This is a genomic window from Streptomyces sp. NBC_01142, assembly GCF_026341125.1.
In the GTDB taxonomy this organism is placed as follows: Bacteria; Actinomycetota; Actinomycetes; order Streptomycetales; family Streptomycetaceae; genus Streptomyces.
This window is the reverse complement of record NZ_JAPEOR010000002.1, coordinates 2,410,500-2,466,795: the sequence shown is the minus strand read 5'-3', so window position 1 is coordinate 2,466,795 and position 56,296 is coordinate 2,410,500. Positions and strand designations below refer to the sequence as shown.

Below are 56,296 nucleotides of genomic sequence, written 5' to 3'. Positions count from 1 at the left end.
CTCCGCGAGACGTCTTACCCCGAAGAGGCGCTGCAGGTCGTGACCGAGGCGGCCGACCTGATCCGCCCGCACCTCGAGGAAGCGCCCGACGACTGGCGCGGCGTGTACGGCGCGCTGCAGCTGCACGCTGCGGTGACGGCCGCGCGAGACGGACGGTCGGGGGACGCGTGGCGGTACTGGGGCGCCGGCGACCAGGTCGCCAAGTCCCTGCCCGCCAGCTACGTACACCCGTCGACCGTGTTCGGCAGGGCCAACGTGGACTTCCACGCCGTGTCGGTAGCCACCGATCTACGCACGTCCCGCAAGGCACTGACCCTCGCCGACGACATCGACCCGGACGCCATGCCCTCAGTCGAGCGGCGCGCCCGCCTCTGGGTCGAGGTAGCCCGCGGGCACCTGCAGCGCGGCGACCACACGGCGGCCCTGCATGTGATGCAGCTCGCCCACCAGATCGGCGCCGAGACAGTCGAGTTCACCCCGTCCGCCCTCACTGCCGTCACTGACTTGTGGCAAGGGGCGCCGCGCGCGCTCCGTCCCGAGGCCGCCCGCCTGGCCGAGAAGGTCGGCCTGCGCGAAGTGGGCTAGAGGGACAGTCTGGGTAACGGGGACACTCTGTCCCCGTTACCCGCCGGTATCTCCCCTACCGTGACTGTCCGTCAACGGCCGCTCACCACACGGGAGATCAGATGGCCGCCACGCCCTGGCACGCCTCGCCTCGCCCCAATGCCGCACCCACCGGCGACACGAACACCGGCGAGATCCGCGTGCCCCTGGAACTCTGGTCCGTGGACCGCTCGCAGGGGAACGCGGACCTCGTGCTGTCCCGCGTCGAGGCGGAGCACCTGTACGCGCACCTGTCGTACCTGCTCCGCCAGGACAAGGTGGCCCACGTCGGCTCTGCCCGCGTCTCCGGGATCGTGTGATGACTGCCCGCTCCGTCATCAAGCTCGCCGACTGGATCCTCGGCATCGACCGAACCCCCGGCGCGCCCGGCCCAATCTTCGAGCTCGCATGCACGACGTGCGACGAGGCATCGGGCGCGAGCGACGGCAAGACGGACCCGGAGCTGTGGGCCATGGCGCACACAGGCCGGCACACAGACCACCGGTCGTTCCGGTCGGCGACGACGGCGTTCTTCCGCACTGCGCCCGCTCCCGGTAACCCGCTGTACCGCGAGCACTAAGACCCCGCCCCGGCCGATGACTCCCGGCCAGGAAACCCGGCCGGGGCGGGCTGCAAGGACAGAACACATCCCACCGGAGAGGACACCACTCATGGGCACACTCAGCAATGGTCGCGAGACGGTCGCGTTCGAGAACCCGCACGCCCCCGGGCTGGACTGGCGCAAGGCGAGCCGGAGCGACCTCCACCCGATCGTGAAGGACTGCGTGATTCTGGCCGCGGCGCCGGACGCCAGCGACCACCCGCACTTCAGCATCCCGGACGGCACCCGCATGGTGGCGATCTCGGACGACAAGGACCCGACCAGCCCCGTGCTGTACTTCAGCCGCGCCGAACTGAGGAAGTTCCTCGAGGGCGCGAAGGACGGCGAGTTCGACGACCTCATGGCCACCGACGCGGAGATGGAGCAGGCCGCCGCCCTCACGGCCGTCTGATCATGAACGCGGACCAGGTAGCTCAGGCACACCGGAGCATCCAGCAGTTCCGCGGCACCGCATGCCGGGAGTGCCGGAGTCAACAGACAGTCCCGCTGCTCTGTCAGGGCGTGGTCATCGTCTCCTGCGAGAACTGCGGAGGCGCCACCCCGATGTGCCGTCTCAGGACACCGGTCACCGTCTAGCCCCCACTGACCCCCGCCTCGGCCGATGCATCCGGCCAGGAAACCCCGACCGGGGCGGGTCCGATCCCCACCTATCAGAGGAGATCACCATGACCGTACATTCGACCCCGCCGGTTCCGGCCCCTCCGGGCACCCCAACCCCAGTGTCGACACGGGCGTTACTGTCCGACGCCGAGTTCAACGCGGTGCTCGGCACGATCCTCAGCAACAACCCCGGCATGCAGATCGAGATGGGCGGCCGGATCATCACGCAGGCCCTCGCGTTCGTGGCGACCGCCGCGTCCCAGTCTGGCCGGGCGATGACGCCGAGCCGCGTGGTCGACGAGGGATGGCACACGCTGATCCTGCACACCGGCCTGTACGCCCGGCTGTGCGCCCGGTTCGGGAACTTCGTGCACCACGTCCCCGAGCAGCCTGACCCCGGCCGGTACGACCCGGCAATTCTCGAGCGGACGACCGCGCTGATCGAGGCTGCCGGGTACGAGGTGGACCGGGATCTGTGGCGCGGCCCCACGGACACTCTTGTATCCGTGGCCGCGGACTGCCAGCACTCGGACGACAGCGGGACAATCGTCATCACCCCAAGGCCCAAGCCCAAGGCGTTCTAGGCTTCCGCCATGGCGAAGGAATGGATTGACCCGCGGTACGCGTACTTGGTCGCAGCGTGGAAGCGCGTGCAGGAGCCGGCCTCGCGTGCCCCCGAGCCACGGCCACGGCGCGCGTTCATCGTCCCGCCCAGGGCCTGAGCTCATCAGCTGCCCGGTCGTCCGCTCCCCCCGTGGCGGATGGCCGGGGCTTCTCTCTGCCCAGAAACTTCGGCTGCGTAGCGACGGACGGGGCAGCCTCCCCCGTAGAGCAGGAGAGGGGTTCCTACCGCACGAGATCTGAGAGAGGTACACCGATGGCGTCAGCAAGGAGGATGAGCAGGCTGAGTGGTGGGTCGCTGATCGCGTACTCGATGCGGTTGATCGTTTTGCGATCCGCGTTGGCGAGTTCACCCAGCTTCTCTTGCGTGAGGCCGGCGGCTTCTCTTGCGGCTCGTATGCGGGCGCCGATTGCCCGGCGGTGGGTGAGGACCCTGTCGGGCTGGGGATCGGCTGGCACTCGCCAACGGTCTTTTGATCATGGCGGAGTGCCTGTACCTGGTCAGGTACATTGGGCGACTCTTGTCGCTATGCAAGTTTCTGAGCTGCTGCTTTCTATAGAAAGCAGCCCTCGCAGCGGCCAACGGGTGTCCACGTGTCCACCCGTTCGCGCCGTCAGACGCCAAGCTTCGGCCAAGGCGTCCCGCCTCGCCCCCGTTTGGGGGTGGGGCGGTCTACCTTGTAGGCGAGAAGGCCCCCACCGGCAATCACGGACGCTGTTGGTAAATCCGGGGCCTGCGTGACGACGGCCTGTACGACCCCGTTGGGGTGGTACAGGCCGTCGTTGTGTTTCTGGGGTGGGTTCGTGTCGTTGCATGGGGTGGAGTTGGCGGAGATTCCGGAGGAGACCGCGCGGGTGGCGCGTGCGGTGTTCCCGAAGGGCTGTCTGGCGATGCGGATGCGGGATGTGCTCGGGCCAGTCTTCGCTGATGCCCAGTTCGAGGGGTTGTTCCCGGTGCGGGGGCGTCCGGCGGTGTCGCCGGCCCGGCTGGCGCTGGTGTCGGTGTTGCAGTTCGCGGAGGGGCTGACCGACCGGCAGGCCGCGCACGCGGTCCGCTCGCGTCTGGACTGGAAGTACGCCCTGTCTCTGGAGCTCGCCGATACCGGGTTCGACTTCTCCGTGCTCAGCGAGTTCCGGGCCCGGCTGGCCGAGTCGGATGCGGACCGGGTGGTGTTCGACGCGGTGCTTCGGGCCGGTGGGGAGGCCGGGCTGGTCAAGGCGGGCAAGCGGCAGCGTACGGACGCCACCCATGTGCTGGCCGTGACCAGGGACCTGAGCCGGCTGGAGTTCGTGGTCGAGACGCTGCGAGCGGTGCTGAACCAGGTTGCTGAGGTGGCCGGGGAATGGCTGGTGACGGTGGCGGCGCCGGAGTGGTTCGACCGCTACTCGGCCCGGCCGGAGGACAGCCGTTTCCCGTCCCGATGGGCGGCACGTGTCGAGCACGGAGACCAGTGCGGGGCCGATGGCATGGTGCTGCTTAAGGCTGTCTGGTCGGTGTCGGCGCCGCCCAGCCTGCGGGCCCTCCCGGCCGTGGAGTTGCTGCGCCAGACCTGGGTGCAGCAGTTTTACCAGGCCGACGACGCCGTGCGCTGGCGGGAGCCGAAGAACACCCCGCCGGGCCTGATCCGCTTACGCACCCCGCACGAACCCGGGGCAAGGACCGGATCCAAGCGGGATCTGGGCTGGTCCGGCTACAAGGTCCACCTCAGCGAGACCTGCGAGCCCGACGCACCGCACCTGATCACCCACATCCACACCACCCCGGCACCGGTCAGTGACATCGCTGTCCTGGAGGACATCCACACCGCGCTGGCCGAGCGTGAGCTCTTGCCGGACGAGCACCTGGTGGACGCCGGATACGTGGACGCCGAGCAGATCCACCACGCTCGCCGCGACCACGGCATTGACCTCGTCGGCCCTGTCGGGAAGGTGACCAACCGGAAACAGGCGGCCGGGGACTTCTTCGACAACACTCGCTTCACCATCGACTGGGACCAGCACACGGTCACCTGTCCCGGAGGTAAACAGAGCACTGTCTGGCGAGCGACCACCAGCCACCGGGGCACCCCCGTGACCCGGGTCAAGTTCCCGGCCAGAGAGTGCGGCCCCTGCGAGCTGAGGACGTCGTGCACCGACTCGCCCAAGGGACGCGCACTCACCTTCCGCCCCCAGGCCGAGCACGAGATCCTCCAACAGGCCCGGATCGAACAGGACACCGCGCTATGGCGACGACGCTACGGGCACCGTGCTGGGGTCGAGGGCACCATCTCCCAAGGCGTCCAGGCGTTCGGCCTGCGCAGATCCCGCTACCGCGGCCTCGCCAAAACCCGGCTGCAACACCACTTCACCGGAGCCGCCATCAACCTCGCCCGCCTCGACGCCTGGCTCACCGGCAGACCCCTCGCCCGCACCCGTATCTCACCCTTCGCAGCACTCCGCCCCGCTGGATGAGATCCAGCGGGGCGGAATTAACCAACAGCGTCCGGAAACCGGCGGGGGCCTTCGCCTATGACACAGGCCTCCCCGCCTGACGTCACAGGTCATGGACGGCACGTGTCAGGCGTGTGTGGGGAGACACTCCTGCCCCGTCCATGGGTCGCACTCTACTGGCATGCACACGGGATTCAACCCCCCTATCGGGTGACCGAAAGCGCATGATCATCGGGGGGTGTGGCATCCATGTGGCATCCGGCCACGAGGAAGGCCCCCCGTTCGAATAAACGGGGGGCCCGCCAACTCCCTGACCTGCTGCGCAGGTTGTGCCCCCGGCAGGATTCGAACCTGCGACACCCGCTTTAGGAGAGCGGTGCTCTATCCCCTGAGCTACGAAGGCGCGAAGGCGGGGATCTGTCGGAAAGCGTGTCTGAAACCGCCTGCCGACAGGGTGGGGCTTGACCGGTGAGGGCTGGGCCACCGCCGACAGTGTAGCGGGTCCTCTTGATCGGTAACGAGGGCTGACTGTTGCGCGCTCGCGGAGCGGAGCGGGACCAGAGGTGCGGGCCCGGCGCCGAGGATCAGAGAGCGAGGGGTCGTTCGATCACGCTCTGGTCAGTGGGTTGCTGAGCCGCGCGAAGGCGATGGAGAGCAGCAGGGCCGCATCGGCACCACAGGCGGGGACTCGCTTGTGGGGGTGGCTCTGGTCGAAACGGGAGCGCTGGGAATCCCTGTCCTGGCGGAAGCCCTTGAGCCGTCGGCCGACGGGTGTGCCGGGCGGGACCTACCGGAGGTGCTCGTCCGGTTGATTGGTGGTCATACGCCGACGGGTCTGCTCAATCGGCGGCCTGCTTGCACACTCTGCCGGGCGAGCCCGGCCACGTTCCGCGCCGACGGGCTCACCGCCCCCACCTGGACGGCGGGGGAGCGGCATCCCCGCCGCAGCAGTGCCCGCTGGGGTCCGGAAAGCTGTAGCCGACGGAACCGGAGGTGGGTGTTCCGTCCCGCCGGTCGTCTGACTGGGGGCCTTGACGGGGTGTGGTCAAGATCGTCGCGTAACCTGCTATGTGACCACTTCAGCTGTTGGGGAACGGCTGGCACGTCTTTCCGGGGGGTTCACATCAGCATGCCCATTCGTCGTACGTCCGTCGGGACGGCGCTCGCCGTTCTGTTCGGTTCGGTTTCGCTTCTCGGTGCGGGGGCGGCCCCCGCCGCCGCGGACAGCAGCACCAACCTGTACGTATCTCCGAGCTCTGCCCAGGACATCGTGGTGGACGGTGTCCACCGCCGCGTTTTCGTCAGCAGCCCGACCGGGGCCAAAATCATCGCCGCCGACTACAACGGCAAGGTCGTGGGCGGGATCACCGATATCCCGGGCGCCAGCGGGATGGCGCTCTCCGCGGACTCGGCCACGCTCTACGTGGCACTGCGGGACGCGGCCGCGATCGCCGCGATCGACACCGCCACACTCAAGGTGACCGCCCGGTACGAGACCGGTGCGGGAACGGCCCCGGAGAACGTGGCTCTGGCGGGCGGCAAGCTCTGGTTCGGCTACGAAAAGCCTGGGGGCGGGGGCGACATCGGTGCGCTGGACCTGGCCGGTGCCAAGCCGTCCGTCGCTCTGAACCAGGCGGCAGAGGCAGCCGGCATGTGGAAGACCGCACCGGAACTGGCCTCGACCCCCGCTGTCCCGGGGCTGCTGGTCGCGGGGGCCAAGGTCGGGACGTCGCAGCGGAAACCGGCCGTGCTGGCGGTCTACGACGTCGCCTCCGGCGCTGCGCGGCACAAGGCCCAGCGCAGCGACATACTCCTGGGCGCCGGGATGGAGGACTTCGAGGTCGCGCCGGACGGCCGCAACGTGGTGGTGGCAGACCCTCTCGGCGGCTTCCACCGGACGTTTTCGACCTCGGACCTGAGCTTTACCGCCGGCTACCCCGCCAGTGCCTACTCGAACGCGATCGACATCGCCCCGGACGGGTCCGTCGCAGCCGGCGGCCAACTCATGACCTCTTCAGGGGGTTCGGACTGGCAGGGCTCGCGTGTCGATGTCTTCCGGCCCGGAACCGACAAGGCGGTCCGTGCCTTCGACTTCCCGTGGGGCGACGGCCAGGCGTCCGATCTGTCGGAAGACGGGCTGGCCTGGGCGCCGGACAGCAGTCGCCTGTTCGCCCTCACGAGCGACCCCCTCGGCGGCTTCCTGACGCTGCGGGTCCTGAACGACCCGGCCAAGCCCGTCAAGGCCACCACCAAGATCAATGTCAGCGTCCCCCGGGATGCCGCCCGGGGCAAGGAACTGGCCGTCACCGGGGACGTCCTGTCGGCGCTGCCGTTCACCGGACCCGGGACCGTCGAGGTGACGCGGACCGACATCGCCGCACCGCAGGGCGTGTCGCTCGGCAGCCATCCCCTCTCGGACAGCGGCACCTTCTACTTCACCGACACCCCGTCGGCCGGCGGCAAGGTGACGTACACCGTCCGGTACAAGGGTGACGCGGAGCATGTCCGGAGCACCGGGAGTGCCTCCGTCGAGGTGTCCCGTACCAAGACGTCGCTTGCACTGAACGGGGACGGCAAGGCCTACGCGTACGGCACGAAGGCCACCTTCACCGCACACCTGGGCAAGACCTGGAAGAACCGCACGGTCTCGGTCTACGCGCAGCCGACAGGCGGCGTGCAGAAGCTCGTCAAGACCGGCACGGTCAACGGCAAGGGCGACCTCTCGGTGACCTACCCGCTGACGAAGAACACCACGTTCACCGCGTCCTACGCGGGTGACGCGCGCTCGGCACCGGCGAAGGACGCCAGCAAGGTCACCACACGAGCACGCACCCGCTGACGCGGACAACAGCACGAACACACGGCACGGCCGGTCCGCACGGACCGGCCGTGCCGTGCGTGCAACGCTGTCGAGCCCGCCGGCCACCCGGGCCGCCGAGGCAACCTCGTCCTGGCGAAGGGCACAAGCCCTTCTCGTTCCCCATGGCGGCCGGGAGCCCGTCGGCCGGGTGCTGCTGGAGGCGATGCTGCTGGCCGGGCGGGAGCCCCTCGGACACGACCGGCGCGACGGCGAGCTCGACGAGGCGATGCGCGCGTGCCCCGGTCAGCGCGCCCACGGCACCCCCGAGAAGCGCAGCCGCGCGCTGGACGCCTGTCTGCGCCACGCCTGCATGCGCCGCACGAGCTCGGGCGGCTTCCTGTCGGGTTTCGCGCGGTCTAGCGTGGAAGCATGCGCGAGGACGTGGTGACGCTGTTCCTCTGCGGCGACGTGATGCTCGGCCGCGGTGTCGATCAGATCCTCCCCCACCCCGGTGACCCGGCCCTGTCGGAGCAGTACATCGGGGACGCCCGGTCCTATGTCGAGTTGGCGGAGGCGGTGAACGGGCCCGTCCCGCGTCCGGTCGCGTACTCCTGGCCCTGGGGGGACGCCCTGCAAATGCTCGACGAGGCCGCGGTCGATGTCCGGGTGGTGAATCTGGAGACGAGTGTGACGCGAAGCGACGACTTCGCGGCGGGCAAGGAGGTGCACTACCGGATGAATCCCGCCAACCTTCCCTGCCTGGCCGCGGCCGGGCCCGATGTCTGTGCCCTGGCCAACAACCATGTGCTGGACTTCGGCCGCCGGGGCCTGGCGGAGACGCTCGACTCGCTGGCCGGTGCGGGCCTGCGGGCGGTGGGTGCGGGGCGGGACGCGGATCAGGCGCGGCGGCCGGCTGTCGTCGACGTCCGCGGCGGCGCGCGGGTTCTGGTCTTCTCCTTCGGGATGCCGTCCAGTGGCATTCCGCAGAGCTGGGCCGCGAGCGAGGACGGGTCAGGTGTCGATCTCGTCCCGGAGCCGTCCGACGCCGCGGCTGCCGGGATCGTTCGTCGCGTACGGCAGGTGAAGCGACCGGGCGACATCGCCGTCGCCTCCGTCCACTGGGGATCCAACTGGGGGTACGGCATCCCACGAGGCCAGGTCCGCTTCGCGCACGCGCTCATCGACGGGGGCGTCGATGTGGTGCACGGGCACTCGTCGCACCATCCCCGCCCCCTGGAGATGTACCGCGGGAAGCTCATCCTCTACGGCTGCGGCGACCTCATCGACGACTACGAAGGCATCACCGGCTACGAGCAGTACCGCGACGACCTGCGGCTGCTGTACTTCGTCTCGGTGGACCCGGGCACCGGCAGGGCGGCCGACGTGCGGATGGCGCCCCTCCAGTCCTGGCGGATGCGGCTGCGGCACGCCGTGGGTGAGGACCGCGAGTGGCTACGGGCGATACTCGACCGGGTCAGCCGCAATTTCGGCGTACGCATCGGCCACGCGCCCGACGGCATGCTCGTGATCGACGAGTTCGACGGGTACGACGAATTCGACGAGTTCGAGGGCTTCAAGGGGTTCGACGAGGGCTCGGTGGGTGCTCCGTAAATCTTGACGGCGTGGGGAGCGCGGCATAGCGTCGCCGCGTACTGAGCGAGCGCTTAGGGGCGCTGGGAGGGGGCGATCGTGCCGCACACCGATGCGTCCGCACGAGCCGAAGCCGCACTGCGCGCACCCGGGGCTCCGTTCGCCGTGGTGCGTGGTGAGGACGGCGGGCTGCTGTACGCGGACGGGCCGCGCACGCTGCGCGAGTTCGTCGAGGCCACCTGGGCGTTCGGGGACCGGGCGTTCCTTGTTGCCGAGAGCGGAACGTACACCTATCGCGAGTTCTTCGCCGCCGCCTCAGCCCTCGCGCGGCGGTTCGTCGAGGAGTACGGGCTGCGGCCCGGCGACCGGGCCGTCGTCGCGATGCGCAATCACCCGGAGTGGCAGATCGCCTTCTGGGCCGCCCAGTTGGCGGGTCTTGTCGCCGTGCCGCTCAATGCCTGGTGGACCGAGGACGAGTTCGCGTACGCCCTCGACGACTGCTCGCCGCGGGTGCTGCTCGTGGACGGAGAGCGGCTGCCGCGCGTCGAGGCCTGGCGGCAGCGGGCCGGTGTCCGGGCTGTCCGGGCCGTCGTCTTTCATCATGCGGGCGAGATCGGCGACGGGGTCGAGCGGTACGAGGACTTCGAGGCACCGGACCCGTACGCCGCGCCGCCCGCCGTCGAGGTCCGTGCCGAGGACGACGCCACCATCATCTATACGTCCGGGACCACCGGGCGGCCCAAGGGCGCGGTCGCCACGCAGCTGGCGCAAGCCGGGGCCGCGCTCAATCCGCGGTTCTACGCCGCGGCCGCGGCGCTCGCGCGCGGGGTGATGCCGGGGCAGGGGCCCGCGCCCGTGGTCCTGATGACGTTCCCGTTCTTCCATGTGGCCGCGTTCACCACGCTGTACTCGACGATGGCGGCCGGCGGGACGCTCGTACTGATGCGGAAGTGGGACGCCGACCAGGCCCTTGCGCTCATCGAGCGGCACCGCGTCACGCACTACTCCGGCGTGCCGGCCACCGCGCTGCAGCTGCTCGACGCCGCCGAGCGTGCGGATGCGGATGCGGACACGCATGCGGACAAGGGTGCGGGCAAGGGGGCCGGGGCAGGTACGGGGCTGGAGACACTCAGCCATTTCAATACGGGCGGAGCCGCCGCTCCGCCCGATCTCGTGGGGCGGCTCACGGCCCGCTACGGCCACCGGATCGAGCCGCGCAACGGCTATGGGCTCACCGAGACCAGCGGGGGAGTGCTGGCGAACTACGGCGACGGATACCGGCAGAACCCCGGGAGCGTGGGGCGCCCGACGCCCGCCACCGAGGTGCGCATCGCCGGGCCGGACGGCCGTGAGCTGCCCGAGGGCGAGGTCGGGGAGCTGTGGCTGCGCGGGCAGGCGCTCGTCCGCGGGTACTGGCGCGACGAGGCCGCGACCGCCGCCGCGTTTCACGGCGGCTGGTTCAGGACCGGCGACCTCGCGGTCGTGTGCGAGGGGCGGGTCAGCGTCGTCGACCGGCTCAAGGACATGGTCGTCCGCGGCGGCGAGAACGTGTACTGCGTGGAGGTGGAGGCGGTCCTCCACGACCACCCGGACATCGCGGACGCCGCGGTGCTGGGCGTCCCGCACCCTGTGCTGGGGGAGGAAGTCGCGGCCGTGGTGCAGCTGCGACCCGGGGCGACGGTCACCGTGGACGAGCTGCGCGCCCATGCCGGCCGGACGCTCGCCGCCTTCAAGGTGCCGGTGCACGTGCTGCTGCGGGACGAGCCGATGCCCCGCAATCCCACCGGGAAGATCCTCAAAAGGGAGCTGCGGGGGCCCGTTCAGGCGCAGGTGGCCCAGACGCAGGTGTCCGGGGCGTAGCCGTCCCAGGCCGCAGCGGTCCCGGGCGCAGCTGTTCCAGGCCGTAGCGGTCCCGGGCGCAGCTGTCCCAGGGGTACATGCCGTAAGAAGCAGGTGCTCAGGAACGGGTGACGCGCACCCGGTAGCCGCCGCCCTCGTCCTCGCGGATCACCGCGATACGTATGCCGTTCTCCCGGTCGGTGAAGGACTCGCCAGGCCCGTACGGGGCATCGGAGAGTTCCGCGTGCACATTGGGCCGCCGGGTGCAGCCACCGCTGTCCTGGTCGCTGTCCGAGACCGTCACCGGTCCCTGCCCGGTGTCCACGTCCGACTGCACGCGGTAGATCAGTACGCCCGGCTCGCACACGGCGTCGTCGTTGCCCGCCCGGGTCCGTACCTCCACCGCGTAGCCCGATTCCTGGCTCAGCGGCACGATCGCCATCTTGGAACCGCCCGGGGTGGCCAGCGGAGTCAGTGCGTACTCGGTGATGCCGGGCACGGACGCGCAGCCGACCTGGTTGTTGTCCAGCCAGCCCAGCTTCCATTTGTGCCAGCCCAGCAGGTCGTTGTTGGCCCCCCAGTCCTCGGACATGATGTCCCAGTGGCCGACCGAGCCGCCGCCCTCGGTGGTGTAGAGGTCGGGCAGGCCGAAGACATGGCCGTTCTCATGGGGCAGGACGCGGAAGCCCGTCTCGGCGTACGACCCCGAGCCGTCGTCCTGGCGGCTGTAGACGAAGGACGCGTTCGCGAGCGGCACGCCGTCCGCGAGGGGAGCCTCGCCGTTGCCGGAGAAGGTCACCGACAACACGGTGTCCAGTGCGGAGGGCCCGGCATTGGGCGTGACCAGGATGTTCACCAGGTCGTAGGTGCTGAAGTCCACCTTCGGGTCGGCGGCGGTCACGATGTCCTGGACCAGCCGGCGGTAGCCCGGTTCATAGGGTGACCCGCGCTCTATCCCGTACGCCGCGAACGGCATCGGCATCCGCAGCCAGTCGGTGATCGGCGCGTGTGGGTGGTAGCTGAGGCGTCCGTACGAACTCGTCCTGAACCAGTCGGAGGTCTGCGGGAAGAACTCGGCGAGCCGGTCGAGCGCTCGTCCCGGGCCGGCCGCGTCCGGGAAGTCGATCATCAGATTGAGGGCGCGGACCTCGCCTATGGAGGGCGTGTAGCCGGGCGGGGTGGGCATGCCCTCCGACATCTGGACCCCGACGGTGGAGGCGATACGGCACGGGCCGAGCCCCGATTCCTTGGTCGTGGCCACCGGCCCCGCGGAGGCCCGGGTAGGGGCGGGGAGTGTGGCGCTCGCCGTCGTGAGCGCGGCGAACGCGAGGGCTGCGAGTGCGGCAAGTCCGGTGATACGGCGGGGGCTGTGTGAGCTGCCGGGTCTGCGTATCCGGGGGCGGGTCTGCTGCATGCGTTCGCCTTCGGGTCCGCGGCAGCAGGCCGGACCCTGGCTGCGCTCAGTGCGATCAGCCTGTGACGGGTCGTGGCGGGGCGCGCGCCGGGTGGGCCGATCGTGGGAATTTCCGCGAGGGAGGCGTGAGCCGGGTTGCGGGCGCGGGTGTGCAGTGCGGGTGCGGGTTCCGGCGTGACCCCAGGCCCCGTTCCGGTGTCCCCGGCCCCCGTTTCGGTGTCTCCGGCCCCCGTTTCGCGTGACCCCGACCCCTCCTTCCGTACGTGACTCAGGTCACCACGCGTACGGGAAATAACCGGGGACCACTTCCCCGTTTACACCCGTGTCCCCGCGAAACGGGGAAGTGATCCCCGCTTGCACAGCGAGAGATCCTCGCTTGCACACCGAGAGGAAGTGGAGCCGTGAGCCCCGCAGCCGACACCGAAGCACGCCGCGCCCCGCGGCCGCGGGCCGACGCCCTGCGGAACCGGGAGCGGATTGTGACGGCCGCGCGCGAGATGTTCGTCGAGTTCGGGCCCGAGGTCCCGCTCGATGAGATCGCCCGCCGCGCCGGCGTCGGCAACGCCACGCTCTACCGCCACTTCGCCGACCGCGGCATTCTCATCCACGAGGTCGTCCTCTCCGTCCTGGCCCGGACGACGGAGCAGGCGTTGGAGGCCGCCGCCGAGGAGGCGGACGCCTTCGCGGCCCTGCGTCGTTTCACCCATGCCGCCGCCGACGAACGGATCGGCGCCCTGTGCCCGCTGCTCTCCGGCGCCTTCGAGCACGACCACCCCGACCTGACCGCCGAGCGCGAGCGCCTCGAAGAGGCCGTCGAAAGCCTCTTCGCGCGCGCCCATGAGGCAGGCAGTCTCCGCGCCGACGTGGGCGTCGGGGATCTGCTCGTCGCTCTGTCCCAGCTCACCCGGCCGCTGCCGGGCAGCATGTGCCTGCACAACGACCGGTTCGTACACCGCCATCTGCAGCTGTTGCTGGATGGCCTCCAATCGCCCGGGCGCTCCGAACTGCCGGGTACTGCCGCGACCTTGGGGGACCTGCGGAGCACCTCCTGAAGCAAAGGCCCAGCCCTGACGCGGCTTCGGCACAGTCATAACGCAGAGATCTCAGGTTGGTCAGAGACCTCAGCTTCCTTACATACCTCTCTTTTTGATCGTTTCGCATACTTAGGTGGCTTCCTGCATGTCCAAAACAGCCGACATCGCTCTCCCTGACCCCAGTCGGTGGAAAGCTCTGGTCTTCATAGCCCTGGCCCAGCTGATGGTGGTACTCGACGCGACGATCGTGAACATCGCGCTCCCCACCGCCCAGCAGGACCTGGGTATCTCCGACGCCAACCGCCAGTGGGTCATCACCGCCTACGCCCTCGCCTTCGGTGGGCTGCTGCTCTTCGGCGGCCGGATCGCCGACCTGTGGGGACGTAAGCGCACCTTCGTCGTCGGTCTCCTCGGCTTCGCCGCGGCCTCCGCGCTCGGTGGCGCGGCCACCGGCGAGGCGATGATGCTCGGCTCCCGAGCCCTGCAGGGTGCCTTCGGTGCGCTGCTCGCGCCCGCCGCGCTCTCCCTGCTCGCCGTGATGTTCACCGACGCCAAGGAGCGTGCCAAGGCCTTCGGGATCTACGGCGCGATCGCCGGCGGCGGTGGCGCGGTCGGCCTGATCCTGGGCGGCTTCCTCACCGAGTACCTCAACTGGCGCTGGACCTTCTTCGTCAACATCCCCTTCGCGATCGTCGCCGCCGTCGGTGCGTACTTCGTGATCCGTGAGCCGGCCGAGGGGCGCAACCGTTCGCCGCTCGACATCCCCGGTGTCGTCCTGTCCACCCTGGGCCTGGTGGCACTCGTCTACGGCTTCACCCGCGCCGAGTCCGCCGGCTGGTCCGACAGCCTGACCATCGGCATGTTCGTCGCCTCTGCGGTGCTGCTCGCCGCATTCGTCATCACAGAAGCGAAGGTCAAGTCCCCGCTGCTGCCCCTGCGCGTCCTGACCGAGCGCAACCGCGGCGGTGTCTACCTCTCGCTGGGCCTTGCCATCATCGCGATGTTCGGGCTCTTCCTCTTCCTGACCTTCTACCTCCAGGTCGTCAAGGGGTACTCGCCGGTCAAGACGGGCTTCGCCTTCCTGCCGATGATCGCGGGCATGATCGTGGGCTCGACGCAGATCGGCGCCCGGCTGATGACCCGCGTCGCGCCGCGGCTGCTGATGGGCCCCGGCTTCGTCGTCGCCGCCGTCGGCATGCTGCTGCTGACGCAGCTGGAGATCGGCACCTCGTACGCGGGCGTCATCCTGCCGGCGCAGCTGCTGCTGGGTCTGGGCATGGGTACGGCGTTCATGCCGGCGATGTCGCTGTCCACGCACGGCATCGAGCCGCGCGACGCCGGTGTCGCCTCCGCGATGGTCAATACGTCGCAGCAGGTGGGCGGCGCGATCGGTACGGCGCTGCTGAACACGATCGCGGCCTCCGCCACGACCTCGTACATCGCCTCGCATGCCGCGGGAGCCTCCGACCCCAAGCTGCTGGAGCTCCAGGGCATGGTGCACGGCTTCTCGTCCGCGATCTGGTGGGCGGTCGGGATTCTGGTGGTCTCCGCCGGGATCGCCTTCACGCTGATCAACACCGGGCGCCCGGGGGCTGGTTCGCCCGTCGCGGGCTCGGGCGAGGGTGTCGAGGACGAGATCAAGATCCCCGTCATCGCGCACTGAGCGGATGCCGGCTCCGACCAGCAGGCAGCAGGCAGTGGGAAGTGAGAGGGCCCCGTCCGGGTGGTGAAACCCGGGTGGGGCCCTTCATGTGTCCGCGGCTCACCTCAGCCAGGGCAGGTCCGCTCCCGATTCCTGCGGCTGGAGCCCCTCCGCCATGACGCGCATGATCTCGCCGAGCTGCTCGACCTGCTCGGGCGTGAGCCGGTCGAACATCGCCTGGCGCACCGCCTCGACATGGCCGGGGGCGGCCCGTTGGAGGACCTTGAAGCCCTCGTCCGTCAGTACGGCGTTCTGCCCGCGCTTGTCGGACGGGCATTCCTCTCGGCGTACCCAGCCGCTCTTCTCCAGCCGGGCTATCGCGTGCGAGAGACGGGACCTGGTGATCTTGGCATCGATGGCGAGCTCGGTCATCCGTCTCCGGCGGCGCGGGGCCTGGGAGAGCTGGACGAGCAGGCCGTAGTAGACGTGCGGCATACCGGCGTCGCGCTGCAGCTGGCGGTCGAGATGGTCCTCGAAGAGGGTGGTGGCGTGGAGATATGCGCGCCAGACGCGCTGTTCGTCCTCGGTGAGCCAGCGCGGCGGGGCGGCGCCGTCGCCGTTGGATGCCGTGTTCATGTATCCCACTCTACGACCCGTCCTTGAAAGTTGAACTATATGGAGTTAGGGTCGATGGCATAGCTTGAAAGTTCAAGGAAAAGCCGTGAAGGCTGAAGATCGAAGAAGACGGGAGTCGTCATGAATGCCACCCCCGCGGCGGAGCGCATGCCCGCCCTCTATCTCTCCCACGGTGCCCCGCCGCTCGCCGATGACCCCGTCTGGCCCGGTCAGCTCGCCGCCTGGTCCGCGGACCTGCCGCGCCCCGAGGCGATCCTGATGGTCTCCGCCCACTGGGAGGAGGCCCCGCTCGCGCTCGGCGCGACCGAGGCGGCGCCGCTGATCTATGACTTCTGGGGCTTCCCCGAGCATTACTATCGCGTGCGCTACGGCGCTCCAGGGGCGCCCGAACTCGCCGATTCCGTACGGAAACTGCTCCGCCGGGCCGGAACGCCCGTGCAGGACATCCCGGACCGCGGCCTCGACCACGGCGCGTACGTCCCGTTGGTCGAGATGTTCCCGGCCGCCGACATTCCCGTACTCCAGATCTCCATGCCCACGCTCGACCCGCAGAAGCTGATGGAGATCGGGCGCAGGCTCGCGCCGCTGCGGGACGCCGGAGTGCTGATCGTGGGAAGCGGCTTCTTCACCCACAATCTGGCGGCCCTGCGGCACGCGGGGACTCCCGGCTGGTCGGCGGAGTTCGATGACTGGGGGCGGCGGGCGCTCGCGGCGGCCGATGTGGACGCGCTGCTCGACTTCGAGAACAAGGCCCCGGCCGGCCGGCTGGCCCATCCGCGGACCGAGCACTTCGCGCCGCTGTTCGTGACCCTGGGAGCGTCTCAGGGGGAGCTCGAGAGCGGGCGGAGCGTGATCGACGGCTTCTGGATGGGCCTGGCGAAGCGGTCCGTGCAGTTCGGCTGAACCCACCGGTCGCAGTGAACCCACGTGTCACGCTGACTCACAGCCACAGCCACAGCCACACACGGGTCGCAGGTCGCAGGGGCGGGTCGGCGGTGGTCGTTAGCCGTGCGCCGCGACCCGTCGGCCTAGGCCTCCACGCCCAGCTTCTTCTCGTACCAGGCCACGTCCCAGTACTGCCCGAACTTCCTGCCCACCTGCTCGTACGTCCCTATGTGCCGGAAGCCGAAGCGGGTGTGCAGTCGGGCCGAGGCCTCGTTGGGCTGGGCGATGCCCGCGTATGCGCGGTGCAGGTCCTCGCCCTCCAGGGCCTCGAAGAGTGATGTGTACAGGAGAGTGCCGATGCCGCGGCCCGCGGTATCGGGGGCGCAGTAGACGCTGACTTCCACGGAGGTGGAGTACGCGGCCTTGGCGCGGAAGGGGCTACTCGTCACGTACCCGAGAACCCGGTCAGAACGGACATCCTGAGCAACCAAAAGGCGGTGCGCGCCGTCTTCAGGGTGAGAGTGCAGCCACGGGCGGCGCTGCTCGGGGGTGAAGGTGGCGGTGTCGAAGGTGATGGCCGTCTCACGCACGTAGTGGTTGTAGAGCTCGGTGAGGGCCTCGAGATCGGCCTCGCCTCCCGCTCTGACCTGCACTTCTGTGCGTGTGTACGACATTCGTCCTCCAGTGGTGGCGGAACAGGGTACTGCATGATCACGAAAATCGATGTGCGGCAGGGGAATTCTGTCCGGATTCCAGTCGTTGTTTCCATCGGATGCAGGGCACCCGGAAGGGTGTCGCAACCTACTCAGCAAGGGAGCACGCATGGCAACCCGTGCCGTCGCCCGTCGTCAGTCCGACTCCAGTGGGACCGGTCGGGCAAGCAGCGTTCGCGCCGTGGGCGGGGAGATCGCCGACCGCGACCTGGTCGGCATGTACCTCGATGAGATCGCGCGTACGCCGCTGCTCGACGCCGCCAAAGAGGTCGAGCTGTCCCAGATCATCGAAGCGGGTGTGTTTGCCCGGCAGATCCTCGACGAAGAGGTGGAGAGCGACGCAGGCGGAGCCACGCGCGAGGAGCTGGAGGCACTGTTTGCCGAGAGCGAGCGCGCGAAGGACGTCTTCATCCGGTCCAACCTCCGGCTGGTCGTGGCCGTCGCGCGGCGCTATCCGCGCAGCGGGCTGCCCCTGCTCGACCTGATCCAGGAAGGCAATGCCGGCCTGGTCCGCGCGGTCGAGAAGTTCGACTACGCCAAGGGGTTCAAGTTCTCGACGTACGCCACGTGGTGGATCCGTCAGGCGATCACCCGCTCCATAGCCGACCAGTCCCGCACCATCCGGCTCCCCGTTCACCTGGTGGAGGAGCTCGGCCGGATCCGTCGTGTCCAGCGTGAGTTCAACCGGGAGAACGGGCGGGACCCGGAGGCCGCGGAGATCGCGACCGAGCTGGGCTCGACCCCGGAGCGCGTCATCGACGTCCTGGACTGGGCCCGTGACCCGGTCAGCCTGAACATGTCGGTGGACGACGCGGGCGAGACGCAGTTCGGCGACCTGCTGGAGGACACCTCCGCGGTCTCGCCCGAGCAGTCGGTGCTCACGCTGCTGCGCAGCGAGGAGCTCGAGGACCTGATCGGCAAGCTCGACCACCGCACCGCATCGATCATCCGGATGCGGTACGGCATCGAGGACGGCAGGGAGCGCACCCTGACGGAGGTCGGAAAGGAACACGGTCTGACGCGCGAGCGGATCCGGCAGATCGAGAAGCACGCGCTGCTGGAGCTGAAGCGGATGGCGCACGACACCGGCTTCAGCGCGGCGGCGTAACGCAGCTGCAACCGCCCGCGGTTCGCGCGGGCGGCGAGCGGTCCGCAGCGAGCGGCCCGCCCCACAAGCGGACCCCGGCACCCTCCCCCCCGGTGCTGGGGTCCTTCTCTGTCTGGTCCGTCCGGGACGTTTCAGCCGGTGGACCGGGTGAGGCGGGCTCCCAGGTCCGTGACGTACTCCACCAGCTGCGGCGGGCCGTGGACGGTGAACTCGCAGTCCACCAGGGCCAGTCGGAGCGCCAGCCACTCCAGCGAGTCCTGAGACCTCGCCCGCAGCCGGCATGCCTCCTCGCCCCTGGCCGTCGGCGTGCCCAGCGTCTCCGGGAGGCGCGCCGCCACGAACGCGGCCGGGGCCTCGAAACTCACATCGACGTCGTGCTCCGGCTGGAGCCGGGACATGGTGCGACTCAGCAGCTCCGCTCCGTCCGCCCCCTCCGGCAGCTCCCGCGGTGTGAACCGCGCACCCGTGGCGAACGGCTCGGTGACCCGGTCGACCCGGAACGTACGCCAGTCCTCCCGCCCGATGTCGTACGCAACCAGGTACCACCGACGGCCCGTCGAGACCAGGCGGTACGGCTCGACCTGCCGCTTCGTCTCCGTGCCGTCGCCCGCGCGGTAGCCGAAGCGGAGGCGTTCGCGCCCGGTGACCGTCCCGGCGATGACGGTCAGCGTCTGCGGGTCGATCGTCGCGCCGTCGCCGCGGGTGAGCGGGATCGTCGCCGCCTGGAGTGTGGTGACCCGGTGCCGCAGCCGGGACGGCAGTACTTGTTCCAGCTTGGCCAGGGCGCGTACGGAGGCCTCCTCGATGCCCTCGATGGCGTGGCCGGCCCCGGCCCGCAGGCCGACCGCGATGGCGACGGCCTCCTCGTCGTCGAGGAGCAGCGGGGGCATCGCGGCGCCCGCGACCAGGCGGTACCCGCCGACCGCGCCCTTCGTCGCTTCGACCGGATAGCCGAGGTCGCGCAGCCGGTCGATGTCGCGCCGGATGGTGCGCGGGCTGACATCGAGGCGCTCGGCGAGCTCGCTGCCCGGCCACTCGCGCGGAGTCTGGAGGAGGGAGAGCAGATTCAGGAGGCGTGCCGGAGTGTCCGTCATGTTTTTCAGGATGCCCGTCATCTAGGACATGAGCTGACCTATATCCACTCTAGTTTCTTCCTATGAGTTCACAGCCCGCCGTAATGGATACGGCATCAGATCGCCGCCGCTGGATCGCGCTCGCCATCGTCATGACCGCGGCCTTCATGGACCTGGTCGACGTCACCATCGTCAATATCGCGATCCCGAGCATCGAGCGGGACCTCGGCGCCTCGTTCGGCGCGATCCAGTGGATCACCGCGGGCTATGCGCTCGCCTTCGCCGCCGGTCTGATCACGGGCGGCCGGCTCGGTGACATCTACGGCCGCAGGCGGATGTTCCTGATCGGCATCACCGGCTTCACTCTCGCCTCCGCGCTCTGCGGCTTCGCAGCGAACGAGGAGATGCTGGTCGCCTCCCGCCTGCTGCAGGGCGCGACCGCCGCGATGATGGTGCCGCAGGTGCTGGCGATCATCCATGTCACCTTCCCGGCCCATGAACGCGGCAAGGTCTTCGGCCTGTTCGGCGCGGTTATCGGCCTCGGCGCGGTCTCCGGGCCGCTGCTCGGCGCGCTGCTGACCCAGTGGAACCTCTTCGGTCTCGAATGGCGCCCGATCTTCCTGATCAACCTGCCGGTGGGCATCGCCGGACTGATCCTGGGCCGGAAGTTCATCACCGAGTCCCGCGCCCCCAAGGCGCTCAAGCTCGACCTGGTCGGCGTCGCGCTGGTCACCCTCGGTCTGCTGATGCTGATCTACCCCCTCACCCGCGGTCGCGAGCTGGGCTGGCCGCTCTGGGGGCACCTGTGCATGGCCGGCAGCGTGCTCGTCTTCGCCGTCTTCGTGGCGTACGAGAAGAACAAGACGCGGCGCGACGGTTCGCCGCTGGTCGAGCTGTCCCTGTTCAGGGTGAAGAGCTTCGCCGCCGGTATCGCGGTGCAGTTGACCTTCGGCATCGTGATGGGCATCTTCTTCCTGGTCTGGACGCTGTACATGCAGACAGGCCTCGGCTGGAGCCCGCTGCGGGCGGGCCTGACCGGTGTCCCGTTCTCGATCGCGGTGTCGGCTGCTGCCGGGCTGTCCGTACAGCTGCTGGTGCCGCGCTTCGGCCGCAAGGTGCTGCAGGCGGGCGCGGTGACGATGGTCGCCGGGCTGCTCCTCTACATCTGGGAGGCCGGGCGGTACGGCACGGAGATCCACTCCTGGCAGATGGCGCTGCCGCTGGTCATCATGGGTCTCGGGATGGGGCTGATCGTGGCGCCGCTGACGGACGCGGTGCTGTCCGAGGTACCGCGCGAGCACGCCGGTTCGGCGTCCGGGCTGATCAACACCACGGGGCAGATGGGCACTGCGCTCGGGCTCGGGCTGGTCTCGGTGGTCTTTTTCGGATCGATAGACGAGGGGCGGATCGCACCGAGCGAGATGGGGACGGCCTTCGCGGAGGCGTTCCAGACGTCGCTGTGGTGGGTGGCGGCGGTGCTGGTCGTGATCTTCCTGGTGATGTTCGCGCTGCCGGCCCGGCCGAAGCAGCACGTCGAAGGCGCGGACCCGCAGGGCGATGCCGATGCCGGTGGTGAAGCCGGTGGTGAGGCTTCCGCGGAGCGAGAGCCCGTACTCGCGCACTGACACGCGCTGAGCGGCACTGATCCGCGCGGGATACGAGGCCCGGCCGGGGAGGCATGAACTCCCCCGGCCGGGCTCTTCCGGTTCATCCTGCTCAAGGGCACCCGGGGCGAGGCCGCCGCCCGATCCCCTGGGCGGCGGAACGTCAGCGCACCCCGGCGCGGAGCTCCATCGCTTCGCGCGCGGCATGTTCCGCGGCGTACACCTCGCACATATGGCGGCCGTCGGGCGTCGCGGTGTGCTCCACCTCCCACAGGCTCGTCTCGGTACCGTCGAGCAGCAGGAACGCGTGCTCGTACAGCGTGAAGCCCGCGTCCTTCCCCGCCACCCGGCACTGGCGGCCGAAGACCTGCGTGATGTGGTGCGCGAAGGCGGCCCGCAGCAGGTGTGCGGTCTCCTCGCCCGGCCGGTCGGCGTTCTCCGCGCGGCGCAGCACTCGGCGGGCGTGGTCCGCGGAGTCCTCCGGGACATACATCCGGGGGAGCGGGACCGGAGGCGTGGCTATCAGCGAGGCGAGCAGTTCCAGATCGGCGTCGAGGTCCGATTCGAGATCCGATGCGAGGTCGGCGTCGAGGTCCCCGTCGAGACCGGAACCGGCGTCGCCGTCGGCGTTGCGGCCGTTGCCGGCGGGTCGGGCCGGTCCGGCGAAGCCCGGGAAGCCGGCGGGCAGCCGGGACGCGGCGAGGCGGACCTCCGATTCCTCGGTGTACAGCTCATGTTGCTCCGCGCCGTCCCGCCCGGTGTTGTGCACCAGCTCCCACAGGGTGAGGGAGCTGCCGTCGCTGAGCAGATACGCATGCCGGTAGGTCGCGCGGTGCAGAGTCGCACTGTGGTGCGAGGAGTGCAGCGAACTGGCATGAGCCAGCGCCGATTCGAGCCGCTCGACCGTCGCGTCGGGCAAGTCGAAGGAGTTGAGCGCCCGACCCAGGAGTCGCTCGAGGTGCGTCTCGGTTGTCTCGTACGGATCGTTCAAGGTGGGTCTCCAGGCCGTCGCCGCAAGTCACTTGGTGATTGCTAAACGTAGCGCTTGGGTCTGACAACACGTCCGGGGTTCGGAAAAACGAAGGGAATGCGCGGGAAGTTCCCGCGCACCGGCCAACCCGGTTGTCCTGTACGTCAGTCAATGTCGTACAGCTCCCGGTACGACGGGAAGGTTCCGCCGGGGCCCTCGACGCCCTCGGCCGTCAATACGGCCCGCACGATCGCCCGGGTCACCATGTCCGCGCCCGCCGCGAGCACGTCGTTGAGTGCGAGGGGGTTCGTGGCGGGCAGCGGGGTGGCGCCGGTGGCCAGGGCGAAGACGGTGTCGCCGTCGTTGAGGAGATGGACGGGACGCACGGCGCGCGCGATGCCGTCGTGCGCCGTGCCCGCGAGCTTCTGAGCCTGGGCACGGGTCAGATCGGCGTCGGTGGCGACGACCGCGAGGGTGGTGTTCAGCGGCGGCGGCCCGTTCTTCTCGCGCGCCGCGTCCAGTCGCCGCTCGGCGGCCGCGTGGACCTCGGGCGAGGGGTAGGTGGCACACCCCGCGAAGTAGCGCCCGTACAGCACACCCGTCTGCGGATCGACCGCCGAACCCGCCGCGTTGGCCACGACGAGCGCCGCGACGGTGATCCCGGAGTCCAGGACCGTGCTCGCCGTGCCGATGCCGCCCTTGAGCCGGCCGACGACAGCGCCCGTGCCGGCGCCCACGGCGCCTTCCTCGACGGGTGCGCCTTCGTCCGTACGGGCTGCCGCCTCGACGGCCGCACGTCCGGTCGCCGCGTCCGGCCGTGCCCGCCAGTCGCCGCCGCGCCCCAGGTCGAAGAGGCAGGCTGCCGGAACCACCGGTACCACCTGCGAGGGGTCGAAGCCGACCCGGACGCCGCGGCCCTGCTCCTCCAGCCATGCCATCACGCCCGTGGCGGAGTCGAGCCCGAAGGCGCTGCCGCCGGTCAGTACGACCGCCTCGATGTGCTGGACCAGGTTGCGGGGGTCGAGAGCGTCCGTCTCCCGGGTGCCCGGACCTCCGCCCCGTACATCCACGGCGGCAATCGCGCCGCCCGCGGGCGCGAGGACGACGGTGGTGCCGCTCAGCGCGCGCTCCCCGGGCACGCGCGCGTGGCCGACCCGGAGGCCGGTCACGTCCGTGAGTCCGCCTGTCAGAGTGTCATTTCTGTCCATAACGTCCATGCGTATCACGGCAGTTGCCGCAGTCGGTGACCGTCACGCGGTGATCACGTGCGGGCGTCGAGCGTCACACCGACCGCGACCGTCGTCGCGGCCACGAGCCCCGCGGCGAGGACGGCCCACCCGTCGGCGAAGGTGCAGGCGAGGATCGCCAGTGTGGCGACGGGCAGAGTGAGTTGCTGGGCGGTGGTGCGCTTGAAATGGCGTGCGTGCAGCAGCCAGACCGTGAACAGGAAGAGGGCGGCCGGGACGGTGACGGCGGCACTCGCCGCGAACGCGGAGATGTGCGCCTTGCCCACGGCGTGCTCGACCGCGACCTCGACGCCCGCGCCGATCGCGGCCGCGGAACCGAAGATCAGGACGTGGCCGTAGCCCCAGGGAATGGCCTGCCGATTGGAGATCAGCCGCTCGTGCGCCGGGACGGCGAAGTAGATCCACCACGCCGCGAAGATGATCAGCAACCCGCCGGCCGCGATGGGCAGCAGTTCGCCGAGGGCGTCGTTCTCGTCGAGCGCGGACTGTACGGCGATGGTGCTGGCGGACATCGTCTCGCCCAGCACGATGATCGTGAACAGTCCGTAACGCTCGACGATGTGGTGCGCGTGCCACGGGGTCTGCCGGTTCCGCTCGGCGATCAGCGGGATCAGCAGCTCCGCGGCGGCCACGGCGAGGAACAGCCAGCGCTTGGCCCCCTCGGGCACGAACAGCAGCCCCACCCACGCCGCCTGGCAGACGACCAGGCTCGCGGCGTACTCCAGGGCGGTCCTGCGGGCCGGTCCCGTCTCCGAGGCAGCCGCCCGCAGCCACTGGCTCGTGAGGGCGACGCGCATGATCAGATAGCCGATGACCGCGATGGTCCAGTCGTTGTCATTGAAGGCGCGGGGCACTCCGGCCGCGTAGACCAGCACGCCCGAGATCTGGACAAAGGTCGCGATCCGGTACGGCACGTCGTCGCAGTCGTACGCCGAGGCGAACCAGGTGAAGTTCATCCACGCCCACCACACGCCGAAGAAGACGAAGCAGTAGCCGATGACGCCTGCGCCGGGGTGGCCCTCGGCGAGCGCGTGGACGAGCTGCAGGCCCGCCTGCGCCACCGCGACGACGAAGCACAGGTCGAAGAAGAGCTCCAGCGGTGTGGCGGCACGGTGCGCCTCGTCGCGGCTGCGGGGTTTCATACGGCGCAGCGGCCCCGAGGCGCCCGAGTCTGCGCCTGAGGGTCCTGTGCTGGATGGGGACGTCATGCCTCCAGCACAGCAGAGCGGGCGGGCCCGGACGCCGAGACGCGCGCGGGCCTGGACGCCGAGACGCGCGCGGGCCACCTGCGCCCGTGCCCGGCCGTGACCGCACCCCGTGTCCAAGCCCGCGCCCCGTACCCGCGCCCCCGTACCCGTTGCCCGTGCACGCGCTCGTATCCCGGCCGCACCGGCAGCCGTACCCTGGAGGTATGAGCACCGCCCCCGCCCCCGGCCCGCGTGATGCGGAGCAGCCGCGGCAGCAGTTTCCAAGACCGAAGCTGATCTTCGACGATCCGCTGGACCAGCAATCTGCGGACGATACGGACCGTGGGTGGGGTGAGCGGCCTTCCTCGAGTGGCGACAGCGCCGCCGATCTGGCGCGCTTCCTCGACGAGAAGCCGCCCCACCACCTCTGAGCTTTCGGCGGCAGAGCCTTCGGGGCTTGAATCCCCGCTATTGGTCGTGCCCCGAGCCGCGCTGCGCCACCACCGCGTCGCGGATCTCCTTCAGGACCTCGAGCTCGGTCAGCTCGACCACCTCCTTCGCGCCTTCCTTGGCGGCCTCGCGCTCGGCTCGCCTGGCCAGGTACTTGGACATGGGCAGGACCATCAGGAAGTAGACGACGGCCGCGGTGATCAGGAAGGTGAGGGTGGCGCTGAGCACCGTGCCCCACAGGATCTGGATGCCGTCCACCTCCCCGTTCACCACCTCGCAGGTGCCCTTCAGGCAGGAGCTGTAGGAGTCGAGCGCCTTCGTCCCGAACGCGCCGACCACCGGGTTGATGACGCCCTTCACCACGGCATTCACGATCTGGGTGAACGCCGCACCGATGACCACGGCGACGGCCAGGTCGATCACATTGCCGCGCATGAGGAAGGCCTTGAAGCCCTCCAGGACGCTGACCTTCTTCTCGCTCACCACGGAGCCTCTCTTCGCATGCGCAGGACACGGAGTCAAACGTTCCGAAACCTACGTCAGCGCCTGACCGCACTGTCCAGTCCGCCCATGGGAACTGCAGACGCGACGGCCTGTCAGTACGGGTAGGGGGAGCCGCAGTAGTCAGCACACCGTCACCGCCAGACGCGATGTCGCTCCCGCGCCGGCCAGCGCTGCCGCAGTGTCGCGCGGGACCGACAGGACAACCAGAGCGCCGCCGTCCGCACCAGCATCATCCGTTCCCGGAACGTCGGTCACACGAGCCCCCGACGCGACGACCCGCGCCGCAGCCCCTTCCCCCGCAGGGGTATTGGCCGCCGCGATGACATCCACCCGGTCCCCAGGGCGCAACAGCCGGACCGTCGCGGCGTCGGCGATACGCACCGGAGCGGAGACCATCTCGGTCGCGGGCGGTCGCTCGCGCTGCGCCGCCGCCGCGGACGCCCCGGCCCCCGGAGCGTCCGCCCCGCGTGCACCCGACGCCGCGAGTGCCGCCGCCGTCATGGCGAGACCGGCCGCCAGCGCGCGCCGTCGCCGACGCATCGCCCGCCGCAGCCGGTGCGCGCCACCGCGCACCCGCAGCGGGGCGAACGGCGGCACACCCAGAGGTTCCGGCGCCGGGGAAGAGAGCGGGGAAGACAGCGGGGAGGCCGGAGGGGAAGGCAGAGGCGAAGACGGAGGCGAAGACGGAGGGGAAGCCGGAGGGGAGGGAGGTCGGGAAACAGGTCGGGAAGGAGGACGTGAGGGAGGAGGGGAAGGAGGGAGGAGCGACATGACACGCACCGCCTGTCGTGAGGAGCGGAGTTGGACTGACCACTCCTCACGATCCACTCTCCGCGACAATCCCGCCGATGCCTGTGGACGACCTCCGCCCTGTGGACAACTCCCTCACCCACAGGGGGATTACGGCAGCTGAATGCCGGTGTCGACGCCGTCCAGCGCACGCGAGCAAAGGCAGTTCCGCGCCTCTTCCGCGGGCAGCCCCGCCACCGCGTCGAAGAGCACCGCGCGCAACCGGTCGACGTTGGAGGCGAAGACCTTCAGCACCTCCTCGTGGGAGACGCCCTCACCGCTCTCGGCCCCCGCGTCCAGGTCCGTCACCAGCGTCATCGATGTGTAGCAGAGCCCCAGCTCACGGGCGAGCACGGCCTCCGGGTGCCCGGTCATACCGACCACCGACCAGCCCAGCGCCGCATGCATCCGCGACTCGGCCCGGGTCGAGAACCGCGGCCCCTCGACCACCACCAGGGTCCCGCCGTCCACCGGCTCCCAGTTCCGCCCGCGCGCGGCCGCGAGTGCCGCCTTGCGTCCCACGGGGCAGTACGGATCGGCCGGCGAGATATGCACGACGTTCGGAATCGTGCCGTCCGGCAGCGGCAGGCCGTCGTAGTAGGTCTGCGCACGCGCCTTTGTACGGTCCACGAACTGATCGGGCACGAGCAGCGTCCCCGGCCCGTACTCCGGCCGCAGTCCGCCCACCGCGCACGGCCCCAGCACCTGCCCGACGCCCACCGACCGCAGCGCCCACAGGTTGGCGCGGTAGTTGATGCGGTGCGGCGGCAGATGGTGGCCGCGCCCGTGCCGGGGCAGGAAGGCGACCCGACGCCCGGCGATCTCGCCGAGGAACAGGGAGTCGCTGGGGCTGCCGTACGGAGTGTCCACCTGGATCTCGGTGACGTCCTCCAGGAAGGAGTAGAAGCCCGAGCCGCCGATCACGCCGATCTCTGCGGTTCCGGTTCCGGTTCCGGGCCCGGTTCCGGGCTCGGACCCCGACCCGGAAGCCGGCCGGGATGCGGATGCTGCGTTCGCGTTGGTCGCCATGGCGATCACAGTAGCCGGGCGCGAAAACGCCAGGGACCCCCCGTACACAACGCCAGGGACCCCGCCGTACACAACGGCGGGGTCCCTGGAAACAAGCCTCAGGTCAGGCGGCTCGGTCGGCTCAGGCGGCGGAGCTTGAGCTCGACGAGCTCGACGAGGAGCCGGAGCCCGACGACGACGAGCCCGAAGACGACGAGGACGAGGAAGCCGCAGGCTTCGAGTCCGACGACTTCGCGCTCCCGTTCCCGTTCCCGCCGTTGGACGACGAGGACGAGGACGTCGACGACGAAGGCGAGCTGCTGGACGACGCACCACGGCTGTCGTTCCGGTAGAAGCCGGATCCCTTGAAGACAATGCCGACCGCCGAGAACACCTTCTTCAGGCGTCCATCACAGCCGGGGCACACGGTCAGGGCATCATCGGTGAACTTCTGCACCGCCTCGAGGCCCTCGCCGCATTCGGTGCACTGGTATTGGTAGGTCGGCACTTGTCTTCCTCCTGGCACTCTCACTCAATGAGTGCTAACGACGATCCATAGTGACGTATTCCGCTGGATCAGTCCACCGTCACCGGCACGCGGTGACCCATCCCACGTGCCGCGATCCGTCCCGGAGCCTTCGGCGACAGCCGCGAACGCAGTGCCAGCAGCGTCGCCAGCGCCAGTGCGGTGCCCACCAAAGGCACCACGAATCCGGCGCTTGCGCCGTTCGCGTCGGCCAGTCGGCCGGCCACCGTCACAGCCGCCGCCTGGCCGAGCGCCACCGCGCCGGTCAGCCAGGTGAAGGCCTCGGTACGGGCCGAAGCCGGCACCAGCGACTCGACCAGCGTGTAGCCGGTGATCAGGGCGGGTGCGATGCAGAGGCCGACGAGCAGTCCGAGCCCGGCGAGCAGCGGCACGGAGTGCACTGCCCACAGGGTGGAGGCGGCCAGCGTCAGCCCGGTGTAGCCGAGGATCAGCCGTCGCCGCGGTCCGCTCTTCCAGGCGATCGCGCCGCACGCGATACCGGCCAGCATGTTGCCGGCCGCGAAGACTCCGTACAGCAGGCCGTTGGCGCCCGGGTTGCCGATCTCCTCGGAGAAGGCGGTCAGCGAGACCTGCATGCCACCGAAGACCGCCCCGATGCCGAGGAAGGCGACCGCCAGCACCCGGACTCCGGGAATGGACAGCGCGGACGTGTGCGGCTGTGCGGCCGTCGCCGCGGGGCGTACCGCGGGCTGCGTGGAGCGCTGGGCCGCGAAGAACAGACCGCCGGCCAGTGTCAGTGTGGCCTCCGCGATCAGTCCGGCCGCCGGGTGCACTCCGGTGCACAGTGCGGTCGCGAGGACCGGACCGACGACGAAGGTGAACTCGTCCGTGACGGACTCGAAGGCCGCCGCGGTCGACATCAGCGGCGAGCCCTCCAGCTTGGCGGCCCAGCGTGCACGCACCATCGGACCGACCTGCGGTACGGAGGCGCCCGTCGGCACGGCTGCGGCGAACAGTGCCCACAAGGGAGCCCCCGCCAGCGCGAGCGCCGTCAGCGCGGACACGGAAGCGGTGTGCACCAGTACGCCGGGCACCAGAACGGCGCGCTGTCCGAAGCGGTCGGCGAGCTTGCCGCTCTGCGGAGCGAAGAGTGCCATGGAGACACCGGTGAAGGCGGCGACGGCGCCGGCGCTTCCGTAGGAACCGGTGGTGTGCTGTACCAGCAGGACGATGCCGATGGTCAGCATCGCGAAGGGCTGGCGGGCGGCGAAGCCCGGGAGCAGGAAGGTCCAGGCGCCGGGTGTGCGCAGGAGCTGTCCGTATCCAGGACGCTTGCCGGTAGTGACCGTGGATGCCACGGTCCGTGCCTTTCTGCCGCCTGGTAGCGCTCCCTCTGTACGCGTCGTACTCGTGATACGAGACGCACCGGAGCCGCCGAGAGCTGTCCTCTTGCGCTGAACTGCGGTAGATACCGGGGCCCACTTCAGAGGGACGCCGCGGCCGCCATACGGTCGCGCCAGCTCTGCGTCAGGCAGAGTTGGTCGATCAGTGTGCCTTCATGCTACAGGGAATATTTGCACTTGCGCCTGGGAAATAGCCCACATACCCAGGGGTACGCCTGCGATTAACCGGGCGTTTCCCTATCGTTTCGCCCCGTTCCCAGCCAATCTGCCAGCTTTCCACCCTGGCCGACCGCCCGCAGCCGCCGCTCCGCGGCGTCCCGCACCGGGTCGGTCGCCACCACCAGCAGCTCGTCACCCCGCCGGAGCACGGTCGTGGGCAACGGCACGAAGCTCTTCTTGTCCCGTACGACAAGGGTGACCGCGGAACCCGGCGGCAGTCGCAGCTCCGTGACCTCCACGCCGTGCAGTTTCGAGCCGTCGGGAATCTCCACCGACAGCAGATGCCCGCGCAGCCGCTCCAGCGGCGCCGATTCGATCCCCAGGTCGGCGGCGTCGGAGGGGCCGCCCAGTCGCAGCGCCCTTGCCAGCCAGGGCAGGGTCGGGCCCTGCACCAGGGTGTAGACGACGACCAGGACAAAAACGATGTTGAAGATCCGGTTGTTGTCCTCGACGCCCGAGACCATTGGGATGGTGGCGAAAATAATGGGCACGGCGCCGCGTAGCCCCGCCCACGACATCAGTACCTGCTCCTGCCACGGGATGCGGAAGGGCAGCAGGCTGACGAAGACGCTCAGTGGCCGCGCCACCATGGTCAGCACCAGACCCACGACCACCGCGGGCCAGAAGTCGCTGATCAGTTCGTGCGGAGTCACCAGCAGACCGAGCAGGACGAACATGCCGATCTGAGCGATCCAGCCGAGGCCCTCGGCGAATCCGCGGTTCGCCGGTGCGTGCGGGAGCTTGGAGTTCCCGAGCACCATGGAGGCGAGATAGACGGCGAGGAAGCCACTGCCGTGCGCCATGGCGCCCGCGGCGTACGCGACCACCGTGATCGCCATCACCGCGATCGGATACAGGCCCGATGCGGGCAGTGCCACATGCCGCAGCCCGAACGCGCCCAGCCAGCCCGTCGCCAGTCCGATGACGGCGCCGATCGCCAGCTCCAGCGCGATTTTCCCGATCAGCAGATACCACTCGTCGACCGGACCGGCCGACGAGAAGGCCACCACCAGGATCACCACAGGGGCGTCGTTGAAGCCCGACTCGGCCTCCAGCGCGCCGGTCACCCGGGACGGCAGCGGCACCTTGCGCAGTACGGAGAAGACGGCCGCGGCGTCCGTCGAGGACACCACCGCGCCGATGATCAGTGCCTGCTGCCACTCCAGCCCCACCAGATAGTGGGCCGCACTGGCCGTGATGCCCACGCTCACCGCGACGCCGACCGTCGACAGTGCGGCGGCCGCCGGCAACGCGGGTTTGATCTCCTTCCACTTGGTGCCCAGGCCGCCCTCGGCCAGGATCACCACAAGTGCGGCATAACCGATCACCTGCGTCAGTTCGGCGTCGTCGAACCGGACGTCGAAAATGCCGTCCTGTCCGATGGCGACCCCGATCCCGAGATACAGCAGCAGGCTGGGGAGCCCACTGCGGGACGAGATGCGCACCGCCGCGACGGCGATGAGCAGAACGAGCGAGCAGATGAGCAGGAGTTCGTTGAGCTGGTGGACAGTCAGTGGCCGATCCTTCCCCTCGCGCCTGCGTTCCGGATCGTTCCTCCGGCGGGCGACACTTCGTTACCTTACCTAATCTTTAACGTCTTCTTGATGCGATCGATCGTCTGTGCGAATGGTGTGCGGATGGTGCTGCGGGTGCCGCGTTACGGACACCGCGTCCGGGCGGGTCAAGTGCTGCGCCTACAGTTGCTCCAGCACTCCAGGACCACCCTGCCCCTCGAAGGACAGCGATGCCCGCCAACACAACCGCCTCTTCCCCCAAGAAGAAGAAGGGGCGACGCGCCCGCCTGCTCGTGATCGTCCTGGTGCTGGCGCTTGTCGCAGGTGTCGGATATGGGACGTACTGGAGCATCAGTACCGTGCGCGCCTCGTTCCCGCAGACCACCGGGACCCTCAAGCTCGACGGCCTCAAAGGCCAGGTCGAGGTCAAGCGCGACGACTTCGGTATCCCGCAGATCTACGCGGACAGCGACGAAGACCTCTTCCGCGCCCAGGGCTTCGTCCAGGCGCAGGACCGCTTCTGGGAGATGGACGTCCGCCGCCATATGACGGCAGGCCGCCTCTCCGAGATGTTCGGATCCGGACAGGTCGAGACGGATGCCTTCCTGCGGACCCTCGGCTGGCGCAAGGTGGCGCAGCAGGAGTACGACACCAAGCTCTCGCCCGCGACGAAGAAGTACCTCCAGGTGTACGCGGACGGTGTCAACGCCTACCTCAAGGGGCGCGAGGGCAAGGACCTTTCCGTCGAGTACGCGGCCCTGGAGTTCACCAACGACTACAAGCCCGAGCCGTGGACGCCGGTCGATTCGGTGGCCTGGCTCAAGGCGATGGCCTGGGACCTGCGCGGCAATATGCAGGATGAGATCGACCGCTCGCTGCTGACCAGCAGGCTCAGCGAGCAGCAGATCAAGGAGCTGTACCCGTCGTATCCGTACGACAGGAACAAGCCGATCGTCGGCGGCGGCGGCCTCGACCCCGTCACCGGGAAGTTCGACCCGGACGCCAAGCCGTCCGGCGGGACGGGCAGTGGGTCCGGCGGCGGGACCGGTACTGGTGCTGGCACTGGTACCGGAACGGGAACGGGTACCGGCACTGGTACCGGTACGGGCAGCGGCGCGAACAGCGCCGCCGGTGCCACCCAGGGCCTCAACTCCCAGCTCTCGGCGCTCTCGGAGACCCTCGACACCATCCCGGCGCTGCTCGGCCCGAGCGGCAGCGGCATCGGCTCGAACTCATGGGTCGTCTCGGGCAAGTACACGACGACCAACAAGCCGATGCTGGCCAACGACCCGCACCTCGCGCCGCAGCTGCCTTCCCTCTGGTACCAGATGGGCCTGCACTGCCGTAAGGCCACGGCCGCCTGCCGGCACGACGTTGCCGGCTACACCTTCTCCGGCACACCGGGCGTGATCGTCGGTCACAACCAGGAGATCGCCTGGGGCTTCACCAACCTCGGCGCGGATGTCACCGACCTCTACCTGGAGAAGCTCAGCGGCGACCGCTACCAGGTGGGCAACGAGGAGAAGCGGCTGACCACTCGCACAGAGGTCATCAAGGTCGCGGGCGGCAGCTCCAAGACGATCAGGGTCCGCTCCACCGGCCACGGCCCGCTGGTCTCCGACCGCAGTACCGAGCTGGAGACCGTCGGCCAGAAGGCTCCCGTCTCCAACTCCGCTCCGGACCGGGGCGCCGGATACGCCGTCGCGCTGCAGTGGACCGCACTGCAGCCGGGCAACTCCATGGACGCGGTCTTCGAGCTCAACCGGGCCAAGGACTTCCAGCAGTTCCGCAAGGCGGCGTCGAAGTTCGAGGTTCCCTCGCAGAACCTCGTCTACGCCGACGCCAAGGGCAATATCGGCTACCAGGCGCCCGGGAAGATCCCGGTCCGCGCGGAGGGCGACGGCAGGACGCCCGCTCCCGGCTGGGACCCGGCGTACAAGTGGAAGGGCTACATCCCCTTCGACGAGCTGCCGTACGAGGAGAACCCGGACCGCGGCTACATCGTCACCGCCAACCAGTCGGTGATAGATGCAAAGAAGTACCCGTACCTGCTCACCGAGGACTACGGCTACGGTGCCCGCAGCCAGCGGATCAACGACCTCATCGAGTCGAAGATCCAGGGCGGCGGCAAGATCTCGACCGAAGACATGCGCACCATGCAGATGGACAACAGCAGCGAGATCGCCAAGCTGCTGACGCCGTATCTGCTGAAGATCGACATCTCCGACCCGTACGTCCGCGAGGCGCAGAAGCTGCTGGAGGGCTGGGACTACACCCAGGGGCCCGACTCCGGCGCCGCCGCGTACTTCAACGGGGTCTGGCGCAATGTCCTCAAGCTGGCCTTCGGCAACAAGCTCCCCAAGGAGCTCCGGATCGAGGGCGAGTGCCTCAGCGTGCGCCCGGCCGACAGCTCGGCCCCGGACGACGATCTCAACGAGCGGGTACGGGAGTGCGGCGAGCGCGACTCCGAGACGGCGCAGCCGGACGGCAGCGACCGCTGGTTCGAGGTGGTGCGCGGGCTCCTCAAGGACGAGAACAACAACTGGTGGCAGTCTCCGCAGACCCGTACGGACTCCGCCACCGACACCCGTGACGAGCTGCTCGGGCGGGCCATGGAGGACGCGCGCTGGGAGCTGACGGCCAAGCTCGGCAAGGACGCCTCCAGCTGGAGCTGGGGCCGGCTGCACCAGCTGACGCTGAAGAACCAGACCCTCGGTACCGAGGGGCCCGGCTTCCTGCAGTTCGTACTCAACCGCGGGCCGTGGAACCTGGGCGGCGGCGAGGCCGCGGTCAATGCCTCCGGCTGGAACGCGGCGAGCGGCTACGACGTGATCTGGGTGCCGTCGATGCGGATGGTCGTCAATGTCGGCGACTGGGACAAGTCCCGGTGGATCAACCTGACCGGTGCGTCCGGGCACGCGTACAACGCGCACTACACCGATCAGACGGACAAGTGGGTCGACGGTGAACTCCTCGACTGGGCCTACAGCGAGCAGGCCGTGACAGGGAAGACCGTCGACACTCTCAAGCTCACTCCCTGAGGCTCACTGCCCCGGGGTTCACTCCCCGGGGCGCGTGAAGCGCCTCACGGCTTCAGGTGTGACCACCGCGTGCACGGGGTGGTCGTGCGGCTCCTCCGGGACCCGCGCGACCACCTCGTTCGCGTACAGCAGCACCACCAGTGCCGGGTCGGCGCCGGCTGCCGCGAGACGCGCGAGGACACGGTCGTACGAACCCCCGCCGCGGCCGAGCCGCATCCCGCGGCCGTCCACCGCGAGGCCGGGGAGCAGCACGGCGTCGGCCTCCAGCACTGCCTGCACCCCGAGCCGTTCCCCGTCCGGTTCCAGCAGGCCGCGGCCCGCGCGCACCAGATGCTCCGCGCCCTCGTACACGCCCCAGTCGAGGTCGTTGTCCGCCTTCAGGACCGGGAGCAGGACGCGTACGCCCCGCGCGCGCAGCGCGTCGAGCAGCGTGCGCGTCCCCGGCTCGCGCCCCACCGAGACATATGCGGCGACCGTGCCCGTCTCGGACAGTTCGGGCAGATCCAGGGCCCGACGGGCGAGAACCGCGGCGGCGTCCGTAACGTCCTGAGGAGACAGGAGACTCCGAGCGGCCAGGAGTTCATGCCGTACCGCACTCTTTCGGTACACGTTGTCGCTCATTGTCCGTTCGTAAACCTCTCGTATGAGCATTTATGAGCATGAAGTTAACCGGAGGCTCATCTTCAGCCCATACATACCGGATATGGTGCTGCGCATGACTCAGTCGCACCCCAGGATCAGCAAGGCTGTCATCCCTGCCGCAGGCCTCGGTACCCGGTTCCTGCCGGCCACGAAAGCCACTCCCAAAGAGATGCTGCCTGTCGTCGACAAGCCTGCGATCCAGTACGTCGTCGAGGAGGCGGTCGCGGCCGGCCTCTCCGACGTACTCATGATCACGGGCCGCAACAAGCGCCCGCTCGAGGACCACTTCGACCGCAATTACGAGCTGGAGGAGGCGCTCACCCGCAAGGGCGACGCCGAACGTCTCGCGAAGGTCCAGGAGTCGAGCGACCTCGCCACCATGCACTATGTGCGCCAGGGCGACCCCCGCGGCCTCGGGCACGCCGTGCTGTGCGCCGCCCCGCACGTCGGCGACCAGCCCTTCGCGGTCCTCCTCGGCGACGACCTGATCGACCCGCGCGATCCGCTGCTGGCCCGCATGGTCGAGATCCAGGAGCGGGAGGGCGGCAGCGTCATCGCCCTGATGGAGGTCGACCCGGCCCAGATCCACCTGTACGGCTGCGCGGCCGTCGAGCCCACCGCCGACGGCGATGTCGTCAGGATCACCGACCTGGTGGAGAAGCCGCAGCCGGCCGACGCGCCCAGCAACCTCGCGATCATCGGCCGCTATGTCCTGGACCCCGCGGTCTTCGACATACTCCGCAAGACCGAGCCGGGCCGCGGCAACGAGATCCAGCTGACCGACGCGCTCCAGAAGCTCGCCGACAACGAGGAGCTCGGCGGCCCGGTGCACGGCGTCGTCTTCAAGGGCCGCCGCTATGACACCGGCGACCGCGGGGACTATCTGCGCGCAATTGTCAGACTCGCGTGCGAACGTGAAGACCTGGGCCCGGAGTTCCGGACCTGGCTTCGCAGTTATGTGACCGAGGAGATGTAGGACCGTGAGCAGCACGATCTGGTCGGTGGACGACCACCTGGAGGACATCCTCGGCACGATCCGCCCGCTCGACCCCATCGAGCTGCAACTGCCGGACGCCCAGGGCTGTGTGCTGGTCGAGGACGTCACGGTCGCGGTCGCCCTGCCGCCCTTCGACAACAGCTCGATGGACGGGTACGCGGTCCGTACGGCCGATGTCGCCGGTGCCACCGAGGAGTTCCCCGCGGTCCTCACCGTCATCGGCGACGTGGCGGCCGGCAGCGGCGGGCTGCCCACGGTCGGCCCCGGCCAGGCCGCGCGGATCATGACCGGCGCCCCGCTGCCGCCCGGCGCGGAGGCGGTCGTCCCGGTCGAGTGGACCGACGGCGGCACCGGCGGGGGAGCGGCCACGACGATGCGCCCGGCCGGCGAGGCTCCGGAGGGCGCGAGCGGAGAGGTGCGCGTCCACCGCCCGGTCGAGGCGCGCGCCCATGTGCGCGCCCGCGGCAGCGACGTCCAGGCGGGCGACCTGGCGCTGGAGGCGGGCACCGTCCTCGGCCCGCCGCAGATCGGCCTGCTCGCCGCGATCGGCCGCGGCACCGTGCGCGTACGGCCCCGACCGCGTGTCGTGGTGCTCTCCACCGGCAGCGAACTGGTCCAGCCGGGTGAGGAATTGGGCGAGGGCCAGATCTACGACTCCAACAGCTTCGCGCTGTGCGCCGCCGCGCGCGACGCGGGCGCCCTCTCCTACCGGGTGGGCGCGGTCACCGACGACGCGGACACGCTGCGCGCCACCATCGAGGACCAGCTGATCCGCGCCGACCTGCTGGTCACCACGGGCGGGGTGAGCGTCGGCGCGTACGACGTGGTGAAGGAAGCGCTGTCGTCGGTGGGCGACGAGGACGTGCCGGGCAGCGGGATCGACTTCCGTAAGCTCGCCATGCAGCCCGGCAAGCCGCAGGGCTTCGGTTCGATCGGCCCGGAGCACACCCCCCTGCTCGCGCTGCCGGGCAATCCGGTCTCGTCGTACGTCTCCTTCGAGCTGTTCGTGCGCCCCGCCATCCGGGCGCTGATGGGCCTCGAGGACGTCCGCCGGCCGACGGTCCGGGCGGTCCTGAAGGCCGACAAGCCGCTCTCGTCCCCCTCCGGCAAGCGCCAGTTCCTGCGTGGTGCGTACGACCCCGAGCCGGGCTCCGTCACCCCGGTGGGTGGCTCCGGCTCCCATCTGATCGCGGCCCTCGCCCATGCCGACTGCCTGATCGTCGTCCCGGAGGCGGACACCTCGGTCGAGCCCGGCGCGGAGGTCGAAGTGGTCCTCATCGGGTGACCGGCGGGCTGTGGCGGTACCGTGTCTGCCCACACAGGCCCCAAGGGTCAGGACCGGGAGCGCCACAGCAAATGAGTACCCACGGCAGGCTGACGCACATCGACGAGGCGGGTGCGGCCCGAATGGTCGACGTCTCCGCAAAGGACGTCACCGCGCGCACGGCCCGCGCCAGTGGCCGGGTCCTCGTCTCACCGCAGGTCATCGAGCTGCTGCGCGGTGAGGGCGTTCCCAAGGGCGACGCCCTGGCGACCGCGCGCATCGCGGGAATCATGGGCGCCAAGCGCACGCCCGACCTGATCCCGCTCTGCCACCCGCTGGCCGTCTCCGGAGTGAAGCTGGACCTGTCGGTGGCCGACGACGCGGTGGAGATCACGGCCACCGTGAAGACCACGGACCGTACGGGCGTCGAGATGGAGGCCCTGACCGCGGTCTCGGTCGCCGCGCTCACGGTGGTCGACATGATCAAGGCCGTCGACAAGGCGGCCGTCATCACCGACATCCGGGTCGAGGAGAAGACGGGCGGCAAGTCCGGCGACTGGAGCCGTTCATGAGCCCGTCACCGCCGCGTGGCGGCGAGGTGCACAGCCACAGCCACGGGCCCGGCCAGGAGGTCCCGGGAGCCCCCGAGGTCCCCAGGACGCCGGAGACCCCCGAGGCCACTGAGGCCACTGAGGCCACCGAGGTTTCCGGCGATGCGCGGCCGGGCGACGCGGACAGCGCGCCGTACAGAGCCCTCGTGGTCACCGCCTCCAACCGTGCCGCCGCAGGCGTCTACGAGGACAAGGGCGGCCCGATCCTCGCCCAGGGGCTGGCCGCGCTCGGTTTCCGGGTCGACGGCCCACGGGTCGTCCCGGACGGTGACCCGGTCGAGCAGGCGCTGCGGGACGGGGTGGCAGCCGCGTACGACGTCATCCTCACCACCGGCGGCACCGGGATCTCGCCCACCGACCGCACTCCGGAGGTCACCCGCCGGGTCCTGGACCACGAGATCCCCGGCATCCCCGAGGCGATCCGCGCGTACGGCCGCGAGAAGGTGCCCACCGCGGCCCTGTCCCGGGGCCTCGCGGGGGTGGCCGGCCGCACCCTGGTCGTCAATCTCCCCGGTTCCAGCGGCGGGGTGCGTGACGGGCTGGCCGTACTGGAGCAGCTCCTTCTCCACGCCGTCGACCAGATCCGTGGCGGAGACCATCCCAGACCTGCCGGGAGTCCGAGCTGAACGCCTTCTCCTGGCCGGTGATCCTGGTGGACGGCGACGTCGCTCTCCGCCCGATAAAGCTGCGCGACCAGCGAGCATGGCGTGAGGTCAACCGGCGTAACCGCGACTGGCTCCGGCCCTGGGAGGCGACCATTCCACCGCCCGCCCCCGGCGGGCCGGCCGCCCGGCGCCCCACGTACCGCCAGATGGTCCGCCATCTGCGCGCCGAGGCCCACGCCGGGCGGATGCTGCCCTTCGTCATCGAGTACCAGGGGCAGCTCGTCGGCCAGTTGACGGTCGCCGGGATCACCTGGGGCTCGATGTGTTCGGGCCATGTCGGCTACTGGGTCGACCGGCAGGTCGCGGGCCGCGGTGTCATGCCGACGGCCGTCGCGCTCGCCGTCGATCACTGCTTCCGTACGGTCGGGCTGCACCGCATCGAGGTCTGCATTCGCCCCGAGAACGGCCCCAGCCGCCGGGTCGTGGAGAAACTCGGATTCCGGGAAGAGGGGATGCGCCCCCGATATCTGCACATCGACGGGGCGTGGCGGGACCATCTGGTCTTCGCGCTCACGGCCGAAGAGGTCCCGGAAGGACTGGTCCACCGCTGGCACCAGGCACGACCCGGGACGCCATGGGAAATGAAATAAGTGTTCGAAATCGATCGCCGCTGACCATGATGTGATCTGAACAATCACAAAAAAAGTCCGTGATATCAGCCAGATCGTGCGACACACCGGGCCAATTGGCGGATCCCCTCGCGCGAATCCCTCTACGGTGTGATGCGTGAGCAGCAGCGGCCTCATCTACGCAGTCATCGTCGGGGCCTGGGCCGCCTACTTGGTGCCGATGTGGCTCCGCAGGCAGGACGAGCTCAATGAAGCCCGTCCGACGGAACGCTTCTCCACCGCCATCCGGCTGCTGTCCGGACGCGGGGCGATGGAGCGCCGGTACGCCAGGGAGCTGCAGGAGCGCACCGCCGAGGAGGCGGAGCCCGACGCGGACCCGGATGCCGCCACGGATCGTTTGAGTTCCGTGGACGTCCGGGCCTTTGCCGCGCCCCGGCCCCGTACCGAAGCCCGGCTGGACGTCCCGGGACGCCCCGCGCCCGGCACCGACCCGGAGGCCGACCCCGCGGCGGCCACGTCTGCGGCCAGGTCCGCGACGGGCAAGCCCCGGCCCCCGCGTCAGCGTCAGCGCGGCGCCGCCGCCGAGCGCGCCCGGCGCACCAAGGTCCTGGCCCGCCGCAGACGGACCACCATGGTCCTCTTCCTCGCGTTCACGCTCGGCGCGATCATCGCCGCGGTCGGCGGACTCGGCTTCCTCTGGGCCCCGGCCCTGCCGGCGGTGCTCCTGAGCGCATACATCATGCATCTGCGCGGCCAGGAGCGACGCCGCTTCGTGTTCGTCATGGACCGGCGCCGGGCCGAAGCCGCTGCGCAGCGGCTTCGCGAGAACCGTCCCCGTCGGCACCAGACCGCTCCGGCGCCCGCCGCCGAACCGGACGAGGAACCCGAGGCACGGCCCGAGCCCGAGCCCGCCGCCGCGCTCTCCCCGCAGGAGGCCGGCCGCCGCGCGCTGGTCGAGCAGACGGACCACGCGGAGTGGGTGGACCAGCAGCGTGAACGCGGTCCGGCGCGCGGCGACAGCTGGGAGCCGGTCCCGGTCCCGCTTCCGACGTACGTCACCGCGCCCGTCGCCCCGCGCGCGACGAGCGGCGTGGACGTCAGCGACCCGGAGACCTGGAGCGCGGCCCGCTCCTCGACCGCGGAGCCGACCCCGGCTCCGGCACCACCCCCGGCGGCCGAGGCGCCCCCGCGTCAGCGCACGTCCGCGTCGCGTCGCAGCCGCGACCGCGGCCGCACCCCGCTCTTCGACCAGTACGCCGACGAGGACCGGCCCCGCGCCGCCAACGAGTGACCCGAGCCTCACCGGCAGGGGTCCGTGACCAGCGGGGAACGGATTTCCAAGCACCCCGAGGGGGATGCTAGAGTTTCACTCGTTGCAAGGGCCTGTGGCGCAGTCTGGTAGCGCACCTCGTTCGCATCGAGGGGGTCTGGGGTTCAAATCCCCACAGGTCCACAACACGACTGTTCTTGAGTTAGCTCAGGAAGAGTTCACAAGATCCCGTCCGATCTGATTGATCGGGCGGGATCTTGGCGTTTCCGGGGTCTGTTCGAGGCAGTGTCCGAACGCGATCGGTGTCGGAGGCGGTGCCGGGCGGTCGTCGGCCTGATGTTGCGGGGTGGTTCGGGTGCGTGAGGCGTTTCTGGGCTGTCGGCGGGCGTGCTTGATCCCGGCGTGTGGTGATGGGGTCTCAGATGGTCTCGCGGGTCTCCGGCCCTGTGGGCGGCGGCAGCCCGGCCGCGTCGGGGGGCGTGGATGCCGATCCGGCGAGCGCGGCGACTCCGTGGGTCGTCCGGTTCGCTTGTGTTCGAGAAGTCTGCTGCCAGCTGAAGAGGATGTGCAGGTTGATGCTGCAGATCATCAGCGCCAGCAGGATGGTCTGCGCGACCCGCCCGTGGGCGAGCCGCTTCGTGGGGTCGGAGATATCGATGCCGTGGCTCTTGGCCCTGCCGTTGAGGCCCTCGATGTTCGCTCGCTCGGGCCGGTAGGCGTCCTGCCAGGTGGGGTGGAGGTAGTGCCGGTTCTGGCGGAACTTGTCGAGCTTGCCGAGGGCGCCGGGGCGGACAGTGATCGTGGGCTTCTGGCAGATCCGCGGCAGCTCGTCCTGGGGCAGGGGTCGCAGTCGTTCACCTTGAGGGATCGGGATGGTGGGTTTGGCCGCAGTGTGTGCGGCGGTGGCCCGCTTGTCGGTGAGGTCGACCACGGCCGGCCGTGGTGCCGGGACGGGGTGGACCTGGTTGAAGCGGGGACACACCACGGCGGGCGAGGGCCCGCTGGCCGGGCACTGGAGCCTGACCGCGCCCCGCTCGTCGGCGGTCTCCTTGAGCTTGAGGTAGTACGGTTCCCGGCCCGCGATCCGCTCGCTGAGCTCGGTGCCGTCATCGAGGTCGCGTACGGCCTTGTCGTTGAGCCCTGTGGTTGCGTGGGCCAGTGCGGGCGGCATGGCGGGGCAGGCGAGGGATCCGTCGACGAGAAGGGCGCCTTGGTGGGTGCCCTGGACGCCACGGTGTTGCTGTTTGTAGTCGAGAACCAGTTGGTAGCCCAGGGTGCGGACCGGCTGGGCGAAGTGCTCGGTCATCTGGTCGGTGTAGGCCCGGTCGGCGGCCAGCAGCCCTGTCGGGAAGCCGAGCGGGGCAAGCTGGGTCAGGGAGTGGACTGTGTTCGGGCCGATGCGCTTGCCCGGGGTGTCCAGGACGAGGCCGAGCGCCAGTTGCGGGTGGCGGCTGACGCGTTCACCGGCCTGCGGGTGACCAGCGCGGTGTCGTCGGCTGGCAGCGACCAGAAGACTGGCGGAGTGTCCGAAGATTCCTTCCTCAGCGCCCCCGCAGTAGTGCCAGCCGGCGGTGAGTTCGACGGATGCGAGGCCCCGCCGTTCGCGGGGCGGATGGTGCCAGGCGGGAACCGGAGTGGTGTCGGCTCCGATATCGCCCTGCCATCCCTTGAGCAGGCCCCGGCGGTGGGCAGCGCGGACGGTGACCAGCACCAGACGGTCACTGATCTCCTGCAACAGCTCTCGCCGACGCTTGCGCTCGGCGTCCGCATCTTCCCAGGCGGCAGCGACAGCTCTGGGCTCTTCGGCCGGCAGGCGGCTGCGCCGGTCGCAGCGGTAAGGGTCGAGGACTGTGGTCAGCCGGTCGAAGGAGCGGTAGATGCGACGGGAGAACGCGATCCTGGCGTGGTCATCGGCGCGACTGCCCTCCGGAACGCCGAGCCAGGAGCGCGCAGGGGCCCGGAGTTCATCGAGGAGCACGCGGGAGACAACCGCGAGGCTGGCGCTCCGGTGATAGTGCAGCGCCAGCAGCAATCCCACCAGCACGGTCCGCACCGGGAGCCCTTTGGGGCCTGGCCGATTTCCCAGCTCGGTGTCGATCAGATGGAGGACTCCGGACTCGCGCAGGAGCGCGTCGAGTTGTCCGACCTTGGAGTCCGGGATCTCCATCGGTGCGTCGGTGACCGGTCGAGGCCGACACTGCTTGATCTTCTCCGGGCTTCGCCAGGCCCGGGGTCTGGTCACCTCGCCTCCGGGCCTCGCAAGAGACGCGCCGCAGTCAGCTCGTCCACGGGTGGGACCAGGTGCTGCCAGCGGGCCAGAGACGCGGCGGAAGCGAGCCCGGCCGCCTGGGCGATCAGCTGGTGATCGATGTGCGCGCGCATCAGCTCGACGATCCACGTCGCCCGCAGCCGGCCGACCGACACCGCGGGCAGCTCCTGCGGCGGCCGGTGGATCAGGGACCAGGAGCCGATCAGGTTCTTCGCGTACTCGACGGTCCGCCTCGGCCGGAACAGGTAGCCGCCGCCCGCCGTTTCTGCCAGCTCCCCCAGAACTGTGTCCCAGGCTGCCCTGGCGACCAGTGGGACCAGCCGCTCGACGCCCCGGTGCAGCAGCGGTCCGCCTCTGCTCGGACGGCACAGATCGAGACCTCGGCTGGCCGCGACCTCTTTTGGCATCAGGCCCAGGCCGGCGCCCAGCCCCAGCAACGCGAGCGCGTCGGTCCGCTGCTGACGGGGCAGATGAGTGGCCCAGTGCCGCAGTCCCGCCAACTCGGCCGCGCAGTAAGGCTGATGCGGGCTTGTGTCCGCATGCATCCGCGCCGGGGACGCCTCCCCGCGCTCACTCCAGGCGAGGGCGTCGCGGACGCGCAGCAGCCACGTCCGGTACGTCCGTACCGATGCCCCCTCGATCTCCCCCACCCGCGAGAGCACGAACGCGTCGATCACCTCATTGCGCAACCACGCGTCCGCGGACCGTTCGAGCCCCGCCGCCTCGGCCCACAACGCCAGCCTGCCGACCACATGCAGCAACCGCTCCACGTCATAAGGGACGGCTGTCACGGCCGCGGCAACGATCGACCGCACCAGCGGAGCGACCTCGGCCCAGACCGGCGGAGCGCTCCTGGGCCGATAGCGAGTGATCTTCAGGGACGTAACGGGATCAAGGACCACGGTCCATACATACCGGCTGGACAAGCAGCCATTCCACAGCTGATCAACTTCAACGAAGGATGGTGCGCGCATGGTCGGCGGACGCGCCCGCGCACGCTCCCCCCGGGAGCTGACCGACGATCCGGAAGCCTGGCCCGAGCAGCCGAGTGCCGACGTGGCCGCCGAAGCGGTCCGCCTCATCGCACGTACCCTCGCCCTGGTCCTGAACGACCAGGGCCTGAGCCTGCGCGCGACCGCCGCCGGCTCCGGAGTGAACCGGCAGGTCATCGCCGACCTCGTCGCGGGACGGTCCTGGCCGGACGTGGCCACCGTCGCCCGCCTTGCCCACTTCACCGGCACCACCCTGTGGCCGGACGGCACCAACACCGATCGCAAAAGAACGCATTGAGCCTCGATCCACGCCCAAAGACGCCAAGCAGCGACCGGGCATGACGAAGTTCGTGGCTCCGCACATCGAGAGGAGACTGCCTCAACTACCCTCGAGAACGCGGGAGCCACCTGTCAGACGGCGCTCACGCACCCGGCACCGCCGAGTCGATGGGTAATCCCTCGGCGGTGCCACCCTCTCCTGCCGCGCGCCCGCGGCCCCGGTTCACCCCCGAGGATCCCCCTGCCGTGGTTTGCCGGCATCGACCGGAGAGATCGTGAACCAGGCCGTCGGACCTTCAGTCACGCGGCCCTCCTTCACCAGACGCTTCAGCCGGGACCTGGTCGTCTCCACCCGCCGGCCCTTCGACATGGTCGAGACGTCCTCGCCGATCGCCGACGCAATGTCCTGCACCTTCATCGCCCGACCCGCCCCCGCAAGCAGCACCAACATCCGCTCTCGCGCCACTTCCCACTCCAACGGGCCGGCCGAAACGGGCCCACTGGCAGGTACTTCCGCATCGGCGGGTTGGGGATCGGGGGCAAGGCCATTCGGCATCGGCTCGGCTGCGGGGCTCTCCGGCGGCCATTGCGTACCGTCATCCTGGTTGACGTGCTCCTCGGCGCCCAGAGACAACAGCGTCTCCCGAGTGATCGTCAGATGAGCCAGCCGCTTCTCAGTCGCCGCGACCTTCTCGCGCAGAGCATCCAACTCGCCACGAACAACCGCCTCTTCCTGATCCAGACGCTCGAACAGTGGCGTCATCCCGGCCTCGCCTTCGCTTGCCGATCCCCGAGCCCGACGGCACTCCGAGCCCCAGCTAAACGTAGGGGCGGCCATAGCAAGATCGCAGAAGGTGACCGCAAATGCCCCCAATCGACCGCCCGCGATCGCCTTGAGCCCGCAGCGAACCGCAGACGGACAACTCCCGCCCACCACGGCGGGCCTCTTGCTCGGTCAAAGGCTCACCGCTACGGGCACGGCCTGCCTCCGCCCTGGTGCTTGCGGGCAGAATGCTTTCCATACGCCGGGCGGGGGTGCGCCTGGGTCTTCGTGGCGGTGGAAGGGGCAAGGGGATGGACTGGGGCGGAGGGCGGGTCTTACGCGACCGCAATGTGGTGTTTTACCTGAGCGGTGTGGTGGTCTCGGGCTTCGGTAGCTCTGCTATGGCCCTGGCAGCCGGTGTGTGGACCAAGTCGCTCACCGGGTCGGACAGTCTGGCTGCCCTGACGACCTTCTGCGTATGGGCGCCCATTCTGTTCGGCCCGCTGATCGGGACACTGGCCGACCGGGCGCGCCGGCGGCCGTTGCTGATCTGGACCAATCTCGGCATGGCCGCGGTGCTGCTGCCGCTTCTCACCGTCCACTCCAGCGACCAGATCTGGATTCTGTTTGCTGTACTGATCGTGTACGGCACCAGCTCGGTACTGCTGGATGCGGCGGAGGCCGCACTGGTAGCGACCGCTGTACCGGAAACACTGCGCGGCGACTTCAACGGCCTGCGGATGACGGCGAACGAGGGCATGAAACTGGTCGCCCCGCTTCTGGGCGCGCTTCTGTTCGTTCAGTTTGGCGGCACAGCAGTGGCCCTGTTGGACGCGGTCACCTTCGTGCTTGCCGCGATAGCTTTCGCCCTCATACGCGTGTCGGAACCCGCGCCCCGCCCGGCTGAAGCCCAACGATGGAGTGCCCAGGCCGCCGAGGGAATCCGTTATCTGCGACACCACCCGGTTCTGTGGCGGCTGGTGTTGGCCGGGGCGGCAACCATGGGCGTGGCCGGGCTGAACGGAGCGTCGGTCTATGCGGTGGTCGACGCTGGTCTTCACCGTCCGCCCGCCTTCGCCGGGATCCTCTACGCCGCGCAGGGCATCGGCTCCGTGGTCATCGGGCTGTTCGCCGGTGCTCTGCTGCGGCGGATGCCCGAACGGGTCTTCGCCGCAGCCGGGATCATGCTGTTCGCAGCGGGCGTCGCCCTGCGCGTCATTCCCTCGGAGCCAGTTGTTCTGCTTGCCAGCGCGATGATCGGCGCGGGGCTGCCCTGCGTGCTGATCGCAGCTCTGACGGCCGTCCAACGCGAGTCCCCGGACCACCTCCTGGGCAGAGTGGCGGCCACCGCCAACACCCTCCTCTACGCCCCCAACGCCGTAGCCCTGGCTGCCGGAGCGGGTCTGCTTGTGCTCGTGGACTACCGCGTCCTGCTACTCGTTGCCGGAACCGCAGCGGCCACCGCCGCGGTCAGCTGCCTCCTTGGTAGCCGTGGGCGGACACACGTAGCAGCCCCCGACCTGGGAGAATCAGATCGCGTCGAGGACCGGGACACCGATGACGTCACCAGCTGATGGAGGTCGACAGCTTTCTCGGCGAGGCTGGTGGCTGGGAAACGATCTCTGACGATCTGGGAAGCGATCTTCAGGCTGCTTCTCCGATGCTGGTCAGACGCACTCGTGAACACCCCACAACAGCAACTGAGAGCCCCTGCCGGGGAATCCGGCAGGGGCTCTTTGCTGTGTCGCCGAGGCCGGGCGGGCCGGCCCTGCCCGGCCTCGGTCCGGGCAGGGCCGGTTCAGGTCACGTCAGGCCGGACGGGGTCGGGTCAGGACGCCTGCGCCTTGTCGTAGAGCGCCTTGGCCTCGTTGCCGAAGTACGGACCGAACATCCGGTTCGGCAGGAAGATATAGCCGAAGCTGTTCACCGAGGCCTGCAGACCGGTGCCGGTGGCTTCGTCGAACGAGGTGAACCAGGGGCCGCCGCTCGATCCGCCCGTCATGTTGCAGCCCAGGCTGTGGTCCTGCGAGAACAGGAAGTCCTTCGAGCTGTTCCCGCTGCAGTGGATCAGCTTCGAGCCGTCGTACGGGGAGGCCGCGGGGAAGCCGAAGGCGTACATCGCCTTGTTGTAGCCGCCGTTGAACGACAGGCCCTGCGCGCCGACCGTATCGGCGAGCTTCTTGCCGTTCAGCGGGGCGACGACGGCCGCGCCGACGTCGTAGTTGATGTTCTCGCTCGCCGCCCACTGGTCGGTGGCCAGCGTCTTGGTCGCGCTCCACTGTCCGTACGGAGCCTGGCCGTTGTTGTACCCGGGCACGAAGACCCAGTTGGTGTGCCAGCCGCCCTGGTACTTCACGCAGTGGCCCGCGGTGATCACCGTGCTGCCGTTCTGGCTGGTGACCGAGTTGCCGGAGCAGGAAGCCGTACGGCCCTGCATGGTGAAGAACACCCGACCGGACGTCTTGACCACGGCGCCGCCGCCCGTCCACGGGCCGCCGGCCTGCGGGAAGGCGGTGGGGGCGACTGCGGTCGGCGTGCCGCTCGGCTCGGGGGCCTTGAGCGCCTTGCGCCCGTCACGGGTGAGGGGCAGCAGGTCCAGCGGGGTGGCGTTGCGCATCCGTTCCGCGGTCCAGAAGCCCTTCGTCTGCTGCTGCTTGAAGACCGTGGGGGAAGCCGGGGAGGGGGCGGCGCCGGCGGTGGTGGCCGACAGTGCGCCGGTGAGCAGAGTGCCGACGGCCAACAGGATTCCGGCGGCGGTGCGATGGCGTCTCACGCATGTCTCCTTCTGCCGTGCCCGCGCGTGGTGTCGCGCGGGCAGGGTGGGGGATGAGGCGGTGCGGATCGGCGTGCGTGAGGCAGAGTGCCACGGGAATCTTGGATATGTCAGGGGCGCGACAAGAGCTTCGCGAAGCAGCGGCTGTTCTCGTAGTCGCGGTAGTGGCCGAATTTCTGCGCGCAGAGCGCATAGCCGCTGGAGGTGTAGAGGGCGATCGCCTCGGGCTGTCTGATGCCGGTCTCCAGGACCATGCGGGTGCGTCCGGCCGCGCGGGCGTCGTCCTCCAGGGCGGCGAGGATGTGGCGGGCGAGACCCAGGCCGCGGGCCTCGTGGATCACATACATGCGCTTGAGCTCGGCATCTCCGTCCAAGTAGCCCGCCTCGTTCTCGTCCTGGGAACGCCAGCCGCCGCTGGCGACGGGCCGGTCCTGATCGTCGTACGCGAGGAGATAGAGACCGTGGGGCGGTGCGAACATCGTGGCGTCGAGCGGTGTGACGTCGCCCTCACTCCCGCCGTCGTCCTTGTACCGCTCGGCGTATTCGAGCTGGACCTCGTCGTTGAGTTTGACGGCGTCGGGGTGGTCGTACGCCACGGTTCGGAAATGCATGCGAATCAGCGTACGTGTCTGCCGGGACGGGTGGTCGGTATGGTGCCGGGATGCTCACCGTGACAACCGTGAATGTGAATGGGCTCCGCGCCGCAGCGAAGAAGGGCTTCGTGGAGTGGCTGGCCGGCACCGCCGCCGACGCGATCTGCCTTCAGGAGGTGCGGGCCGAGGCACATCAGCTCCCCGACGAGGTCCGGGAGCCTAAGGGCTGGTTCACGGTGCACGCCCCGGCCGCCGCGAAGGGCCGAGCGGGTGTCTCCCTCTATACGCGCCGTGAGCCCGACCGGGTGCGGATCGGATTCGGCTCGAGCGAGTTCGACGGGAGCGGGCGGTACGTCGAGGCGGACCTGCCGGGTGTCACGGTCGCGAGCCTGTATCTGCCCTCGGGCGAGGTGGGGACGGAGCGACAGGACGAGAAGATGCGGTTCATGGCGGAGTTCCTGCCGTATCTGAGCGAGCTGAAGTCGCGCGCGGCGGCGGACGGGCGCGAGGTCGTGGTCTGCGGCGACTGGAACATCGCCCACCAGGAGGCCGACCTCAAGAACTGGAAGGGCAACAGGAAGAACTCCGGGTTCCTGCCCGAGGAGCGGGAGTGGCTGACGCGGGTCTTCGGCGAGGCGGCGTACGTGGACGTGGTGCGGGCGCTGCATCCGGACCAGGAGGGGCCGTACTCCTGGTGGTCGTACCGGGGGCGTGCCTTCGACAACGACACGGGCTGGCGCATCGACTACCAGGTGGCCACGGAGCGGCTGGCGGAGCGCGCGGTGAAGGCGTGGGTCGAGCGGGCGGCGACGCACGGCGAACGGTGGAGCGACCATGCGCCGGTGACGGCGGTCTACGAGCTCTGACGCCGCTGCCGTGCTGAGTGTGCTGCTGAACGAGGCGGCGGCCGAGGCTCTCGGGGCGCGGTGCGCGCCGGGGGCATGGGGGCCGGCCGGAGGGCTGGCGCCGGCGCTGGCGGAGCGGGTGGCGCGCGGGATCGTCCGCCGGGGGCAGGTGCTGATGTGGGCCGGGGCGGGGGCCGGGGCTGGTCCAGCTGCCGGTGCCGGTGCCGGTGCCGGTGCCGGTACTGGTACTGGTTCCGGTTCCGGGTCCCGTGACGGTGTTGTTCCGGGAGGTTTCCCCGACCTGACCGGCTGGGAGTGCTCCGTCACCAGCCTGCATCTGGAGGACTTCGTCCCGGTGCGCACGACGGTCTCCGAAGACGGCGTGCCTGCGCTTGACGAGGACGTACAGCTGCTGCTCCTTCAGCACGGGTTCGCCCTCGCGACCGAGGTCTGCCGACTGGCGGGAGCCCTCGAACCGCCGGTTCCCGTGCAGTGCCTTGTGTCCGCGAACGACTCCAGCGCGACCTTCCGCTTCCACCGGATGCGCGCGGGGGAGTCCTGGGTCGCGGCGGACCTGGATGCCTACCGCTCGGAGAAGATCGTCACGGTCGCCGGGCGGCTCCCCGGACTCTGCTAGCCCGGCCGGCCCGGCCGGCTCCCCGGACTCTGTGAGCCCGGCTCGGCTAGCCCGGCCGGCTCGGCTAGCCCGGCCGGCTCGGCTCCGTGCGGGTGGCGGCTGACGCGTCGCGCATACGGCGGTCCAGGGCCATCGAGAGTTCCGCCTCCACGACGCTCTTGGCCAGCGGGCGCAGCCGGTCCATCTCCGTCTCCGCCGTGTGCGCGCGCAGTATGTCGACGAACAGCTCGGCCAGCGCGTCCGCGTGTGTGCGGACGCGGCGGCCCGCGTCCAGGACCGCGGCGAGTGGGACGCCCGCCCGGACCAGTGCCGCGGAGACGTCCAGGAGGCGGCGGCTGATGTGGACGATCTCCTCGCCGTCCGTCGCCAGATAGCCGAGGTCCAGCGCGGCAGCCAGGTTCTCCGGGGTGACCTCGCCCTCGAAATAGTCGGCGAGCGCCTCCGGTGTGAGCCGGACCGGAGTTTCCTCGGTGGGTTCGCCGAGGCCGAGCACCTCGCCGACGTCGCGCCCGCTCTCGAAGGCGGTGGCGAGATCCGCGATGCCGTTCAGCGTGTGGCCGCGTTCCAGCAGGGCGGCGATCGTACGGAGTCTGGCCAGGTGATGGTCGTCGTACCAGGCGATGCGCCCCTCGCGGCGTGGCGGCGGAATCAGCCCGCGCTCGCGGTAGAAGCGCAGAGTGCGCACCGTGATGCCGGCCTCCTTGGCCAGCTCCTCCATGCGGTACTCGCGTCCTGCTTGTCCTTCTGCCACGTTCGCCAGCCTATGTTGTACCGCGGGTAACTTTCCCCGGCCTGACCCCTACCGCTCGGTATGTTGCTGCTCTACCCTCCCAACCATGCCAGTGATTGCTGGCGGCGTTGGGATGTCAGCGGGAGGCGGCGGCATGGGCCAGCACGAGCGCGAGCACGAGCGCGGACACGAGCACGACGAGCACGAGCATGTACGTGTGGCGGTGATCGGATCCGGGTTCGGCGGTCTGGGAGCCGCCGTCCGGCTGCGCCGCGAAGGGATCACCGACTTCGTCGTCCTGGAGCGCGCGGACGCGGTCGGCGGGACGTGGCGGGACAACAACTATCCGGGGTGCGCCTGCGATGTGCCCTCGCACCTGTACTCCTTCTCCTTCGCCCCCAACCCCGACTGGCCGCGCACCTTCTCCGGGCAGGAGCACATCCGTGCCTACCTCGAGCATGTCGCGGACACCTTCCGGCTCCGCTCCCATCTCCGCCTCAACCACGAAGTGCGGATGATGCGCTGGGACAACGCCGAGCTGCGCTGGGAGATCCAGACCTCGCAGGGGACGCTGACCGCCGACGTCGTCGTCTCCGCGACCGGGCCGCTGTCGGATCCGAAGATCCCCGAGGTTCCGGGGCTTGCCGACTTCCCGGGCAAGGTCTTCCACTCCGCCCGCTGGGACCACGACTACGACCTGCGCGGCAAGCGCGTCGCGATGATCGGGACCGGCGCCTCGGCGATCCAGATCGTGCCGTCGATCCAGCCGGACGTCGCCCGGCTGACGCTCTTCCAGCGGACCCCGCCGTGGGTGATGCCGCGGATGGACCGCAAGATCAGCGGGGCGGAGCGCTCGCTGCACCGCCGGCTGCCGTTCACCGGGGCCGCGCGGCGCGGACTGCTGTGGGGCATCCGGGAGTTGCAGGTCCAGGCCTTCACCAAGCGGCCGAATCAGCTCGGCCTCATCGAGTCCCTTGCCAGGGCCAACATGGCGAAGTCCATCAAGGACCCTGCCCTGCGCGTCAAGTTGACGCCGTCGTACCGCATCGGCTGCAAGCGCATCCTGCTGTCGAGTTCGTACTACCCCGCCCTCGCCCGGCCCAATGTGGATCTGGTCGCTTCGGGGCTCAGCGAGGTGCGCGGGTCGACGCTGGTGGCCGCCGACGGCACCGAGACCGAGGTCGACGCGATCATCTTCGGTACGGGATTCCATGTGACGGACATGCCGATCGCCGAGCGGGTGGTGGGTGCCGAGGGGATCACGCTTGCTGAGGTGTGGAAGGGCGGGATGGAGTCGCTGCGCGGCGCGACCGCGGCCGGCTTCCCCAACTGGATGACGATCATCGGCCCGAACACCGGGCTCGGGAACTCCTCGATGATCCTGATGATCGAGTCCCAGCTGAACTACATGGCCGACTACATGCGGCAGTTGAACGTTCTGGGCGGCCGCGCCGCGCTCGCCGCCCGGCCGTCGGCCGTGAACGCGTGGAACCGCCGGGTACAGGAACGGATGAAGCGGACCGTGTGGAGCACGGGTGGTTGCACCAGCTGGTACCTGGACTCCAGCGGCCGCAACACCACGATCTGGCCGGGGACGACCGGCGAGTTCCGCAGTGCGACGCGGGCGGTGGACCTCGCGGAGTACGACGTCGTGCGGGCGACGGCGCCTTCGGTGCCGGCGCCTTCAGCGTCAGCGCCGTCGGCGTCAGCACCCTCGGCGTCGGGGACGACGACGGTCGTCAAGGACGCGGAGGCCGTGCGATGAGCCGACTGCTGCGACGGACGGGCTTCTCTCCCGCCCCTCCCGTTGCCGATCGTGAACTGACCGCCGGCTCCGCCGACGGGTCGCGGATCCACGTCGAGGTGCACGGTCCCGAGGGTGCGCCCACGGTCGTGCTCGCCCACGGCTGGAGCTGCTCCACGCACTTCTGGGCAGCCCAGGTGCGGGACCTGGCGGCCGACCACCGGGTCGTCGTCTACGACCAGCGGGGCCACGGCCGTACGCCGTCGGCCGCCGTCGGTGCGGACCTCCTCGCCGACGACCTGGAAGCGGTGCTCGGGGCCGTACTCGCTCCGGGCGAGAAGGCCGTGCTCGCCGGGCACTCCATGGGCGGGATGACGCTGATGGCCGCATCCGGGCGGGCCGCCTTCCGGGAGCACGCGGCCGCCGTGCTGCTGTGCAGTACGGGCAGCGCAGGGCTGGTCGCGGAGTCGCTGGTGCTGCCGCTGCGCCCCGGGCGTATACGGACCCGGCTCACCCGGATGATCCTCGGGGCGCGGGCGCCGCTCGGGCCGGTGACGCCGCTCTCCAGGCGCATCCTCAAGTACGGGACGATGGGCCCCGGTTCGGCGCCGGAGCGGGTCGCGGAGTGCGCTCGTATCGTGCACGCCTGCCCGCGGGCTTCACGGGTGGCCTGGGCGCATGTGCTCGGTGAGCTCGATCTCGGAGCCGGTGTACGGGAGTTGAGAGTGCCCGCGGTCGTGCTGGCGGGCACCGCGGACCGGCTCACCCCACCGGTGCACGCCCAGCGGCTGGCCGCCGCGCTGCCCGAGTGTCTGGAGGTCGTGGAGCTCGCCGGCATGGGGCACATGACACCGGTGGAGGCCCCGGAGGCCGTCACCGCGAAGATCCGTGAGCTGGTCGGTACGTACCTGAACGTGAAGGCGAACGTGAAGGCGAAGGCGAACGTGAACGTGAAGGCGAACGTGAAGGCGAAGGCAAAGACAGGCGCGGGCGTGAAGGCGAGCGCCGAGGAGGAGGTCGCATGAGCAGGACCGGCCTGGAGGGTCAGGTAGCCGTCGTCACGGGCGCGGCGCGCGGCGTGGGCGAGCTGCTGGCCCGCAAACTCTCGGCGCGCGGCGCGCGGGTGGCGCTGGTGGGTCTCGAGCCGGACGAGCTGAAGAAGGTCTCCGGCAGGCTGCACACCGAGAGCGACTGGTGGCATGCCGATGTGACCGACCACGAGGCGATGGCCCGGGTCGCCGAGGAGGTCAAGGCGCGCTTCGGCAAGGTCGACATCGTCGTCGCGAACGCGGGCGTCGCTTCGGGGGGTCCGTTCGTGGACTCGGACCCGGTCGCGTGGCGGCGGGTGATCGAGGTCAACCTGATCGGGAGTGCGGTGACGGGCCGGGCGTTCCTGCCGGTGCTGACGGAGAGCCGGGGGTACTTCCTGCAGATCGCGTCGCTGGCGGCGATCACGCCGGCGCCGATGATGACGGCGTACTGCGCGTCGAAGTCGGGTGTGGAGGCGTTTGCGCACAGCCTGCGGGCGGAGGTCGGGTACAAGGGCGTGCGGGTCGGGGTCGGTTATCTGTCCTGGACGGACACGGACATGGTGCGGGGCGCGGACCGGGACGAGGTGATGCGGGAGCTGCGGCAGCGGCTGCCGTGGCCGTCGAACCGTACGTATCCGCTCGGCCCGGCGGTGGACCGGATCGTGGCCGGGATCGAACGGCGGTCGTCGCATGTGTACGCGCAGTGGTGGCTGCGGGGGATGCAGTCGGTACGGGGCTATCTGCCGGGGCTCATCGGGGCAGTGGGGCAGCGGGAGATGCGGCGCTTCGAGCCGCGGCTGCAGGGGGTCGGGAAGGGGCTCGTGGGAGCGGGCGGGGCGGCGGACGAGGAGGCGCGTACGTCGCACACACAGGGTCATTGATCAAAATGCGGGCTATGTCCTTGCGTGTCAGGCTGGTCGAGGCCCAGGGGTCGTATCGGCTCCCGGTCTCCCACTCACCCTTCTAGGAGTGAATGTTCATGGGCAGCAAGGACCAGTTCCAGGACAAGGCGCAGGAGCTCAAGGAGCAGGCACAGCGGGCGAAGCAGCAGACGGGTGGCACGCAGGGCGAGGCGTCGGGGCGGGCGTCGAGGTCCCAGGGCCGGACGAAGGAAGGGTCCCAGGACCGGACGAAGGAAGGGTCCCAGGACCGGACGAAGGGCAGGCCGCAGGACAAGCCCAAGGACAGGCCCCGGGAAAAGTCCACCGAGGAGGCCATGCAGGAGGCGCAGGACAGGTTCGACCAGGACTACGACGCCTGAGTCGGGCTGCGCGCTGCGCACTGCGCTGCGGCGGATGAAGAGGCGTACCCGTGACGACGGGTACGCCTCTTCGCGTGCGGGGCGGTTGGGGCGGGAGCGGTTTCGTTTCCCACCCGCCCGCCCTGAGTTGTGGGGGGGATGGTGTCCCCACGCCCCTGCGGGGAGCGGCAGCTTCGCGCCGCCGGGAACGCGGGCGGGTGGGAAAGAAGCCGCCGCCCGCCAGGAGTTGTGGGGTGCGGGTGCCTCCACGCCCCTGCCGGGAGCGGCGGCTTCGCGTCGTCGAGGTGCGGGGTCGGGGGCGGTGCGCATTGCCAGGGGTGGGTAGTCCCGGCATGCTCGATGTATGGCCTTCAACGACGCGCACAGCCACCACTGCCGGATCCACCGTCCCCGCCGCGCTCCGGGGCCGTGAGTATCTGCGGGTGTCTCAGGACGACTCCGGGCGGCAGCGCTCCGTCACGGAGCAGCACGACGACAACGAGCGCTCCACCGGACGCCACGGGATAGGAATCACCGGCAGGCCCTATGTGGACAACGGGATCAGCGCGAGCCGGTATACGGACAAGACCCGCGACGACTTCGCGCGGCTGATGGCCGACCTGGAGTCGGGTGCGTTCGGCGCTGACGTGCTGGTCTTATGGGAGAACTCACGCGGGTCCCGCGAGACCCTGGAATGGCTCCAGCTCATGAAGAGCTGCGAGCGCCGGGACGTGAAGATCTTCATCACCAGCGACAACCAGCTCTACGACCTGTCTCACTGGAAGGACCGGCGCAACCTCCGCGAGGATGCGTCGGACTCCGAGACGGAGAGCGACAAGATCAGCATGCGCAACCGCCGTACCTCCGCAGCGATGGCGGAGCAGGGCCGCCCGAACGGAGTGGCCCCGCACGGCTACAAACCGGTCTACGACGAGAAGACGGGCAAACTCGTCAACTGGGTGGAGAACCCCGACGAGTCCACGGTGCCCAAGGCGCTGTTCGAGCGGCTCCGCAAGGGCCAGTCCCTGAGGTCGATCGCCCGGGACTTCGAAGCTCTGGGCTACGTCAACCGGTCCGGCAAGCCGTTCAGCGATCAGCATCTGCGGTCCATGGCGCTGCGCCCGGCCTACGGCGGATACCGGGTGCACTCGCCCAAGAGTCGAGGCCGGTCGTTCAAGGCACAGCAGGAAGACGCGACGCTGACCCGCGCCATCTGGGATGCACTCGTGGACAAAGAGACCTTCTGGGCCGTGCGCCGCATGCTGCTTGCCCCGGAGCGCCGTACGACACGCACGGGGCGCGCGAAGCATGTACTGACTATGACCCTGCGGTGCGACGTGTGCTCGGGGCCGATGGCCGTGACTCGTGCCTACTACGTGTGCCGTGACAAGACGTGCACGACGATCAACAAGGCGGCCGTGGACGCGGTGATCATCGGCGATCCGAAGGACCCCCAGAAGTACGGGCTGATCCTGGCCTACCTCGCCAGCGACCGAGTATATGAGGACTTCGCCTCTTCCCCGGAGGACTCGGCCAGCGCGGAGCAGATCAGGGCTGAGATCGCGCGCCTACGGGCGAACAAGGACGAGATGGAAGGGCCCGAGGCAGACAAGGCGGAGTCCCTGGCAGAGGTCCGCATGATCGCGCGGAAAGTCACCGAGCTGGAGGAGTAAGATCACCCGACTGGAGGCCGAGGAACGGGCCCTGGCCACGCCGGGCGTGATCTCCGACCTGATCACACCCGGTGAAGACGTAGCGCAGGGCTGGGCGGCTGCTCCGCTGTCCGCGCAGCGTGAGGTCGCCCGGCGGCTGCTGTCACCCGAGGTGCTGGGCGAAATGCGCATCACACGCGGGCGCGGGCTCCCGGCCGCAGACCGGATCAAGCGAGTCAAGGGCAAAGCTGCCTGAGCTTGTTCTCTATCTTCCGTCCGCGTCGTAGGGCGGGGACGGAAGGTTCCAGAGGGCATCTGACCGGCCGACGATCTTTCGGAGTTCGCGGGCGCTTCGTGGTGATACGGCCTGCATCACCGTGTCAAGGAGGGCTCGGGCTTCGAGGGGGTTGCCGCAGCAGTACCAGTGCATGTTGCCCCACTCGTAGTCGTGCCACAGACCACGCGCGGGCTGGTGGACGTAGTTCTTCCACAGGCTCACAGCCGCGCTGACGTCGCCTGGCTGCAGATAGTTGCGGGTGTGCTCGAGACGGATGATCTCGGACCGTGCATGTGAGGACAGGCCGTCGATGACTGGCCTTGTGCCCGTTGTCCGGTGTCTGGCGGGGGCGTCGGCGCGGATCTGTCCTGGCCGTCTACGCGGCATGGACCTTTCGGTTCGTCGTCATGCGGTACATGG

The 56,296-nt window shown here is 69.6% G+C and carries 55 protein-coding genes and 2 tRNA genes (1 of these 57 running past the window's edge); 34 read left to right on the top strand and 23 right to left on the bottom strand.

The features are described from left to right. The 5 genes from OG883_RS28605 to OG883_RS28585 form a co-directional block, all read left to right on the top strand. Positions 1-585: the 3' portion of an XRE family transcriptional regulator gene (locus OG883_RS28605; protein WP_266546563.1), read on the top strand. It extends 351 nt beyond the left edge of the window; the window shows 585 of its 936 coding nt (coding positions 352-936); its start codon lies off the left edge, out of view; its stop codon occupies positions 583-585. A 101-nt stretch (positions 586-686) separates the two neighbouring features. After that, positions 687-923, top strand: coding sequence for a hypothetical protein (locus OG883_RS28600; protein ID WP_266546562.1), 237 nt, complete (start codon positions 687-689; stop codon positions 921-923). Next, complete coding sequence (locus OG883_RS28595; RefSeq protein WP_266546559.1) at positions 923-1,183, top strand: hypothetical protein; 261 nt, start codon at positions 923-925, stop codon at positions 1,181-1,183. Before OG883_RS28600 ends, OG883_RS28595 begins: the two co-directional genes overlap by 1 nt. A 91-nt stretch (positions 1,184-1,274) precedes the next feature. Then, entirely contained in the window at positions 1,275-1,616 is a 342-nt protein-coding gene (locus OG883_RS28590) for a DUF397 domain-containing protein (protein WP_266546557.1), read from the top strand. Positions 1,617-1,890: 274 nt separating this feature from the next. Further along, positions 1,891-2,409: a hypothetical protein gene (locus OG883_RS28585; RefSeq protein ID WP_266546554.1), complete on the top strand. Its 519-nt coding sequence runs from the start codon at positions 1,891-1,893 to the stop codon at positions 2,407-2,409. A gap of 262 nt (positions 2,410-2,671) precedes the next feature. Here the strand turns inward: OG883_RS28585 and OG883_RS28580 are convergent, their stop codons facing one another. Next, the gene (locus OG883_RS28580) at positions 2,672-2,905 is read right to left on the bottom strand and encodes a helix-turn-helix transcriptional regulator (RefSeq protein WP_266546551.1); all 234 of its coding nucleotides are present in this window, start codon (positions 2,903-2,905) and stop codon (positions 2,672-2,674) included. A 345-nt stretch (positions 2,906-3,250) separates the two neighbouring features. Between OG883_RS28580 and OG883_RS28575 the strand changes: the two genes are divergently transcribed. Beyond that, positions 3,251-4,897: an IS1182 family transposase gene (locus OG883_RS28575; protein ID WP_266542386.1), complete on the top strand. Its 1,647-nt coding sequence runs from the start codon at positions 3,251-3,253 to the stop codon at positions 4,895-4,897. Positions 4,898-5,206: 309 nt separating this feature from the next. Here OG883_RS28575 and OG883_RS28570 read toward each other — a convergent pair. Continuing rightward, a tRNA-Arg gene (locus OG883_RS28570) sits at positions 5,207-5,279 on the bottom strand. Positions 5,280-6,005: 726 nt separating this feature from the next. Here OG883_RS28570 and OG883_RS28565 point away from each other — a divergent pair. From OG883_RS28565 to OG883_RS28550, 4 genes are all read left to right on the top strand, one after another. After that, positions 6,006-7,715 (top strand): Ig-like domain repeat protein, encoded by a 1,710-nt coding sequence (locus OG883_RS28565; RefSeq protein ID WP_266546548.1) that lies wholly within the window; start codon positions 6,006-6,008, stop codon positions 7,713-7,715. A 55-nt stretch (positions 7,716-7,770) separates the two neighbouring features. Continuing rightward, the gene (locus OG883_RS28560; protein ID WP_266549703.1) at positions 7,771-8,124 is read left to right on the top strand and encodes a hypothetical protein; all 354 of its coding nucleotides are present in this window, start codon (positions 7,771-7,773) and stop codon (positions 8,122-8,124) included. Then, positions 8,106-9,287, top strand: coding sequence for a CapA family protein (locus OG883_RS28555; protein WP_266546545.1), 1,182 nt, complete (start codon positions 8,106-8,108; stop codon positions 9,285-9,287). Before OG883_RS28560 ends, OG883_RS28555 begins: the two co-directional genes overlap by 19 nt. Before the next feature lie 78 nt (positions 9,288-9,365). Next, positions 9,366-11,126: a class I adenylate-forming enzyme family protein gene (locus tag OG883_RS28550; protein WP_266546542.1), complete on the top strand. Its 1,761-nt coding sequence runs from the start codon at positions 9,366-9,368 to the stop codon at positions 11,124-11,126. A 97-nt stretch (positions 11,127-11,223) separates the two neighbouring features. On the opposite strand, the gene OG883_RS28545 is transcribed toward OG883_RS28550, so the two are convergent. After that, a complete protein-coding gene (locus OG883_RS28545; RefSeq protein WP_266546539.1) occupies positions 11,224-12,519 on the bottom strand; it encodes a M6 family metalloprotease domain-containing protein in 1,296 nt (431 codons plus the stop codon). Between the two features lie 401 nt (positions 12,520-12,920). Here OG883_RS28545 and OG883_RS28540 point away from each other — a divergent pair, with 401 nt between their 5' ends. Then, a complete protein-coding gene (locus tag OG883_RS28540) occupies positions 12,921-13,571 on the top strand; it encodes a TetR/AcrR family transcriptional regulator (protein WP_266546536.1) in 651 nt (216 codons plus the stop codon). A gap of 127 nt (positions 13,572-13,698) precedes the next feature. Continuing rightward, entirely contained in the window at positions 13,699-15,216 is a 1,518-nt protein-coding gene (locus OG883_RS28535; RefSeq protein WP_266546533.1) for an MFS transporter, read from the top strand. Positions 15,217-15,315: 99 nt separating this feature from the next. Here the strand turns inward: OG883_RS28535 and OG883_RS28530 are convergent, their stop codons facing one another. Continuing rightward, positions 15,316-15,831: a MarR family winged helix-turn-helix transcriptional regulator gene (locus OG883_RS28530; RefSeq protein ID WP_266546530.1), complete on the bottom strand. Its 516-nt coding sequence runs from the start codon at positions 15,829-15,831 to the stop codon at positions 15,316-15,318. Positions 15,832-15,951: 120 nt separating this feature from the next. On the opposite strand from OG883_RS28530, the gene OG883_RS28525 reads away from it, so the two are divergent. Then, positions 15,952-16,734, top strand: coding sequence for a dioxygenase (locus tag OG883_RS28525; protein WP_266546527.1), 783 nt, complete (start codon positions 15,952-15,954; stop codon positions 16,732-16,734). Positions 16,735-16,859: 125 nt separating this feature from the next. Here OG883_RS28525 and OG883_RS28520 read toward each other — a convergent pair whose 3' ends face one another. Next, positions 16,860-17,390, bottom strand: coding sequence for a GNAT family N-acetyltransferase (locus OG883_RS28520; RefSeq protein WP_266546524.1), 531 nt, complete (start codon positions 17,388-17,390; stop codon positions 16,860-16,862). A gap of 148 nt (positions 17,391-17,538) precedes the next feature. Here OG883_RS28520 and OG883_RS28515 point away from each other — a divergent pair, with 148 nt between their 5' ends. Further along, positions 17,539-18,537, top strand: coding sequence for an RNA polymerase sigma factor RpoD/SigA (locus OG883_RS28515; RefSeq protein WP_266546523.1), 999 nt, complete (start codon positions 17,539-17,541; stop codon positions 18,535-18,537). A gap of 131 nt (positions 18,538-18,668) precedes the next feature. Here the strand turns inward: OG883_RS28515 and OG883_RS28510 are convergent, their stop codons facing one another. After that, positions 18,669-19,631, bottom strand: a complete 963-nt coding sequence (locus tag OG883_RS28510) for a YafY family protein (RefSeq protein WP_266546521.1) — start codon at positions 19,629-19,631, stop codon at positions 18,669-18,671. Between the two features lie 62 nt (positions 19,632-19,693). Between OG883_RS28510 and OG883_RS28505 the strand changes: the two genes are divergently transcribed. Further along, positions 19,694-21,235 (top strand): MFS transporter, encoded by a 1,542-nt coding sequence (locus OG883_RS28505; RefSeq protein WP_266546518.1) that lies wholly within the window; start codon positions 19,694-19,696, stop codon positions 21,233-21,235. 142 nt (positions 21,236-21,377) lie between these two features. Here OG883_RS28505 and OG883_RS28500 read toward each other — a convergent pair whose 3' ends face one another. From OG883_RS28500 to OG883_RS28490, 3 genes are all read right to left on the bottom strand, one after another. Beyond that, positions 21,378-22,205 (bottom strand): DUF6227 family protein, encoded by an 828-nt coding sequence (locus OG883_RS28500; protein ID WP_266546515.1) that lies wholly within the window; start codon positions 22,203-22,205, stop codon positions 21,378-21,380. A 143-nt stretch (positions 22,206-22,348) separates the two neighbouring features. After that, positions 22,349-23,392 (bottom strand): P1 family peptidase, encoded by a 1,044-nt coding sequence (locus OG883_RS28495; protein WP_266549529.1) that lies wholly within the window; start codon positions 23,390-23,392, stop codon positions 22,349-22,351. Positions 23,393-23,445: 53 nt separating this feature from the next. Next, positions 23,446-24,639: a low temperature requirement protein A gene (locus OG883_RS28490; RefSeq protein ID WP_266546507.1), complete on the bottom strand. Its 1,194-nt coding sequence runs from the start codon at positions 24,637-24,639 to the stop codon at positions 23,446-23,448. A 203-nt stretch (positions 24,640-24,842) separates the two neighbouring features. Between OG883_RS28490 and OG883_RS28485 the strand changes: the two genes are divergently transcribed. Further along, a complete protein-coding gene (locus tag OG883_RS28485; protein WP_266546505.1) occupies positions 24,843-25,049 on the top strand; it encodes a hypothetical protein in 207 nt (68 codons plus the stop codon). 37 nt (positions 25,050-25,086) lie between these two features. On the opposite strand, the gene mscL is transcribed toward OG883_RS28485, so the two are convergent. The 6 genes from mscL to OG883_RS28455 form a co-directional block, all read right to left on the bottom strand. Beyond that, positions 25,087-25,551 carry a large conductance mechanosensitive channel protein MscL gene (gene mscL, locus OG883_RS28480; protein WP_266546502.1) on the bottom strand — a complete coding sequence of 155 codons (465 nt, stop codon included), beginning with the start codon at positions 25,549-25,551 and terminating at the stop codon, positions 25,087-25,089. Positions 25,552-25,692: 141 nt separating this feature from the next. Continuing rightward, positions 25,693-26,343, bottom strand: coding sequence for a hypothetical protein (locus OG883_RS28475; RefSeq protein ID WP_266546500.1), 651 nt, complete (start codon positions 26,341-26,343; stop codon positions 25,693-25,695). Between the two features lie 129 nt (positions 26,344-26,472). Beyond that, positions 26,473-27,390 carry an S-methyl-5'-thioadenosine phosphorylase gene (locus OG883_RS28470; protein ID WP_266546497.1) on the bottom strand — a complete coding sequence of 306 codons (918 nt, stop codon included), beginning with the start codon at positions 27,388-27,390 and terminating at the stop codon, positions 26,473-26,475. A gap of 121 nt (positions 27,391-27,511) precedes the next feature. After that, positions 27,512-27,877, bottom strand: a complete 366-nt coding sequence (locus tag OG883_RS28465) for an FmdB family zinc ribbon protein (RefSeq protein WP_266546494.1) — start codon at positions 27,875-27,877, stop codon at positions 27,512-27,514. A 68-nt stretch (positions 27,878-27,945) separates the two neighbouring features. Further along, complete coding sequence (locus tag OG883_RS28460; RefSeq protein WP_266546492.1) at positions 27,946-29,214, bottom strand: MFS transporter; 1,269 nt, start codon at positions 29,212-29,214, stop codon at positions 27,946-27,948. Between the two features lie 266 nt (positions 29,215-29,480). Further along, positions 29,481-30,992 (bottom strand): potassium/proton antiporter, encoded by a 1,512-nt coding sequence (locus tag OG883_RS28455; RefSeq protein ID WP_266549526.1) that lies wholly within the window; start codon positions 30,990-30,992, stop codon positions 29,481-29,483. Between the two features lie 230 nt (positions 30,993-31,222). Here OG883_RS28455 and OG883_RS28450 point away from each other — a divergent pair, with 230 nt between their 5' ends. Next, entirely contained in the window at positions 31,223-34,033 is a 2,811-nt protein-coding gene (locus tag OG883_RS28450) for a penicillin acylase family protein (RefSeq protein ID WP_266546490.1), read from the top strand. Positions 34,034-34,051: 18 nt separating this feature from the next. On the opposite strand, the gene OG883_RS28445 is transcribed toward OG883_RS28450, so the two are convergent. Next, positions 34,052-34,654, bottom strand: coding sequence for a 5-formyltetrahydrofolate cyclo-ligase (locus OG883_RS28445; protein WP_266546488.1), 603 nt, complete (start codon positions 34,652-34,654; stop codon positions 34,052-34,054). A gap of 94 nt (positions 34,655-34,748) precedes the next feature. Here OG883_RS28445 and galU point away from each other — a divergent pair, with 94 nt between their 5' ends. The 7 genes from galU (at position 34,749) to OG883_RS28410 (ending at position 40,234) form a co-directional block, all read left to right on the top strand. Further along, positions 34,749-35,651, top strand: coding sequence for a UTP--glucose-1-phosphate uridylyltransferase GalU (galU, locus tag OG883_RS28440; RefSeq protein ID WP_266546485.1), 903 nt, complete (start codon positions 34,749-34,751; stop codon positions 35,649-35,651). Between the two features lie 4 nt (positions 35,652-35,655). Next, the gene (gene glp / locus OG883_RS28435; RefSeq protein ID WP_266546482.1) at positions 35,656-36,957 is read left to right on the top strand and encodes a gephyrin-like molybdotransferase Glp; all 1,302 of its coding nucleotides are present in this window, start codon (positions 35,656-35,658) and stop codon (positions 36,955-36,957) included. A gap of 71 nt (positions 36,958-37,028) precedes the next feature. Further along, positions 37,029-37,508 (top strand): cyclic pyranopterin monophosphate synthase MoaC, encoded by a 480-nt coding sequence (gene moaC, locus OG883_RS28430; RefSeq protein WP_266546481.1) that lies wholly within the window; start codon positions 37,029-37,031, stop codon positions 37,506-37,508. Positions 37,509-37,693: 185 nt separating this feature from the next. Beyond that, positions 37,694-38,173, top strand: a complete 480-nt coding sequence (locus tag OG883_RS28425) for a molybdenum cofactor biosynthesis protein B (protein ID WP_266549524.1) — start codon at positions 37,694-37,696, stop codon at positions 38,171-38,173. A 17-nt stretch (positions 38,174-38,190) separates the two neighbouring features. Next, complete coding sequence (locus OG883_RS28420) at positions 38,191-38,802, top strand: GNAT family N-acetyltransferase (protein ID WP_266546478.1); 612 nt, start codon at positions 38,191-38,193, stop codon at positions 38,800-38,802. A gap of 136 nt (positions 38,803-38,938) precedes the next feature. Beyond that, the gene (gene glpR / locus OG883_RS28415; protein ID WP_266546475.1) at positions 38,939-40,072 is read left to right on the top strand and encodes a gephyrin-like molybdotransferase receptor GlpR; all 1,134 of its coding nucleotides are present in this window, start codon (positions 38,939-38,941) and stop codon (positions 40,070-40,072) included. Between the two features lie 88 nt (positions 40,073-40,160). Next, positions 40,161-40,234: transfer RNA gene (locus OG883_RS28410), tRNA-Ala, on the top strand. Between the two features lie 235 nt (positions 40,235-40,469). On the opposite strand, the gene OG883_RS28405 is transcribed toward OG883_RS28410, so the two are convergent. Both OG883_RS28405 and OG883_RS28400 read right to left on the bottom strand, forming a co-directional pair. Beyond that, complete coding sequence (locus OG883_RS28405) at positions 40,470-42,218, bottom strand: hypothetical protein (protein WP_266546472.1); 1,749 nt, start codon at positions 42,216-42,218, stop codon at positions 40,470-40,472. A 71-nt stretch (positions 42,219-42,289) separates the two neighbouring features. Next, the gene (locus OG883_RS28400) at positions 42,290-43,246 is read right to left on the bottom strand and encodes a hypothetical protein (RefSeq protein WP_266546470.1); all 957 of its coding nucleotides are present in this window, start codon (positions 43,244-43,246) and stop codon (positions 42,290-42,292) included. A 46-nt stretch (positions 43,247-43,292) separates the two neighbouring features. Here OG883_RS28400 and OG883_RS28395 point away from each other — a divergent pair, with 46 nt between their 5' ends. Further along, positions 43,293-43,610, top strand: coding sequence for a helix-turn-helix transcriptional regulator (locus OG883_RS28395; RefSeq protein ID WP_266546467.1), 318 nt, complete (start codon positions 43,293-43,295; stop codon positions 43,608-43,610). A 204-nt stretch (positions 43,611-43,814) separates the two neighbouring features. Here the strand turns inward: OG883_RS28395 and OG883_RS28390 are convergent, their stop codons facing one another. Next, positions 43,815-44,354 (bottom strand): hypothetical protein, encoded by a 540-nt coding sequence (locus OG883_RS28390; protein ID WP_266546464.1) that lies wholly within the window; start codon positions 44,352-44,354, stop codon positions 43,815-43,817. Positions 44,355-44,665: 311 nt separating this feature from the next. On the opposite strand from OG883_RS28390, the gene OG883_RS28385 reads away from it, so the two are divergent. Continuing rightward, positions 44,666-45,928 carry an MFS transporter gene (locus OG883_RS28385; RefSeq protein WP_266546462.1) on the top strand — a complete coding sequence of 421 codons (1,263 nt, stop codon included), beginning with the start codon at positions 44,666-44,668 and terminating at the stop codon, positions 45,926-45,928. Positions 45,929-46,182: 254 nt separating this feature from the next. Here the strand turns inward: OG883_RS28385 and OG883_RS28380 are convergent, their stop codons facing one another. Then, positions 46,183-47,127, bottom strand: coding sequence for a serine protease (locus OG883_RS28380; RefSeq protein ID WP_266546459.1), 945 nt, complete (start codon positions 47,125-47,127; stop codon positions 46,183-46,185). Between the two features lie 110 nt (positions 47,128-47,237). Continuing rightward, complete coding sequence (locus OG883_RS28375; RefSeq protein ID WP_266546456.1) at positions 47,238-47,738, bottom strand: GNAT family N-acetyltransferase; 501 nt, start codon at positions 47,736-47,738, stop codon at positions 47,238-47,240. Between the two features lie 50 nt (positions 47,739-47,788). On the opposite strand from OG883_RS28375, the gene OG883_RS28370 reads away from it, so the two are divergent. Continuing rightward, a complete protein-coding gene (locus tag OG883_RS28370) occupies positions 47,789-48,586 on the top strand; it encodes an exodeoxyribonuclease III (RefSeq protein WP_266546453.1) in 798 nt (265 codons plus the stop codon). A gap of 19 nt (positions 48,587-48,605) precedes the next feature. Beyond that, entirely contained in the window at positions 48,606-49,202 is a 597-nt protein-coding gene (locus tag OG883_RS28365) for a hypothetical protein (protein ID WP_266546450.1), read from the top strand. A 64-nt stretch (positions 49,203-49,266) separates the two neighbouring features. Here the strand turns inward: OG883_RS28365 and OG883_RS28360 are convergent, their stop codons facing one another. Beyond that, on the bottom strand, positions 49,267-49,920 hold the full coding sequence (locus OG883_RS28360; protein ID WP_266549521.1) for a MerR family transcriptional regulator: 654 nt from the start codon (positions 49,918-49,920) through the stop codon (positions 49,267-49,269). Between the two features lie 166 nt (positions 49,921-50,086). Between OG883_RS28360 and OG883_RS28355 the strand changes: the two genes are divergently transcribed. The 6 genes from OG883_RS28355 to OG883_RS28330 all read left to right on the top strand — a co-directional run bounded on the left by OG883_RS28355 (position 50,087) and on the right by OG883_RS28330 (position 55,855). Continuing rightward, a complete protein-coding gene (locus OG883_RS28355) occupies positions 50,087-51,697 on the top strand; it encodes an NAD(P)/FAD-dependent oxidoreductase (RefSeq protein ID WP_266546447.1) in 1,611 nt (536 codons plus the stop codon). Then, positions 51,694-52,701 (top strand): alpha/beta fold hydrolase, encoded by a 1,008-nt coding sequence (locus OG883_RS28350; RefSeq protein ID WP_266546445.1) that lies wholly within the window; start codon positions 51,694-51,696, stop codon positions 52,699-52,701. Before OG883_RS28355 ends, OG883_RS28350 begins: the two co-directional genes overlap by 4 nt. Then, positions 52,698-53,588, top strand: coding sequence for an SDR family oxidoreductase (locus OG883_RS28345; protein WP_266546442.1), 891 nt, complete (start codon positions 52,698-52,700; stop codon positions 53,586-53,588). The genes OG883_RS28350 and OG883_RS28345 overlap by 4 nt, the downstream gene beginning before the upstream one ends. A 98-nt stretch (positions 53,589-53,686) precedes the next feature. Further along, a complete protein-coding gene (locus OG883_RS28340; protein WP_266546439.1) occupies positions 53,687-53,968 on the top strand; it encodes a hypothetical protein in 282 nt (93 codons plus the stop codon). Between the two features lie 332 nt (positions 53,969-54,300). Further along, positions 54,301-55,620: a recombinase family protein gene (locus OG883_RS28335; RefSeq protein WP_266546436.1), complete on the top strand. Its 1,320-nt coding sequence runs from the start codon at positions 54,301-54,303 to the stop codon at positions 55,618-55,620. A gap of 46 nt (positions 55,621-55,666) precedes the next feature. After that, a complete protein-coding gene (locus OG883_RS28330; protein ID WP_266546434.1) occupies positions 55,667-55,855 on the top strand; it encodes a hypothetical protein in 189 nt (62 codons plus the stop codon). 9 nt (positions 55,856-55,864) lie between these two features. Here the strand turns inward: OG883_RS28330 and OG883_RS28325 are convergent, their stop codons facing one another. Beyond that, positions 55,865-56,263 carry a hypothetical protein gene (locus OG883_RS28325; RefSeq protein ID WP_266546432.1) on the bottom strand — a complete coding sequence of 133 codons (399 nt, stop codon included), beginning with the start codon at positions 56,261-56,263 and terminating at the stop codon, positions 55,865-55,867. Positions 56,264-56,296 lie beyond the last annotated feature (33 nt).

Excerpts from the sequence above, each read along its gene's own strand:
- OG883_RS28600 (WP_266546562.1), top strand. The coding sequence starts at position 687 with ATGGCCGCCACGCCCTGGCACGCCTCGCCTCGCCCCAATGCCGCACCC.
- OG883_RS28595 (WP_266546559.1), top strand. The coding sequence starts at position 923 with ATGACTGCCCGCTCCGTCATCAAGCTCGCCGACTGGATCCTCGGCATC.
- OG883_RS28590 (WP_266546557.1), top strand. The coding sequence starts at position 1,275 with ATGGGCACACTCAGCAATGGTCGCGAGACGGTCGCGTTCGAGAACCCG.
- OG883_RS28585 (WP_266546554.1), top strand. The coding sequence starts at position 1,891 with ATGACCGTACATTCGACCCCGCCGGTTCCGGCCCCTCCGGGCACCCCA.
- OG883_RS28565 (WP_266546548.1), top strand. The coding sequence starts at position 6,006 with ATGCCCATTCGTCGTACGTCCGTCGGGACGGCGCTCGCCGTTCTGTTC.
- OG883_RS28555 (WP_266546545.1), top strand. The coding sequence starts at position 8,106 with ATGCGCGAGGACGTGGTGACGCTGTTCCTCTGCGGCGACGTGATGCTC.
- OG883_RS28545 (WP_266546539.1), bottom strand. The coding sequence starts at position 12,519 with ATGCAGCAGACCCGCCCCCGGATACGCAGACCCGGCAGCTCACACAGC.
- OG883_RS28535 (WP_266546533.1), top strand. The coding sequence starts at position 13,699 with ATGTCCAAAACAGCCGACATCGCTCTCCCTGACCCCAGTCGGTGGAAA.
- OG883_RS28530 (WP_266546530.1), bottom strand. The coding sequence starts at position 15,831 with ATGAACACGGCATCCAACGGCGACGGCGCCGCCCCGCCGCGCTGGCTC.
- OG883_RS28525 (WP_266546527.1), top strand. The coding sequence starts at position 15,952 with ATGAATGCCACCCCCGCGGCGGAGCGCATGCCCGCCCTCTATCTCTCC.
- OG883_RS28520 (WP_266546524.1), bottom strand. The coding sequence starts at position 17,390 with ATGTCGTACACACGCACAGAAGTGCAGGTCAGAGCGGGAGGCGAGGCC.
- OG883_RS28515 (WP_266546523.1), top strand. The coding sequence starts at position 17,539 with ATGGCAACCCGTGCCGTCGCCCGTCGTCAGTCCGACTCCAGTGGGACC.
- OG883_RS28510 (WP_266546521.1), bottom strand. The coding sequence starts at position 19,631 with ATGACGGACACTCCGGCACGCCTCCTGAATCTGCTCTCCCTCCTCCAG.
- OG883_RS28505 (WP_266546518.1), top strand. The coding sequence starts at position 19,694 with ATGAGTTCACAGCCCGCCGTAATGGATACGGCATCAGATCGCCGCCGC.
- OG883_RS28495 (WP_266549529.1), bottom strand. The coding sequence starts at position 23,392 with ATGGACAGAAATGACACTCTGACAGGCGGACTCACGGACGTGACCGGC.
- OG883_RS28490 (WP_266546507.1), bottom strand. The coding sequence starts at position 24,639 with ATGACGTCCCCATCCAGCACAGGACCCTCAGGCGCAGACTCGGGCGCC.
- OG883_RS28485 (WP_266546505.1), top strand. The coding sequence starts at position 24,843 with ATGAGCACCGCCCCCGCCCCCGGCCCGCGTGATGCGGAGCAGCCGCGG.
- OG883_RS28475 (WP_266546500.1), bottom strand. The coding sequence starts at position 26,343 with ATGTCGCTCCTCCCTCCTTCCCCTCCTCCCTCACGTCCTCCTTCCCGA.
- OG883_RS28470 (WP_266546497.1), bottom strand. The coding sequence starts at position 27,390 with ATGGCGACCAACGCGAACGCAGCATCCGCATCCCGGCCGGCTTCCGGG.
- OG883_RS28450 (WP_266546490.1), top strand. The coding sequence starts at position 31,223 with ATGCCCGCCAACACAACCGCCTCTTCCCCCAAGAAGAAGAAGGGGCGA.
- OG883_RS28445 (WP_266546488.1), bottom strand. The coding sequence starts at position 34,654 with ATGAGCGACAACGTGTACCGAAAGAGTGCGGTACGGCATGAACTCCTG.
- galU (WP_266546485.1), top strand. The coding sequence starts at position 34,749 with ATGACTCAGTCGCACCCCAGGATCAGCAAGGCTGTCATCCCTGCCGCA.
- moaC (WP_266546481.1), top strand. The coding sequence starts at position 37,029 with ATGAGTACCCACGGCAGGCTGACGCACATCGACGAGGCGGGTGCGGCC.
- OG883_RS28405 (WP_266546472.1), bottom strand. The coding sequence starts at position 42,218 with ATGGAGATCCCGGACTCCAAGGTCGGACAACTCGACGCGCTCCTGCGC.
- OG883_RS28395 (WP_266546467.1), top strand. The coding sequence starts at position 43,293 with ATGGTCGGCGGACGCGCCCGCGCACGCTCCCCCCGGGAGCTGACCGAC.
- OG883_RS28390 (WP_266546464.1), bottom strand. The coding sequence starts at position 44,354 with ATGACGCCACTGTTCGAGCGTCTGGATCAGGAAGAGGCGGTTGTTCGT.
- OG883_RS28385 (WP_266546462.1), top strand. The coding sequence starts at position 44,666 with ATGGACTGGGGCGGAGGGCGGGTCTTACGCGACCGCAATGTGGTGTTT.
- OG883_RS28375 (WP_266546456.1), bottom strand. The coding sequence starts at position 47,738 with ATGCATTTCCGAACCGTGGCGTACGACCACCCCGACGCCGTCAAACTC.
- OG883_RS28370 (WP_266546453.1), top strand. The coding sequence starts at position 47,789 with ATGCTCACCGTGACAACCGTGAATGTGAATGGGCTCCGCGCCGCAGCG.
- OG883_RS28360 (WP_266549521.1), bottom strand. The coding sequence starts at position 49,920 with ATGGAGGAGCTGGCCAAGGAGGCCGGCATCACGGTGCGCACTCTGCGC.
- OG883_RS28355 (WP_266546447.1), top strand. The coding sequence starts at position 50,087 with ATGGGCCAGCACGAGCGCGAGCACGAGCGCGGACACGAGCACGACGAG.
- OG883_RS28350 (WP_266546445.1), top strand. The coding sequence starts at position 51,694 with ATGAGCCGACTGCTGCGACGGACGGGCTTCTCTCCCGCCCCTCCCGTT.
- OG883_RS28345 (WP_266546442.1), top strand. The coding sequence starts at position 52,698 with ATGAGCAGGACCGGCCTGGAGGGTCAGGTAGCCGTCGTCACGGGCGCG.
- OG883_RS28340 (WP_266546439.1), top strand. The coding sequence starts at position 53,687 with ATGGGCAGCAAGGACCAGTTCCAGGACAAGGCGCAGGAGCTCAAGGAG.
- OG883_RS28335 (WP_266546436.1), top strand. The coding sequence starts at position 54,301 with ATGCTCGATGTATGGCCTTCAACGACGCGCACAGCCACCACTGCCGGA.
- OG883_RS28325 (WP_266546432.1), bottom strand. The coding sequence starts at position 56,263 with ATGCCGCGTAGACGGCCAGGACAGATCCGCGCCGACGCCCCCGCCAGA.